This is a genomic window from Mediterraneibacter agrestimuris, from assembly GCF_943193195.1.
GTDB classification, from domain to species: Bacteria; Bacillota; Clostridia; order Lachnospirales; family Lachnospiraceae; genus Schaedlerella; species Schaedlerella agrestimuris.
In genome coordinates this window covers 1-57671 of sequence record NZ_CALPDG010000008.1, presented here as the reverse complement: position 1 = coordinate 57671, position 57671 = coordinate 1, and the positions used below count along the sequence as shown (strand labels likewise).

The 57671-nt window shown below is 42.5% G+C and carries 48 protein-coding genes and 2 pseudogenes (1 of these 50 running past the window's edge); 13 read left to right on the top strand and 37 right to left on the bottom strand.

Going from position 1 to position 57671, the window contains the following annotated elements:
- From NFS18_RS06180 to NFS18_RS06145, 8 genes and pseudogenes are all read right to left on the bottom strand, one after another.
- Nucleotides 1-112: the 5' end (the start) of a hypothetical protein gene (locus tag NFS18_RS06180; RefSeq protein WP_331477550.1), read on the bottom strand. It extends 293 nt beyond the left edge of the window; 112 of the gene's 405 nt are visible here — the first part of the coding sequence; the start codon lies at nucleotides 110-112; its stop codon lies beyond the left edge, outside the window.
- 159 nt (nucleotides 113-271) lie between these two features.
- On the bottom strand, nucleotides 272-1240 hold the full coding sequence (gene xerA / locus NFS18_RS06175) for a site-specific tyrosine recombinase/integron integrase (protein ID WP_251389055.1): 969 nt from the start codon (nucleotides 1238-1240) through the stop codon (nucleotides 272-274).
- A gap of 46 nt (nucleotides 1241-1286) precedes the next feature.
- Nucleotides 1287-1748, bottom strand: coding sequence for a hypothetical protein (locus tag NFS18_RS06170; RefSeq protein ID WP_251389053.1), 462 nt, complete (start codon nucleotides 1746-1748; stop codon nucleotides 1287-1289).
- Entirely contained in the window at nucleotides 1748-2209 is a 462-nt protein-coding gene (locus tag NFS18_RS06165; RefSeq protein ID WP_251389051.1) for a DUF3990 domain-containing protein, read from the bottom strand. Before NFS18_RS06165 ends, NFS18_RS06170 begins: the two co-directional genes overlap by 1 nt.
- A gap of 15 nt (nucleotides 2210-2224) precedes the next feature.
- Complete coding sequence (locus tag NFS18_RS06160) at nucleotides 2225-3370, bottom strand: restriction endonuclease subunit S (RefSeq protein ID WP_251389049.1); 1146 nt, start codon at nucleotides 3368-3370, stop codon at nucleotides 2225-2227.
- A 389-nt stretch (nucleotides 3371-3759) separates the two neighbouring features.
- Nucleotides 3760-3921 (bottom strand): annotated as a pseudogene (locus NFS18_RS06155) (tyrosine-type recombinase/integrase); the annotation flags it as partial.
- A gap of 558 nt (nucleotides 3922-4479) precedes the next feature.
- Nucleotides 4480-6678 carry a PTS transporter subunit EIIC gene (locus NFS18_RS06150; RefSeq protein WP_251389047.1) on the bottom strand — a complete coding sequence of 733 codons (2199 nt, stop codon included), beginning with the start codon at nucleotides 6676-6678 and terminating at the stop codon, nucleotides 4480-4482.
- Nucleotides 6679-7599: 921 nt separating this feature from the next.
- Nucleotides 7600-9113: pseudogene (locus NFS18_RS06145) on the bottom strand (N-6 DNA methylase).
- Between the two features lie 244 nt (nucleotides 9114-9357).
- On the opposite strand from NFS18_RS06145, the gene NFS18_RS06140 reads away from it, so the two are divergent.
- Complete coding sequence (locus NFS18_RS06140) at nucleotides 9358-9975, top strand: VanZ family protein (protein WP_251389045.1); 618 nt, start codon at nucleotides 9358-9360, stop codon at nucleotides 9973-9975.
- 250 nt (nucleotides 9976-10225) lie between these two features.
- A complete protein-coding gene (locus NFS18_RS06135) occupies nucleotides 10226-11434 on the top strand; it encodes a coenzyme F420-0:L-glutamate ligase (protein WP_251389043.1) in 1209 nt (402 codons plus the stop codon).
- An 84-nt stretch (nucleotides 11435-11518) separates the two neighbouring features.
- On the opposite strand, the gene NFS18_RS06130 is transcribed toward NFS18_RS06135, so the two are convergent.
- Both NFS18_RS06130 and NFS18_RS06125 read right to left on the bottom strand, forming a co-directional pair.
- Complete coding sequence (locus NFS18_RS06130) at nucleotides 11519-12382, bottom strand: DMT family transporter (protein WP_251389041.1); 864 nt, start codon at nucleotides 12380-12382, stop codon at nucleotides 11519-11521.
- Between the two features lie 8 nt (nucleotides 12383-12390).
- Entirely contained in the window at nucleotides 12391-13266 is an 876-nt protein-coding gene (locus NFS18_RS06125; protein ID WP_251389039.1) for a LysR family transcriptional regulator, read from the bottom strand.
- Between the two features lie 201 nt (nucleotides 13267-13467).
- Between NFS18_RS06125 and NFS18_RS06120 the strand changes: the two genes are divergently transcribed.
- Nucleotides 13468-14475 carry an SGNH/GDSL hydrolase family protein gene (locus NFS18_RS06120; protein WP_251389037.1) on the top strand — a complete coding sequence of 336 codons (1008 nt, stop codon included), beginning with the start codon at nucleotides 13468-13470 and terminating at the stop codon, nucleotides 14473-14475.
- A gap of 264 nt (nucleotides 14476-14739) precedes the next feature.
- Here the strand turns inward: NFS18_RS06120 and NFS18_RS06115 are convergent, their stop codons facing one another.
- From NFS18_RS06115 to rho, 19 genes are all read right to left on the bottom strand, one after another.
- Nucleotides 14740-15798: a reverse transcriptase family protein gene (locus NFS18_RS06115; RefSeq protein ID WP_251389035.1), complete on the bottom strand. Its 1059-nt coding sequence runs from the start codon at nucleotides 15796-15798 to the stop codon at nucleotides 14740-14742.
- Nucleotides 15799-16192: 394 nt separating this feature from the next.
- Entirely contained in the window at nucleotides 16193-17404 is a 1212-nt protein-coding gene (locus NFS18_RS06110; RefSeq protein ID WP_251389033.1) for an aspartate-alanine antiporter-like transporter, read from the bottom strand.
- Nucleotides 17405-17421: 17 nt separating this feature from the next.
- The gene (locus NFS18_RS06105) at nucleotides 17422-17982 is read right to left on the bottom strand and encodes a Fe-S-containing hydro-lyase (RefSeq protein ID WP_251389031.1); all 561 of its coding nucleotides are present in this window, start codon (nucleotides 17980-17982) and stop codon (nucleotides 17422-17424) included.
- The gene (locus tag NFS18_RS06100) at nucleotides 17983-18825 is read right to left on the bottom strand and encodes a fumarate hydratase (protein ID WP_251389029.1); all 843 of its coding nucleotides are present in this window, start codon (nucleotides 18823-18825) and stop codon (nucleotides 17983-17985) included.
- 18 nt (nucleotides 18826-18843) lie between these two features.
- Entirely contained in the window at nucleotides 18844-20454 is a 1611-nt protein-coding gene (locus NFS18_RS06095; RefSeq protein WP_251389027.1) for an FAD-dependent oxidoreductase, read from the bottom strand.
- Nucleotides 20455-20468: 14 nt separating this feature from the next.
- Nucleotides 20469-21143 (bottom strand): 2Fe-2S iron-sulfur cluster-binding protein, encoded by a 675-nt coding sequence (locus tag NFS18_RS06090; protein WP_251389025.1) that lies wholly within the window; start codon nucleotides 21141-21143, stop codon nucleotides 20469-20471.
- A gap of 213 nt (nucleotides 21144-21356) precedes the next feature.
- Entirely contained in the window at nucleotides 21357-22211 is an 855-nt protein-coding gene (locus tag NFS18_RS06085; RefSeq protein ID WP_251389021.1) for an FAD/NAD(P)-binding protein, read from the bottom strand.
- Nucleotides 22211-23242: a 4Fe-4S dicluster domain-containing protein gene (locus NFS18_RS06080; RefSeq protein ID WP_251389018.1), complete on the bottom strand. Its 1032-nt coding sequence runs from the start codon at nucleotides 23240-23242 to the stop codon at nucleotides 22211-22213. Before NFS18_RS06080 ends, NFS18_RS06085 begins: the two co-directional genes overlap by 1 nt.
- 3 nt (nucleotides 23243-23245) lie before the next feature.
- Complete coding sequence (locus NFS18_RS06075; protein WP_251389015.1) at nucleotides 23246-24220, bottom strand: 4Fe-4S dicluster domain-containing protein; 975 nt, start codon at nucleotides 24218-24220, stop codon at nucleotides 23246-23248.
- A complete protein-coding gene (locus NFS18_RS06070) occupies nucleotides 24208-24648 on the bottom strand; it encodes a hydrogenase iron-sulfur subunit (protein WP_251389013.1) in 441 nt (146 codons plus the stop codon). The genes NFS18_RS06075 and NFS18_RS06070 overlap by 13 nt, the downstream gene beginning before the upstream one ends.
- Nucleotides 24639-26627 (bottom strand): CoB--CoM heterodisulfide reductase iron-sulfur subunit A family protein, encoded by a 1989-nt coding sequence (locus tag NFS18_RS06065; protein ID WP_251389010.1) that lies wholly within the window; start codon nucleotides 26625-26627, stop codon nucleotides 24639-24641. The genes NFS18_RS06070 and NFS18_RS06065 overlap by 10 nt, the downstream gene beginning before the upstream one ends.
- A gap of 5 nt (nucleotides 26628-26632) precedes the next feature.
- Nucleotides 26633-27019 (bottom strand): 4Fe-4S dicluster domain-containing protein, encoded by a 387-nt coding sequence (locus tag NFS18_RS06060; RefSeq protein ID WP_251389007.1) that lies wholly within the window; start codon nucleotides 27017-27019, stop codon nucleotides 26633-26635.
- Nucleotides 27019-27819: a CoB--CoM heterodisulfide reductase iron-sulfur subunit B family protein gene (locus NFS18_RS06055; RefSeq protein WP_251389004.1), complete on the bottom strand. Its 801-nt coding sequence runs from the start codon at nucleotides 27817-27819 to the stop codon at nucleotides 27019-27021. Before NFS18_RS06055 ends, NFS18_RS06060 begins: the two co-directional genes overlap by 1 nt.
- A gap of 47 nt (nucleotides 27820-27866) precedes the next feature.
- Nucleotides 27867-28814, bottom strand: a complete 948-nt coding sequence (locus NFS18_RS06050; protein WP_251389002.1) for an L-lactate dehydrogenase — start codon at nucleotides 28812-28814, stop codon at nucleotides 27867-27869.
- Nucleotides 28815-29034: 220 nt separating this feature from the next.
- Nucleotides 29035-30105, bottom strand: a complete 1071-nt coding sequence (prfA, locus tag NFS18_RS06045) for a peptide chain release factor 1 (protein ID WP_251388998.1) — start codon at nucleotides 30103-30105, stop codon at nucleotides 29035-29037.
- A 168-nt stretch (nucleotides 30106-30273) separates the two neighbouring features.
- On the bottom strand, nucleotides 30274-31200 hold the full coding sequence (prmC, locus tag NFS18_RS06040) for a peptide chain release factor N(5)-glutamine methyltransferase (protein ID WP_251388996.1): 927 nt from the start codon (nucleotides 31198-31200) through the stop codon (nucleotides 30274-30276).
- A complete protein-coding gene (locus NFS18_RS06035; protein ID WP_251388995.1) occupies nucleotides 31197-32201 on the bottom strand; it encodes a DUF1385 domain-containing protein in 1005 nt (334 codons plus the stop codon). Before NFS18_RS06035 ends, prmC begins: the two co-directional genes overlap by 4 nt.
- Nucleotides 32202-32278: 77 nt before the next feature.
- Nucleotides 32279-32479: a 50S ribosomal protein L31 gene (rpmE, locus tag NFS18_RS06030; RefSeq protein ID WP_251388993.1), complete on the bottom strand. Its 201-nt coding sequence runs from the start codon at nucleotides 32477-32479 to the stop codon at nucleotides 32279-32281.
- A 92-nt stretch (nucleotides 32480-32571) separates the two neighbouring features.
- A complete protein-coding gene (gene rho / locus NFS18_RS06025) occupies nucleotides 32572-33921 on the bottom strand; it encodes a transcription termination factor Rho (RefSeq protein WP_251388991.1) in 1350 nt (449 codons plus the stop codon).
- A gap of 324 nt (nucleotides 33922-34245) precedes the next feature.
- Here rho and NFS18_RS06020 point away from each other — a divergent pair, with 324 nt between their 5' ends.
- Nucleotides 34246-35187, top strand: coding sequence for a TIGR01212 family radical SAM protein (locus tag NFS18_RS06020; RefSeq protein WP_251388989.1), 942 nt, complete (start codon nucleotides 34246-34248; stop codon nucleotides 35185-35187).
- Nucleotides 35180-35692: a DUF4364 family protein gene (locus NFS18_RS06015; protein WP_251388987.1), complete on the top strand. Its 513-nt coding sequence runs from the start codon at nucleotides 35180-35182 to the stop codon at nucleotides 35690-35692. Before NFS18_RS06020 ends, NFS18_RS06015 begins: the two co-directional genes overlap by 8 nt.
- Here the strand turns inward: NFS18_RS06015 and NFS18_RS06010 are convergent.
- The 3 genes from NFS18_RS06010 to NFS18_RS06000 form a co-directional block, all read right to left on the bottom strand.
- On the bottom strand, nucleotides 35669-36985 hold the full coding sequence (locus NFS18_RS06010) for a replication-associated recombination protein A (protein ID WP_251388984.1): 1317 nt from the start codon (nucleotides 36983-36985) through the stop codon (nucleotides 35669-35671). The two genes, NFS18_RS06015 and NFS18_RS06010, sit on opposite strands and share 24 nt — an antisense overlap.
- Nucleotides 36986-37097: 112 nt before the next feature.
- Complete coding sequence (locus NFS18_RS06005; protein WP_251388982.1) at nucleotides 37098-37817, bottom strand: tRNA threonylcarbamoyladenosine dehydratase; 720 nt, start codon at nucleotides 37815-37817, stop codon at nucleotides 37098-37100.
- 26 nt (nucleotides 37818-37843) lie between these two features.
- Nucleotides 37844-38596 carry a polysaccharide deacetylase family protein gene (locus tag NFS18_RS06000; protein WP_251388980.1) on the bottom strand — a complete coding sequence of 251 codons (753 nt, stop codon included), beginning with the start codon at nucleotides 38594-38596 and terminating at the stop codon, nucleotides 37844-37846.
- Between the two features lie 255 nt (nucleotides 38597-38851).
- On the opposite strand from NFS18_RS06000, the gene NFS18_RS05995 reads away from it, so the two are divergent.
- Nucleotides 38852-40213: an MATE family efflux transporter gene (locus NFS18_RS05995; RefSeq protein ID WP_251388978.1), complete on the top strand. Its 1362-nt coding sequence runs from the start codon at nucleotides 38852-38854 to the stop codon at nucleotides 40211-40213.
- Here NFS18_RS05995 and NFS18_RS05990 read toward each other — a convergent pair.
- Nucleotides 40194-41174 carry an AraC family transcriptional regulator gene (locus NFS18_RS05990; RefSeq protein ID WP_251388976.1) on the bottom strand — a complete coding sequence of 327 codons (981 nt, stop codon included), beginning with the start codon at nucleotides 41172-41174 and terminating at the stop codon, nucleotides 40194-40196. The two genes, NFS18_RS05995 and NFS18_RS05990, sit on opposite strands and share 20 nt — an antisense overlap.
- Before the next feature lie 270 nt (nucleotides 41175-41444).
- On the opposite strand from NFS18_RS05990, the gene NFS18_RS05985 reads away from it, so the two are divergent.
- Complete coding sequence (locus NFS18_RS05985; RefSeq protein WP_251388974.1) at nucleotides 41445-42614, top strand: galactokinase; 1170 nt, start codon at nucleotides 41445-41447, stop codon at nucleotides 42612-42614.
- Nucleotides 42615-42638: 24 nt separating this feature from the next.
- Nucleotides 42639-44132 carry a UDP-glucose--hexose-1-phosphate uridylyltransferase gene (gene galT, locus NFS18_RS05980; protein ID WP_251388972.1) on the top strand — a complete coding sequence of 498 codons (1494 nt, stop codon included), beginning with the start codon at nucleotides 42639-42641 and terminating at the stop codon, nucleotides 44130-44132.
- 135 nt (nucleotides 44133-44267) lie between these two features.
- Here galT and NFS18_RS05975 read toward each other — a convergent pair whose 3' ends face one another.
- Both NFS18_RS05975 and NFS18_RS05970 read right to left on the bottom strand, forming a co-directional pair.
- Nucleotides 44268-44861, bottom strand: a complete 594-nt coding sequence (locus tag NFS18_RS05975) for a flavin reductase family protein (RefSeq protein ID WP_251388969.1) — start codon at nucleotides 44859-44861, stop codon at nucleotides 44268-44270.
- 47 nt (nucleotides 44862-44908) lie between these two features.
- A complete protein-coding gene (locus NFS18_RS05970; protein WP_251388966.1) occupies nucleotides 44909-46564 on the bottom strand; it encodes a putative manganese-dependent inorganic diphosphatase in 1656 nt (551 codons plus the stop codon).
- A gap of 199 nt (nucleotides 46565-46763) precedes the next feature.
- On the opposite strand from NFS18_RS05970, the gene NFS18_RS05965 reads away from it, so the two are divergent.
- Nucleotides 46764-47486 carry a S1 RNA-binding domain-containing protein gene (locus NFS18_RS05965; RefSeq protein ID WP_251388963.1) on the top strand — a complete coding sequence of 241 codons (723 nt, stop codon included), beginning with the start codon at nucleotides 46764-46766 and terminating at the stop codon, nucleotides 47484-47486.
- 33 nt (nucleotides 47487-47519) lie between these two features.
- Complete coding sequence (locus NFS18_RS05960) at nucleotides 47520-47891, top strand: metal-dependent transcriptional regulator (RefSeq protein WP_251388960.1); 372 nt, start codon at nucleotides 47520-47522, stop codon at nucleotides 47889-47891.
- A 207-nt stretch (nucleotides 47892-48098) separates the two neighbouring features.
- Here NFS18_RS05960 and NFS18_RS05955 read toward each other — a convergent pair whose 3' ends face one another.
- Together NFS18_RS05955 and NFS18_RS05950 are read right to left on the bottom strand one after the other, a co-directional pair.
- Complete coding sequence (locus tag NFS18_RS05955; protein WP_251388957.1) at nucleotides 48099-52067, bottom strand: ATP-binding protein; 3969 nt, start codon at nucleotides 52065-52067, stop codon at nucleotides 48099-48101.
- A gap of 220 nt (nucleotides 52068-52287) precedes the next feature.
- Nucleotides 52288-53766: an extracellular solute-binding protein gene (locus NFS18_RS05950; RefSeq protein ID WP_251388954.1), complete on the bottom strand. Its 1479-nt coding sequence runs from the start codon at nucleotides 53764-53766 to the stop codon at nucleotides 52288-52290.
- Nucleotides 53767-54186: 420 nt separating this feature from the next.
- Between NFS18_RS05950 and NFS18_RS05945 the strand changes: the two genes are divergently transcribed.
- From NFS18_RS05945 to NFS18_RS05935, 3 genes are all read left to right on the top strand, one after another.
- The gene (locus NFS18_RS05945; protein WP_251388952.1) at nucleotides 54187-55683 is read left to right on the top strand and encodes a Mov34/MPN/PAD-1 family protein; all 1497 of its coding nucleotides are present in this window, start codon (nucleotides 54187-54189) and stop codon (nucleotides 55681-55683) included.
- Between the two features lie 4 nt (nucleotides 55684-55687).
- Entirely contained in the window at nucleotides 55688-56383 is a 696-nt protein-coding gene (locus tag NFS18_RS05940; RefSeq protein ID WP_251388950.1) for a ThiF family adenylyltransferase, read from the top strand.
- Between the two features lie 193 nt (nucleotides 56384-56576).
- Nucleotides 56577-57671: transposase (locus NFS18_RS05935; RefSeq protein ID WP_251389133.1), on the top strand; the 1095-nt coding region annotated here is incomplete at its 3' end.

The following is a 57671-nucleotide window of genomic DNA, read 5'->3' as shown; positions in this document are numbered from 1 at the left end:
TTAATGCCTTTCTGCTTTCAGATTCTGTATACTCTTCTGGTAATTCATTTCCTATATACACAATTTCAGCATTTTTTTCAATTTGATAAAAATCACCTACATACCCTTTCAAATATACTTTCACTTCGTCCCAATTAATATTACGCTTTCCTTTAAACACAATATCATTTATCAGAACAAGTTTATCCCCGTCCGCGTCAGTAATAATCTTTATATTCCTTCCGTTAATCAATATTTCATCTTCCTCTCATCCCCACAAACCCGAATTGATTTAAGCAATAAATTTTTGATGAGATGTTTTTACATTTGTCTGGCTTACAATGGCATATTGCATGGTAGTATCTATTTGAGAATGACCTAATATCTTTTGTACTTGTTCGATTGGCATACCTTTATCAATAGCTCTTGTTGCCATTGTTCTACGGAATTTATGTGGATGAATTTTTTCCATATTCAATTTTCTGCCAAGCGTACGAATACGGATCTCTACTCCACTAATCTTCAACCGATCATAAGGTGCATCTAACGATACAAAAAGCGCCGGATTACCGTCATCTCTTTTCTTCAAATAGTCTTGTAAATGAAGCTTTGTCTTGGCATCAAAATATACTTTTCGTTCTTTATCTCCTTTTCCAAAAACAATACATTCCCTAGCTTCAAAATCCACATCTGAAATATTTAAATTCACTAGCTCGCCCACACGTATTCCCGTAGAATACAGCAAATCAATCATAGCCAGATCCCTAATACATTCACAACCATCCCTAAGCAATTCTATTGCTTCATCAGAAATTATTTCTTTCACAGGTTGCTTTGTTTTTATTTTATGAATACGCCTCATCGGACTTTTCAAAATATAATCTTCTTCCTCTAGCCAAGAGAAAAAGCTAGAAATATTTCGCCGAATATTATCAACCGTAACTTTGCTGCAGTTATTGATTTTCTGATAATTAACAAGATATTTTCTGATTTCTTCCGTTGTAATTTTTCTTATCGGCTGTTCTATGTCCTGTAGCATTCGTTCTACTGTAGAACTGTAATATTGAATAGTCCTCTCTGAACATCCTTCAATTTTTTTTGCATCTAAAAACAACTGTAAATAATCATTGTTTGAAGTCTCTTCCTTGGATATTTTATTTTCCGAAAATGTCTGAAGCAGTACTTCCTGCAATTTCTTCATCTGTGAAACATTCAAATAGTCTGCCATTTCGTTAATAATCAATACAATTTTTTCTTCCATGTCGGTACTCCTTTCAATTTGTACCAACATCCTACTCCAAAAACCTTTAAATTAATTTATTTTCCCAATAACATTCCAACAAATATGATGGGTTTTCATAATACATACTGCTGTTATAATCATCAATTTTACTACTTACAAACGAATTATAAACCTTTAATAGCGCATCAATAATTTCTATCTTTTCGCGCTCGGCTACAGCCTTTATCAATCTTTTATATACTTTACCAATATCCCAATACGATGGGATGGCATATTTACATGCTGTTACATTATCATAATTTCCCATTTTAATTCTTGCTTCTCTGATAAAGTCATCACTAACACGCTCTATGTTATCACTATGATAGACATCCGATAAATCATAGATTTTTGCGAGGTTCTTTTTTCCTAATGCGTTTACGACCTCTACCCTTGTATTTTTCGTTTTCCTTGCAATATAATCAATCAAACTGCATGTAAAGAACAGAGCATTATCTTTTGCCGACTCTCTTCCCACACTTTCCATTACAAAACCTCCTCAAATCCTCTATATTCAAGACATTTTAACGCTTCTTTTGTGCAGAAATTAATCTGATGTGTCGGATACTTAAATTTTGCCAATACCCAAAACTGTTCTCTTGTAATAGCCCCATCCATATAATCAGAAACATAATTATAAATTTGATCATCTGCCATTGCTCCAATCACAATATCATATGCATGTTTCTTCCCGCTTCTGCAATCAATAATAAAATCCAGCCATTCATCTGTCATTTCTTTAAATTCTTTTATTTGCAAATCAGATTTCAATCTCACATCATAGATAGACACAATTTGAGTATCATATCGTCTCGCCCATCGTTGCGCCTGCTCTTTGATAATTGTACAATAAAATCCTTTTCCAAAATCCTTTGTATTTTTCCCAACACGAATCTCAGGATTTTCGACTGATGTATAACCACCATGATATACTGTCATTTTCGCCATTTATCATCTACCTTTCTACCCAAAATATTTCTGCATTAAACTGTCAAATAATAACTGCGTCTGTTCCAATGCCTTCTGTACGGCAACTTTTGATTTGTCGACTTGTTGTTTCATTAGAACAAATTGTTTTTGCATTTCCATTGGTGGTAATAAAACTGGCATTGTTTCAATTCTAAAGATTGCCAATTTGGGGACACCAACTGACATTTTTCTTTCATTGATATAATCCTGAATCCCTGGTGAATTAATATAATGAGCCAGAAATACACCGTCAATTACTTTTTCTGTTTTAGGAACTAACTTAACCGCATTTTCTGTTAAATTTGCACCATCATATTTTTCAGGAATAACACCTGCCAGACCAAGATTTACCCCAACATTTGTGAGATAAATATCTCCCCCTTTAACTGTGTACCTCTTGATATGCTCATAAACTTCATCATCAATATAATGAATATTATCATCAAGAATTGTCTCATTCTTCATATCTGTAGCTCTAAGATATGGATGTTTTGTTACTCCTTCAGCATATCCCATTCCCTTTGGAATCCTTTTTCCACCTTTAATCTCATAATAGTCCGAAACTATACCTGATTTCCAACCTTTATCATTAAGTTTAGGATCCCCAAACATCTCGACAAATCGTGCTTTGATGAGGTCATCTAATTTCTGGAGTTCCAACTTTCTTGCTTGAATAATTTCATATATCTTTTCAAGAATATTGGAGTACCCTGATTGTTTTTCCAACGAAATATCCGGAATCAATGTTTCCTCAAGTATTTTGCGCCCAATAGCTTTAAATGTACTGCCTGTTCCTTTACTATTCAATTCTGCATTTTTCCCTTTGAGTAACCAAAAAATAAACTCTGAAGAAACCCTTGCCTTATCAGGTGTTATTGCGGCAAGACCGCGACCTATACAACAATCCTCTTTTGCATAGTTCATTGCGCCAATTGGCGCCCTAACTGAAATAAGTATATCTTCCGGAGAAGCCATCTTTGTCGGAGCTGAACACCATTTTCTTGTAATAGGATACCGTTCCCCGAAGTCTGCATTCCCCTGAAAGAAAGGAACACCTTCTCCATTGTCATTATAACTATTTGAATCGGGTGACTGTCCCATATTGATGGTACAAACGTCCTTTAGCATCACATAATTCATTTTCATCCCCACAAACCCGAATTTGTATTTCCTTTCCTTTTATTCATTTTAACCTAGTACTCTTATAGTAAATCCCCCGAAGTCTTGACATATAATTATGCTATTATTAACAATCGTCAACTTGTGATGAATTAAAGCTGAGGTTCCGAATGGGAGCAGGCACATTAATTGCTTAGAATCCTTTGCTCCTTGGGTTGACTATTTTTTGTCAATTTTTTTCAAAGTGTCAAGTATTGTACTTGGTGCTTTTCTTATTTCCTCATATATAAAATCAATTAATTCTTTCTTATACTGTTCCATATCTCTTAAAACCTTCATATTTATGGGCTTTTTACGCCCTCATTTTCTATTTTTATCCCCTACTACACCATTTTTACACCATTTCATACTCAACTACACCTTTTCTCGAACTTTTCCATTTCCAAGAACAGCGTATCTTCTGTTACGTGGCAATACAAGTCCATTGTCATTTGTAATGTGCCATGTCCCAAAAGTTTCTGCAATGTTTTGGGGTTCATTCCACATTCGATTGCTCTTGTAGCAAAAGTATGCCCTTACGGTATAATAAGGACAAATCGGAAAACCCATTATTACCAAAGTTGCTCAGGTGTTGTAAAGCGCGCATATGGCACTAAATACAGAAACAAAGACACATATAATACTATATATTCTTGTTTTCTGAAAACAAGGAAATCCATGAGCAATTTTAATCAAAGAGGATTTTCGGATTTGCCACCATTCTTTTTCCATTACAATACGCCCTTTGGTGAGGGCAGACTGGGAGGTGATAGGGAACCCTTTCACATAAAGGACAAACGGGCGGCACCCCGGTAATACCGATTTTAATTCCTATCAACCGCACAGTAACTGACGGATGTTCAGCTACTGCGTGACTTTTTTGTTATAGATAACTCTGCCCTGGTGACGTAATGTAGTACCACAAGTTGTACGGACAGCACAAAAAAACCGTGAGTAGGAATATTAATGTATAATTCACATACTCCGGAGCCTCACTGAGTTTGTGCTTGATTTACGCTTCAGATGATTCAAATGTTCCCTCGTGATTGCTCATAATATATTTTCTCACCTTTCTCTATTTCCACAATTACCTAACTTTCAAGGTTCTCAAGCGCATTCTCTGTCATAAGGCTTGTTTCCATATTCAGCTTCCGCAGCTTATGCACCATTTCTTTGGACTCATCCGACCTATTGCGAACCTGTTCAGCCACCTTGGACGTATGAGATGCCGTTTCTGCAAAGAAATGGCTGGTCGTCCGGATTTGTTCATTGATTTGTTGCAATTTGCCGATCACTTCTCCGCTGTGCTTAAGAACCGCATGACACTGTACTTGAATATTGTGAATATTCTGTACAATTTCACCAAACAGCTGGTTGGCGTCAATCACCTTCTGTAGTCCGGTTTCTACCTGCCTCAAACTGACTTCAGATCGCTCAATCATATCAGATGTATCCGCCTTCATCCCCTGTAACAGACCCTCAATATCGGAAACGACCTTCGTTGTTGCTTCCGACAAATCTTTTATATTGGCGGCCACCACGGAAAACTCTTTGCCATGAACACCGGCGTGCGTCACCTCAATGGAAGCATTGTGTGAAAGAGTAGTCGTTTGCAAGGATATATCCTTAATACTTTTTAACATTCCCTCAATCTGCTCACAGTGCAGATTAAGCTGGCTGGCCAGTTCATTATTTTTTTGTGTGGAGAGGAAAGTTTCCTCCATCTTTTGCATCGTTTGATGCATGCTCTGTGCGCCTTCCATGGACAGACCACTTGTTTTTTCCATATTCTGCAAGACAATTTTTATACTGTTATCTGTGTTGCCCACCGAAGTATCAATGATCCGCGTATATTCGTCACAGGTATGCATCAATTGCATCTGTTGTTGCATCTGAGCAGAGAGCACATTCAAATCTCTGATGACGCTTTCCAGGACGATTGAAAAATCCGTAATCTCCCCATTGACCTCACCCGTGGAGTTATTGATTTTCTCAATCACTGTATTCAGTGTATTTTTTAGCAGAGCGGTATTGTCGTCCTTCAGGGCTTCTTTTTGCACCGCCCGCCTGTCCATTAAGCGAATAAACGGCAGATAAATCAGAATGCCTGCAGCAATATTGATGACCTGGAGGACGCTGCCAGACAGGTGTCCGCCGGTTGCCAGATAACCGCTGATCAAGGGCGGCATCGCCCAATGCACTTCGGTTACAACCCGGGCAACCAAACCGAGAGACATCACACTCCATGAAACCAGCGTTATCGTGAGCGGCGTGAGCAAAAAAGGGATCAGCAAAATGGGGTTCAGGATTATAGGAAAGCCGAACAACACAATTTCATTCATGTTGAAGAGTGCGAATACACCGCCCATTTTGGCGATGCTGCGCATATACCGACTCCTGGCAATAATCAACACCGCGATGATGATGCACAGCGATGTGCCCGCTCCCCCCATAAATACAAAAGTATCCAGAAAGCCCTTACTGATAATGTCAAGCTGCTTGTCAAAAGCATCGTGATTCAAGGCATATTGGCTGGTATTATGGATGAGATTCTCGCCGAAGGCACTAACCATGATGCTGTCCATCACATTTCCGCCATGAATACCGAAGAACCAGAAAATATGAATGCCGAATACCAGTAACAAGGTACCGGAAAGTCCTCCTCCATCGGCCGCCGAAAAAAGAAGCGACAGGGCCGTATAAATCCACTCGTCAACCCCTTTGCCGGAGGTCGTCAATATGATGCCGTTTGTGAAGGCAATGCAGAAAACAGACAGCATGACGGGGAAAAGAGCCGCAAACATTTGCCGCACCTCCTCCGCCGTATCCTCCGAAATATTGATTTTAAGATTGGAAAATGCATGGTACAGCTCGGTGGCCATAATCGCGATTAAAATAGCCCCGAAAAGCCCACTGGAACCCAATTGGCTCAGCGAGATGCAGCCATCCGAAGTTCTGACGCAAATGGCCAGATAGGCAGATACGCTTGTGAGGGCCGAGAGCGTACCGTTAAGTTTATAGGTATTACCGAGATAATAGCCCAAAGTCCATGCCATCAAAATCGCCATGATAGCTGTGCTGCCCAGCCAGATTGCGCCATTTACCACTCGGATCACCTGTCCAGCTGGAGTAGACAGACCTGTCTGCACTATGTCAATGGGCATATTATTGATCAGCGATGCTATAGATCCCAGGATGATTATTGGCAACGTGATGATAAACGCTTTTTTTATAGAGATGATATAACGGTTTTGGAATAGCCTGTCGGCTGCCTGCAAGATGCTTTCCATAGTCATTCCTCCTAATAGAATCTCATATATACATTTAATACGAATTGTAACATAAAATGCCTCAAATTACATCAAAAACATTTTCTTTTCTGAATATGCATCTTGAATGTATTACCATGCCGATCATACTGCCTCTTTATTGTAATGCTTGTTATTGGTTTTCCGGGAGTTTACGTTTTCAGGACAGCCCCTCTGGAAGAAAACTTCCGCTTCTTTCTTCCAAATTTATCAAACCGCCTTATCTGCAACGGCGTTGCCGTTGCCCTGCCCTCTACCTGCCGTTTGGTACGTCAGAACGAGGGCAGGAACTTTGACTGCCTACATATTTTTGTTTGCAACAGAAAGGATAGCCCTTCAGCAGAGAGACTGAACCCTCTGATTACATAGAACTCCTGCTTGCAGGAAATCTGGGAAAGGAGGGCTTGACTTATGAGTGATTTTGAAATGCGCTCCATCGTACTAATGATACTTAGTATTGTTGTAACGATTTTGATTGCGTATATAAATCAATCAAAAAAGTAACCGCCCCTCGCCCAAGGAATGCGGTTACTCTTTTGAGTAATTAAATAATTTGGACTAACCAACTATCAGTAGTGCCTTTTTATATTCTTATTCTAACAAATACCTATTCAAATGTCAAATCTGACACTCTTATAATTTTGCTATCAAATTTAATAATTCTTTCCGATTTACTATACCATTTTCATATCAAACTATACCATTTTATGATACAATACACCACTTTACTGTTTTTCAAAATCTTGCAGAACACCAGTAAATACAAGAGTTTGAGAAGTTACATCAATTTATGGAAAAGCATTGTCAGAAAATCAATAATTTGCTATATATTTCAATCGCTAATACAAATGCTTCCTTCGCTTTATCTATTAACTGTTCCTGTACTGTCATTTTATCCTTCCACTATAACTTTAACAGACTTTCCAGCTCATCCATTTCCTTACCAATCTCCATTTCAATCTCACGAATATTAGCCATAATTTCAGATGTTGGCGGATATTCAATAGCTACATACTCAATCTCTTTGTATTTATTAATACTAAGATCATAGCCGTTGTCAACGATATCCTGTTTCGGAACGATAAATGATTTATCTGTACGTTTTCTTTCTGTTTTCTTTCTGTTTCCTTATCTAAATTCTTGAATCTTTCAATAATATCCGGAATATCATTTTCTGCAATTGGAGTTCGTTTATCATCTAAGCTAAAACCATCTGCCGTCATATCATAAAACCATACATGATCCGTTCCGCCATGTTCCGTTTTTGTGAATACAAGAATAGCTGTTGATACTCCTGCATACGGCTTAAACACTCCGGAAGGCATAGAAATAACCGCTTCTAATCTTTGATTCTCAACAAGTTCTCTTCTGATGTCTTTGTGTGCCTTTGATGAACCAAACAGTACACCATCCGGAACGATGCAGGCACATCTCCCCCCTATCTTTAACATACGGAGAAATAGCGCCAGAAATAATAATTCTGTCTTCTTTGTCTTGCAAACTTTAAGCAAATCTCCTGATACCGACTCTGCATCAAGACTTCCCTTAAATGGTGGATTTGCAAGTACTAATGAATACTTATCCTTATCTGGATTCTGATCAGACAAGCTATCTCTATATTCAATAAATGGATTGTCAATTCCATGAGTCATCATGTTCATTGCTCCAATACGAAGCATTGTTCTATCCATATCATATCCATGAAACATGTGATTCATATAATGTTCTTTCTTTTGCTTATCAAAAAAAATTTCTTCTTTCTTTTTTTCTTTCAAGTATTCTCCTGCTGCAACCAAGAATCCCGATGTTCCACAAGCCGGATCACAAATCACCTCATCACTTGAGGGATCCATCATTTCTACCATCATACGAATAATGTGTCTTGGAGTTCTAAACTGTCCATTACGTCCAGACTGTGCAATCTTTGACAAAAGGTACTCATACACATCTCCTCGTACATCCGCAGTCTGAATTTCATTCATCCTCTTGTATATTTCATCTAATGAATCTACTACTTTTGATACAACAAGCGGCGTTGGCAATTTAAAAATTGCATCATCCATATATTTTGAATAAGCACTATTCTTATCACTATGTAATGTTTTTATAAATGGGAATACCCATTCCTGTATTATAGAATACATTCTATCGGCAGGAAAATCATGAAAAACAGACCACTTAAGCTGTGAACCACCTATCGTTCTTTCTCCAATCTTTACTTCATCCGAAAAAATACTCTGATATGGAAGTCCAAGTATTGCACTTTCTTTTGCTCTTGTATTATCCGAATCATCCAAATCATGAATAAACATCAGATAAGTAATCTGCTCAATTACTTCAAGTGGGTTTACCAAGCCTCCAGAAGCGAAAATATCCCATAAACTATCAATTTTATTTTTCAATTCACCTGTAATCATTTAACCCTCCAATTACCTCATTGTTTCTCAATTTAGTCATTAGTGCTTTATATGATGTATATTCATACTTATTCTACTATAATTTAACTTAGCCTTCAATGATTTTAAATTACAAAAGGATCAGTAACGGATTTTCATAAAACCTTAAGATTCTTTCTCCCCAAATCTTCATTTTCATCTGTCAGAATACACATAAACCGTCAGGCTGATATTATCACTGGCATTTACTGAAAGGAGAATTCCCATGTCTAATCTGATCTACACACTTTATCCGCTATCCTGTATTTTTATCCCGTGTATGTTGTATATGTCGATACAACGCTTTGGATTTCACCAAAAAGCATCGGGAATACATATATTATGGGTCTTCATCTTCCTATATTATGTCTATCTTGTTCTGGAAACTACCGGAATCGGAACTATATGGGAAATTGGCATGTATCCGGGCATGACCCTCGAAAAAGAAGTCAATCTGATCCCCTTTGCAGATGGTATTACGATCAGCTTAGTTCTAAATATTATTATGTTTATGCCTCTTGGCTTTTTGCTCCCGCTTCTCTGGGAAGAATATAAAAGCCTTATCAGAACAGCATTTACAGGACTGCTTTTCTCTCTTGGAATTGAATTGTGCCAGTTATGCAACCGGCGTGTCTCTGATGTAGACGACTTGATCATGAATACGCTGGGCGCTGTGATCGGCTGGGGTATCTGGCTGTGTTTCTCACGGCTGTTCAAATTGCGATATGGTAACAGAAACAAAAGCTTCGGCAATCTGGATGCAGCGGCCTATTTGCTTCTCTCTCTTGCCGGACAGTTCTTCCTCTATAACTGGAGATGGATGCTTACGATAACCCAGCCGTAACAATTTCATTACAGTTCAGTTGAAAACTGAACCACCGGTACTAGTTATTGTTCACACCCTACAGGTGCTCCAGTAACAGCATCCAGCACAGTGCAAGGCGCCGTATGAACCAACCACCGTTACGTTACTACACATTTTCTTTTAGAAGTACAATTTCTCCTTGCAACTTTGTACATTTCGCCGTAAAATATAGGAGTGGAATTTTTCCCACATATATACAGTGATGAATCAGTACAGGAGGTACAAACATATGAATCATACAGACCGCATGGTAGGAACTGTTTCCCGCGGCGTACGCGCACCGATCATCCGCGAGGGAGACAACCTTGCCGAAATCGTAGTGGACTGCGTATTAAAGGCTTCTGAAAGTGAGAACTTTGAAATCCGCGACAAAGACGTTATCGCCATTACAGAAGCAGTTGTTGCCAGAGCGCAGGGCAATTACGCGCACATCAATGATATCGCGCAGGACGTTCACGAGAAATTCGGTGACGATACTGTCGGCGTAATGTTCCCGATCACAAGCCGTAACCGCTTCTCCATCTGCCTGAAGGGTATCGCTATGGGATGTAAGAAGATCGTTCTCATGTTAAGTTACCCGTCTGATGAAGTGGGTAATCATCTGATCGACCTTGATTTATTGGATGAAAAGGGTGTAAATCCATGGTCTGACGTACTGACCGAAGAAAAATACAGAGAACTGTTCGGTTATGAGAAGCATGTATTTACAGGCGTAGATTATGTAGAATATTACAAACAGGTAATTCAGGATGCAGGCGCAGAGGTAGAGATTATCTTCGCAAATAATCCGAAAGCCATTCTTTCTTATACAAAGAATGTTCTTACCTGTGATATTCATACGCGAGAAAGATCCAAGAGAATCCTCAAGGCAAATGGTGCAGAAAAGGTATATTCCCTGGATGATATTCTGACAAAGAGTATCAATGGCAGCGGTTACAATGACACATACGGTCTGCTTGGTTCCAACAAAGCAACCGAAGAAACAGTCAAACTCTTCCCGATTAAGTGTGATGAAATTGTAAATGAGATCCATAATGCCATGGTTGAAAAAACAGGCAAAAATGTAGAAGTTATGGTTTATGGAGACGGCGCGTTCAAAGATCCGGTTGGAAAGATCTGGGAACTTGCCGACCCGGTAGTATCTCCCGCTTATACCAAGGGACTGGAAGGAACTCCGAACGAAGTGAAGCTGAAATATCTGGCTGATAATGATTTTGCAGATTTGTCCGGTGACGAATTAAAAGAAGCAATCAAAAATTACATCCATGAGAAAGATGTGAAGGCTGACAGCCTTGTAGGACAGATGGTAACTCAGGGTACAACTCCGAGACGTTTAACCGACTTGCTCGGTTCTCTGGCTGACCTGACATCGGGTTCCGGAGATAAAGGAACACCAATCATCTATATTCAGGGATATTTTGACAACTATACAAAATAGTAACTGCTATTTGTGGCTATGAAACCGAAAGGCTGAATAGTTACAGTTATTTATGTAAGGTACAGTGTAACTCTGTAAAAGGAGTTACGCTGTTTTCTTTTTCTTATAACACTCTGCAAACAATGCTCCGCCTAATATCAGCACTGCTCCAAACACTTGTATCGGCAGCATTTTCTCATGCAGCAGCACCACAGAAAAAATTACCGCCGACAACGGATCTAGATATCCGCAGACTGCCACTGTCTGTACCGGAAGATTTCCAATGGAAGAAAAGTAAAAATAGCATCCGATTCCTGTATTGACAATTCCCAGAATCAATATCCACAGCCAGTCTCCATTTTCTATCCGTACCTCATATCCACTCTGAATCCCCACGATCACTGCCACCGTCAAAAACCCGGATACAAGCTGAATCACCGTATTCCCCATACCTTTGATATACTCCGACTTTTTATTGGTAATTACCATAACAGTATACAATACCGCAGACATTAATCCGCAGAAAATACCAAACAGATTCCCCCTTCCGCCAAATACATTTCCATTGACGCAAACTACACCCGCCAGTACCACAAAAAATCCGGCTACTTTCACTCCTGTCAGCTTTTCACCAAACAACACCGGGGAAAGCGCCATTACCAGTATTGGCGCACAATAATACAGCAAAGATGCAATGCTCACTCCAATCTGGTCATAGGCTTCAAAAAGAAAGATCCAGCTTGCTCCCATAGAAACACCAGATATCACAATATACAGCAAATCTTTTTTATGCTGTATACAATGAAACCCTTGTCTGGACAACAGATAGACGATTATCAGAAAAATGCTTCCGATCAGTGTCCGTAAAAATACAATATAAGAACTGGACAAATGAATTCTGCTTGCTACAATGCCATTTAGTCCAAATAGCAGCAGCGAAACAAAATATTTCAAATAAGATGTCTTCATAATCTCCCTCACTGTCTAATTTGCTTCCTCTTCATAAAGAACTCTGTCAAAAAATCATAAAACCCGATTACATTCCGGTTATCTTTCTTATTCATATTATAACTGATGATAATATCCCGCTGACAGACCGGCTCTTCGATCTCTAACAGTTTGACCCGCTCGTTCTTCACTTCTCCCCAACTGAATTCCGGCCAAAATCCAATGCCCATATTTGCCCCGATCATATTCTTTACCGCAGCCGGATTATCACTTTCAAACACAATATTCGGAGTAAATCCTGCATGCTGGCAAAAGCGGTCACAAATATAACGGAATTCCCGGGATCCCTGCAAACTGATAAATCCCTCCCCGGATACTTCATCCAGACAAACAGAAGTACGATTCCAGTACTTCTCATTATCCGGCACGGCAAGATATATCTTTTCCTCACAAGAAAAGCTGTTCTTCTCATTCACACCCTGATAAAACAGTTTCGTTGTAATTGCCACATCATAAAGCTCATTTTCTGTATTCTGCTGCATCTGAAAATGAATCTCTTCGTGTTCTTTCTGATATTCAATAATCGCTTCCATTACAAGACTTGAGGCTGCCAATACATTCATATGTATTGTTTCACTCTCTAATTTTGCCATCATATTCAACTGCTCCGGTATCTTATCTAACTGTTCAAGAATCGGTTTCAGCTTCTTTTGCAGATATTGTCCGTACTCTGTCAGGACAATATTTCTCCCCTTTGAAGCGAACAATGGTACGCCAAGACCTTCTTCCAGCCGACGAATCGCCTGTGACAATGCCGGCTGACTAATATGCAGATTCTTTGCACTGTTTGTCATATGTTTTGTTTCCGCCACTTCCAAAAAATAACGAATTTGAATTAATTCCACCTTTTTTCTCCCTGTTTTTGTCAAAATACCGATAAAACCGAATTATTTATCGTTTAAAATTTTTATTTTTAGTAATATTCACAATAAATTTTTCTATCTATAACTTCAAAGTTATGGTTTTGATAAATATTATATATTAGACATAATTGAAAGTCAATGATACACTAACTCAGAACTTAAGGAAAGAGAGGAACTTTTAAAATGGCTGAACTACTGGAATCTACAATGTTAATCTGCTTTGGTTTATCCTGGCCGATGAATCTGACCAAAAACATCAAGGCAAAATCCGCAAAAAACATGAGTCTGCAGTTTATTCTGCTGATTATCTTCGGATATGTTGCAGGAATCACTGCAAAAATATACACTCACCGGTTTAACTATGTGCTTGTTGTTTATCTTCTGAATCTGGTTGTCGTATCTGCGAATGTAATTGTATACTTCATCAACCGCCGCTATGACAGACAGACACAAAAAGCAAATACATTACTCTGCAAAGAATTATCCGGAAAGACAGAAAACGAAACACTGTCAGAAACTATTCACACTTCTGCACCGCAGAAACCACACTTAAGTCAGGGGGATGACGAAATGGAAACTTATCGTGAATTAAACAGTATCACAGAAGCAGGCGGCGTTGTACTCTTCGGCTCTAACACATTTGCCAACCTTCCGTTGGGAGAACTGACACAGGCATACCGTATTACAGAACCGATCTACAACCGTAGTATCAAGGACATCCGCATCAATCAGATTGAAAATTATCTGAAAGTATGTCTCTTTGATCTAAACCCAAGAAAAATCTTTGTCAATTTGGGTGATGTAGATATTAAAGACGAGTCACTGGATGTAGAAAATTTCATCAGCAAATATGAATGGCTGCTCTACATGATCCACACAAAAACTCAAGCTGAGATTTATATTGTTTCCATCGTATCTTCCAGTCCTGAGGCAGCTGAAATCAATCAGCGTCTGCAGAAACTGGCAACCCAGACAGGCTGTCATTTTCTAGATGCAACAGGAGCTTTAGAAGCAAAACGACCAACACTTCGTCTGTTTGAACTGATAAAAGTACATATGAGAAATCATCCGATCAACTACGCAGACGCAATGACTGTAGGCCGTCTCAGCAACAGGGAACGCGAACAGGTTCCGAACGACGGACACTCATCACCAGAACCAATGGGAAAACCTGTAAATGTCAGAAACTAATATCCCGTACAGAATACTTTAAATGTTTTACCCACTCCTTTGCCGCGAAATGCAAGGTTGACTGTGAATAAGGTAAAAGCACCGACAATTATACTTTTTCGTAAATCTATGGCAGATTTTGGGCAGTCCGTGATAACCGCTGATGTTATCCTCCCTCTTTCTGTCATAGATTTTCATTTTTACCCTGTGCCATCCTAATAAAAGTGTAAAACAGTTTAAGTACCCACAGCACTTTAGAAATCCAATAAAAATATGCCGTCAAATTCATTTTATGTTTTGCATCAATTCTATTACTTCTCCTCTTGCTTTCTGAAACTCAGCATCCTCTGGGTTCACCAGACATACATAACTGATCTTCCCAAGTAACTTCTGTAAATACTTCTGGCAGAAAATCTCTTGCTCAGAATTTTTCGTTTCATCGAATTCTTTATTTTCATTTCGTTTACCAGTACAATCGACTCTGCCGTCACATTCGGCATATTTTCGTCTCAAGTGGGATTCCACACCAAATTTACGGCAGTAATATAGTTCCTGTCTTAGATTTCTTCGATATTCCCGGCTTACCTGTGGTTTTTCATTGACTACAATTCCAGTTACACTCTGACGCACATTTTGCTTAAGGATTCTGGTCTTTTTGTTGTTTAACTCAAAACCATATGCGTGGAGAAATCCCCGGACTTTTCCAATCAATTCCTTTGCATTCATCTTCTCCCCCGAAAAGGTCAGATCATCGCAATACCTTGAATAACAGACGTCTCTTTCTTTGCACCACTCTCCCATATATTCATCAAAAGGCTTCATTACCAGATTGGAAATCGCCGGAGATGTGGGGGCTCCCTGCGGCAAATAGTCTCTAAAACAGCACAATTCTGTCAGTATTCTACGAATTGGCGGTGGAAAATGCGTTGCAGGAAATGCATGCTGATATGCCAGGGAATAAGAAATGTTTTCAAAAAAGTCTTTGATATCTAGCTTTACGATCTGCTTCGCACCGACATGAGGTCTGGCATTATAAAGTACAGAGGTTTTCTTCTTATATGCTGCCGCATATGCCGAAGGAGAAAATTCACAAAGTACATTACGCAGAATATTCCTCTGAATTGTACATAACAAATCATCTGGCACACAGAGATGGCGCATACCACCTTTTCTTTTCGGTATCTGTACCTGATGATAGTGGTTTTCTGTATGATTGCTCACTGCATACAGATATGCCAGCTCTTTTTCTTTATCCAGAGGGATTCCGGAAAGTAAATCAAAAGAACGCAAAACCGCCTTCACATGCTCTGACGTACAGTATTTCCATAAATCATATTCTGACATGGCTCTCTTCTCTCCTATCACGCTTTCCTTTTCCTTTTTCCTGAAGCAGGGGCAATACAATAAGGAGATTCTGTAAGATGTGAAGATGCACAAGGCTTTGCCGTATGCACACAACGTGTGCTGAAGTGCCTCGAAACATCTGCAAGTTTTATGTCCTCATATACTGTTCCGGACGGCGACTCGCCGCCCGGCCAGTTCTTCATTATATTCATAATAAAATAACCGGATCTGCTATTGCCCCTATTTCACTAGAATAGCATATTTTCTGTTATTTTAAAATATTGATATGAGAACTTTCCTATATCATGAAAAAAACAGTACAGAAATTGCTTTCCATACTGTCTTTTCTTTACAGGAAAATTCCCCCATAATTTTCCGTATTCTTACTTCTAAATCAGCAGAACAATATAATCAACTGTGACGCAAGTACCACCGCAATCAACGCAATTGGATAAGTTGCCGCATATGCAGACGCAATATCCTCTGTTCCAGCCATGTTGATCAATGTTCCAAGCGCCGGCGTACTTGTCATACCTCCGGTAAGAGATCCCAGGTTATTCAAAAGCGGAAGCTTCAGAACATTTCTTGCAATGAAGAATCCAATGATCATCGGAAGAATTGTCATCATTGCTCCATAGAGGAAATATACCGGTTCAAAATATTTGATAAACTGCGCTCCGCCGGAAACTCCCGCTCCGATCAGGAACAGCATCAGTCCCAGCTCTCTTAACATTTTTAAGGTAGAGTTCTTCGGCATAATAGAAATATTTCCAATATGTCCGTAATGACCAAATACAAGCGCTGTCAAAAGGCATCCGCCTGTTGTGGTCAAAGAAAAGTTCTTATAGCTGATGCATCCTACAAGAATACCGATGATCGCTGCCAGAGAGAACGCCGCAAATCCAAATTCATCCAATTCTGTCAGGATACGTGTATTTTTTTTGCGTCCTTCTCCTGCATTTGCAGTGATTTTAGCTACTTCTTCATTCATATTTACTTTCAGTACCTTCGGCATGATCTGCACAAACAAAACGACACCGACAACACCAAATAAATAAGAAATACCGTACCCTACAGATACTAGTGCTTCCAGATCAGCGCCGACTGCTGCTTTTGAAGCGGAAAATGCCGGTGTGCTCGTCAGCGCTCCTGAAAGGATTCCAACCAGAATTGCACGGAATTCTTCATGCGTCAAATCTGTGAAATTAGCGCCAATTAAGATACACGCCACACATGTAACCGCAGCCGCAGCGATGATCACTGCGCCTAACAGCACATAGGATTTGAAATTTCGTTTCAAGTTGCCGAAGAAATTCGGTCCTGCGATAAACCCAACGGAAGTTACAAAGAAAATCAATCCCATATTTTCTACAATTTTTAGTGCCTCTACCGAAAATGATGAGTCTCCCACCGTCAGATGTGCCGCCAGGTTATTATATAAAAAACATCCATACACTAATGCAACAATAAAGACGCCTGCGGTTCCAAGGTTAATTCCCTTCACCGTAATTTTACCTACCGCATATCCGACGGCTGCGATTGCAAAAACCGAGAAAGTAAGAAATACTACAGACTTTACTGCTAATATTCCTCCAAATAACTCCATGATAATAAATCTCCCTTCTACTTGTGCTCTTCCAGATAAGCAGCACGTCCGCTCTCATACAGGTTGTTGCCCTCACTGTCAATGATAACAACCAGCGGCATATCTTCAACGTAAAGTTTTCTCAAAGCCTCTGCACCTAAGTCTTCATAAGCGATCAGCTCTGCTTTTTTGATACATTTCGCAAGAAGGGCGCCTGCTCCTCCGATCGCTCCAAAGTATACGCCTGAATACTTCTTCATCGCATCAATAACTTCCGGGAGACGAGCTCCTTTTCCGATCATTCCACGGGCGCCTACAGACATCATGGTCGGTGCATATGCATCCATACGTCCGCTTGTTGTAGGTCCTGCGGAACCGATTACCTGTCCCGGTTTTGCAGGAGTCGGTCCTACATAGTAAATCGTTGCGTCTGTCGGATCCATCGGAAGCTCTTCGCCTCTCTCCAACGCCTCACACATTCTCTTATGACCTGCGTCACGAGATGTATAGATCGTTCCTGTCACCAGTACACTGTCTCCTGCATGCAGTGTCTTTGCCAGTTCCTCAGTAAGTGGTAATGTAATCTTTCTTGCCGCCATTTAAATCACCTCCGTTTTGTGACGTGTTACATGGCAGTTGATATTGACTGCACATGGCATACCTGCAATATGAGTCGGCAATGTTTCAATATTCAGTCCGATAGCGGTTGTCTTTCCGCCGAATCCCTGTGGTCCGATTCCCAACTCATTGACCTTTTCAAGCATTTCTTTTTCAAGATCTGCGTAGAACGGATCTGCATTCTCGGAATCAACCGGACGCATCAGCGCTTTCTTTGCCAGAAGCGCAGCTTTGTCAAATGTTCCTCCGATTCCAACTCCTACTACCATCGGCGGGCATGGATTCGGCCCCGCTGTCTCTACAACCTCCAGAATGAAATCCTTGATTCCCTGAAGACCATGGGACGGCTTAAACATCCGAATCTGGCTCATGTTCTCACTTCCAAAGCCCTTCGGTCCTACAGTCACTTTGATTTCCTCACCCGGAACGATCTCTGTATAAAGCATTGCCGGTGTATTGTCGCCTGTGTTTCCACGGCGAACCGGATCTTTTACTACAGATTTTCTCAAATATCCCTTGTCATATCCACGGCGCACACCTTCATTGACAGCCTCAGACAGATCTCCGCCTGTCAGATGTACGTCCTGACCGATTTCAAGAAATACACAAGCCATACCTGTATCCTGGCAGATCGGTACACACTCGTTATCTGCAATTTCAAAGTTCTCAATAATGTTGTCAAGCACGCCTTTTGCAATTTTTCCATCTTCACATGCACGGCAATTCTTGATCGCACACTTTACATCCTCCGGAAGATGATTGTTTGCTTCGATACAAAGCTTCTCGACTACATCAATAATCTGCTGAACATCAATCTCACGCATCTTTATCGCTCTCCTTTCCTATCTCTCATGACGTGCATATCTCGGAAGCAGAAGCGGTGATACGTCTCCTGTGTCAACACTTGCTGCATTCAATTCATCTGCATAGGCTTTCAAATGATCCAGGTTCGGTGTGCCAAGCTCTACTTCTTTTGCTTTTGCAGCTGCTTTCTTACCAGCGTTACGTCCAAATACGATAACATCAAGAAGAGAATTGCCCATCAGTCTGTTTCTTCCGTGGATTCCGCCCGCAGCCTCTCCTGCCACAAGCAGGTTCGGGATCGCATTGGTAAATCCGTCTCCGTTGATCTCAAGACCACCATTCTGATAATGCAGTGTCGGGTAAATCAGAATCGGAACTTTTCTCATATCGATTCCATAGTTCATGTACATACGGAACATCGCCGGAATTCTCTTTTCGATGGTACCCTCTCCACCGAGAAGCTCAATCATCGGTGTGTCAAGCCATACGCCCTTCTGTCCGCTCGGCGCCTCTACGCCGCGTCCTTCACTGCACTCACGGATAACACCGGAAGCATTGACGTCACGAGTCTCCAGCGGATGGATGTAAGCTTCTCCTTCCGCATTGACAAGCTGTGCTCCAACAGAACGAACCTTCTCTGTAACAAGCGCTCCCTGAATCTGTACCGGATGAGCAACACCTGTCGGATGATACTGGATAGAATCCTGATACAAAAGCGGCGCTCCTGCTCTGTAACCAAGGATCAGTCCGTCTGCAGTTGCCCCATAGTGGTTAGATGTCGGGAATCCCTGGTAATGCATACGTCCTGCACCGCCCGTTGCAATAACAACTGTCTTTGCTCTTGCAACTGAGTAATCTCCTGTTTCCATATTCACAAGAACCGCTCCTGCTGCCTGTCCTTTTTCATCTTTCAAAAGCTCTACAGCGGAAGTAAATTCGATAACCGGAATTCCAAGGTTTAATACCTCGTCTCTTACTGTACGCATGATTTCAGAACCAGAATAGTCCTTTGCTGCATGCATTCTCTTTCTGGACGTTCCGCCTCCATGTGTGGTGATCATTCTTCCGTCTTCTTCTTTGTCAAACTCAACGCCCAGTTCGTTCAGCCATTTGATCGCATCCGGAGCTTCCATAACAAGACGTTTTACCAGTTCCGGCCTTGCTGCAAAATGTCCGCCTCCGAAGCAGTCTAAGTAGTGCTGTACCGGAGAGTCATTTTCCTTATCAGCTGCCTGAATACCCCCTTCAGCCATCATGGTATTGGCATCACCGATACGAAGCTTTGTAACGATCATAACATTTGCGCCTGCATTATGTGCTTCGATGGCACAGGAAGAACCTGCTCCGCCGCCGCCGATAACAAGTACGTCTACGTCATAATCTACTTTTGTAATGTCGATATCCTCATTTAGGATACGGCTTGTGGAGTGAAGGATGTTTGCCAGCTCAAGCGGCGCCTTCTCTCCTTTGTTCGGACCTACTTTGATCTCTGCAAATGCGTCCGGGTTATAATCCGGGTGGAATTCTTTCAGGAGAGCATCTTTTTCATCAGCAGTCAGACGTCTCGGTTCTGTAGACATACGCTCTGCTCTTGTAGCCTCTACCTTTTTGATGGATTCCATCATATTTTCTGGATATGGTGCATACATGTTTTAAGCCCTCCTTATTTCTCAATCTCTCTTGTATTGTACAGTTCTTTCATCTCTGTGATCGGTTTCTGCATGATCTGCTCGATCAACTCGTCATACTCTCCATGATTCACTTCTTCCACACGTTTCTCAAGATGCTCTGCCTTCGGTGCAATATACTTTCCATTCAGACGTCTTGCAAGAAGACCAACGTGCGGATGAGAAATACCTGCCGGACATCTTACGGAACAGCATCCGCAGCTTACACAGTCAAAGGATTCCTCTGCACACTTTTCAAACTCACCTCTCTGTGCATATGCAATATACTGCATAACATTCAGATCCTGTGTACATGCCTTTGTACAAGCATTACATCCGATACAGCTATAAATCTCCGGATAAAGTTCCATCATAATCTGCTGGTTCGGACGAATGTCATCAATTGTATATGTTCTCTTGTCTGTCGGGAAGAACGGAATACTTGCTACATACATACCTTCTTCTACCTGTGTCTGGCATGCAAGACATGTCTTCAGTTCATTTTTGCCTTTGATCCTGTAAATGGTCGCGCAGGCTCCGCAGAAACCGTGACGGCAGCCGCAGCCGCGTTTCCATGTATAACCGGCATATTCCATAGCCGTCATAATGGTAAGTTCGGCCGGAACACTGTATCTCTTACCGCTAAAATATACATTTACCATATTTTCCATATTGGTATACCAATCCTTTCTCTGACTTTTGCTAAGTTTACCAAGCTTTTAACTAAGTTTTCCTCAGCTTTTGCCAAGCTCGATTCCGCTTTGCTTCATCTCGCTTGAGTTTCATATGCCTATAAAAACGATATCTGTTTCCGCAGTGTGAAATACAATTTGCTTCTCAAATTGTATTTCAGGGCTTCACCTCTGTTCAGCACTGCTTATCCTTTAATATTCGTTTGGCAGTTCTTCGATTTCATCGTAACGGAAGACGGGACCGTCTTTGCACACATATTTTGATCCAATGTTACATCTTCCGCATTTACCGACTCCGCATTTCATACGGAGCTCTAATGTGGTATATACCTGTTCAGAAGTGAATCCGAGTTCGTTCAATCCTGCAAGTACGAATTTGATCATAATCGGAGGTCCGCAGACAAGCGCTGTCTTGTCTGTATCGAATCCCAGTTCTTTTACATAGTTTGGAACAAATCCTACATGTCCGTCCCAGCCTTCCTGCTCTCTGTCAATCGTCAGATAAACATTCACACCCTCTGTCTTCATCCAGACTTCCTGAATCTCCTTTAACTGTACAAGATCATCCATGGAGCGTGACCCGTAAACGATGTCTACTGTTCCATAGTTCTCGCGATTGTCCAGTACATAGTTGATAACAGAACGAAGAGGTGCAAGACCGATACCTCCGGCGATAAACAGAAGATTTTTGCCCTTTAATTCTGTCTCCACCGGGAAATAATTGCCATATGGTCCGCGGACGGTAATCTCATCGCCTACCTCCAGACTGTGAAGATAATCGGTCAGCATACCGCATTTTTTAATACTAAATTCCTGATATTCCTTATTTGTCGGTGAAGAAGTAATGGAAAACATACCTTCACTGACACCCGGCGCACATACCATGGCACACTGTCCCGGCATATGTTCAAAGAGTTTGCCTCCCTCCGGTGCATTGACACGGAATGTCTTTACATCCGGTGTCTCCTGACGGATATCTGTAATAATGCCGACCTGCGGAATCAGAGTATCCAAAGTATAATTCTTATGACAAGTACATTCACTCATTATTTTTCACCTCCCTGATCCTGAAATGCCTTCACAACCTTAACAATATTCAAAGCTGACGGACATTTTTCTACGCAACGGCCGCATCCTACGCAGGAATACATTCCATCGTTGTTTGCAGGATAATATACCAGCTTATGCATGAATCTCTGACGGAATCTCTGCATCTGGCTGTTGCGGTTGTTGCCGTGTGCCATCATGGTAAAGTCAGAGTACATACAGGAATCCCAGCATCTGTAACGGAATACACTCTCTCCTGCTGTGTAATCCTTAATATCATAGCACTGACAAGTCGGACATACAAAAGTACAAGTTCCGCAAGCCAGACATGGTTTGTATAATTCTTCCCAAACCGGAGAATCGAACTTCTCTTTTAAAGCGTCTCCGTTCCATCCCTCCAGAGAAAGATTCATATATGGAAGTTTTTCCACGATTGCATGAACGGCTTCTTTTTCTTCCTCTACCGGCGCCTCGTCAGCGTCAGTCAGCAGCTCTTTGACAGCCTCTGTCAATGCCTCGCCTTTTTCTGTCAGAGCTTTCCAGTATAAATCTTCCCCGATCATCCATGCAGCAACGTCTGATGCCGGCTGTGCCGCATCTATTCCGAATACCTTACAGAAACAGGTTTCCTCCGGCTCATGACAAGCCATTGCCACAATCGTTCCATGCTCTCTTCTTGCTGCATAAAAAGAATCGATAGGATCAGCTAAGAAGACTCTGTCCAGAACTTCCACACCCTTTACATCACAGGCTCTCATACCAAACACAACAAAATCCTGTTCTTTTAAAGCGCCCGGTTCGATATGCATTTTCTTTTCTTTTTTTGTTACATTATAAAGATTTTCACTCTGTGGAAAGAATGCGTCCTTTGCAGATTTTACGGTTTTCAGTGTATCCAGATCCACTTGTGCATCTTTATCCCATGCTGCAAAATTGGTCTGCCCTGCTGCTTTTACCGGCAGATATAACTCCTGTTTCTCCGCGATTAACTGGAATAATGCGGAAAGATTTTCTTTTGCGATCTTAAACATACATTATCCCCTCTTTCCTACAATACTTGGTTCCGCATCGTCAAATGTAAAGTTGGTCAGCGGTGCTTTTGATTCAGTATCTTCTCCTGCCTGATACTCTCCGTACAGCTCGTCAATATCTTTGATGAACTTGCGGTTGAACAGGTGGAGCGGAATGCCCTGCGGGCATACACGGCTGCACTCGCCGCAGTCTGTACATCTTCCTGCCACATGAAATGCACGGATAATGTGGAACATCTTCTCTTCAAATGTATCTACATTTGCCTTCTGTGCACTGTCGAACTTAGTGCTGTCGAATACACATTTGCGGCAGTTGCATGCCGGACATGCATTGCGGCAGGCATTACAGCGGATACATTTGCTCAATTCATTCTGGAAAAATGCAAACTTCTCTTCCGGACTCATTGCTTCAATACGCTCTACCTCTGCGAAAAGCTCTGCATCCTTTGTTTCCTTAGACTCGCCTATCAGCTCGTCATACACCTGATGTTCTTTGCCCTTGCAGACATGACATCTCTCCAGCATTGCGTCTGCGTAAGCCATCTCTTTTTCACCGTAAATGGTCTGGATTTTCAAAGTTTCTGCTGCATCAGAAATCTCTGCGCCTTCGATGCTCTCGATTCCTTTGATGCCTGCTTTTTTGATTTTTTCAATATCCAGCTTTCCTTTACATCCCACACCGATGATGTACGCTTTTTCTCTGTCCACACGGTGCTCTTTGATCAACTGATTGAAACTATATGTATCACATGGTTTTAAGAAAACCAATGTTTTTCCTTCCAGCTTGGAAGCCTCGATCATATATTTACTTAAGTTGGCTCCGCAGAAACCGTTGTATACGAAATCTGACAGTGCCTCAGCATTTTCAAAATAAGCCGGTTCCGGATTATAAGGCAAGTCGCCGGCTTTCCAGCCGAGAACCCGTGCCACTGTTCCGTCAGCCAGCAGTTCTTTTGCACGGTTAATTATCTCTTGCATCTCAAATCCCCCAATCTTACATTTTCACCGAGAGAATAAATCTTCTCTACAAAGCTGTTCATTGTATCTGAGAACTTCACACCCTCTGCTGCGGAAACCCACTCTACACGGGTACGTCCGTTTTCCACACCGATATAATCCAGCATGGAGAACAGCAGTGTCATACGGCGTCTTGCATAATAATTTCCTGTGCTGTAGTGACAGTCTCCCGGATGGCATCCACACATGATAACGCCGTCCGCGCCCTTTTCAAATGCACGGAGAATGAACATCGGATTGACACGGCATGAACATGGCACGCGGATGATCTTAACGTCTGCCGGATAGGTCAGACGGCTGCTTCCTGCTAAGTCCGCTCCTGCATAGCTGCACCAGTTACAGCAGAATGCTACAATTTTCGGTTTAAATTCTTTGTTTTCTATCGACATATTGCATCCACCTCCGCTATAATCTGTCTATTTGAAAATCCCTGCAGATCCATCGCCCCTGACGGACATGCAACGGTACATGCTCCACAACCCTGACACAGTGCATTGTTGACAACTGCAAGACGGCGGACCTCACGTATTCCGTGATCATTTACTTCTTTGTCCTCATATGTAATCGCGCCGTACGGACATACATTTGCACAAGTAGAACATCCGTTACACAGCAGCTCGTCGGATTTAGCCGTACATGGATTGGTCAGAAGTTTATCCTTTGCAAGCAATCCGATCGCCTTCACTGCGGCAGCTCCTGCCTGTGCAACTGTCTCTGGAATATCCTTCGGCCCCTGACATACGCCTGACAGGAAAATTCCCGCAGTCGGTGACTCTACCGGACGCAGTTTCGCATGCGCCTCTGTCAGGAAGTTATTGGTATCGATACTTGCAGTCAGCATTGTTGCGATCTTACGCACATCTGGATTTGGCTCGATAGCAGTTGCAAGCACAACCATATCTGCTTCTTTGAGGATCTGTCTGTTATCCAACAGATCGGCGCCCTGTACAAGCAGCTTGCCATTTGGCTGCAAAATAACCTTGCCTACCTGCCCTTTGATATAATTCACCCCATACTGCTCTACCGCTCTTCTGTAGAACTCGTCAAAGTTCTTACCCGGTGTACGGACATCAATATAGAATACAGTTACGTTCACATCCGGATATTTATCACGGATCAGCATTGCATGTTTTGCTGTGTACATACAGCATATCTTAGAACAATACGGTTTACCTCTGTCATCTGAACAACGGCTTCCTACACACTGGATAAATACGATTTCCTTTGGCGCTTTTCCATCGGAAAGTCTTTCCAGATGTCCGTGTGTCGGTCCCGCTGCGTTCATGACACGCTCTAATTCAAGAGACGTAATTACGTCCGGACTCTGGCTGTATGCATATTCATCGTATTTCTCCAGATTAATTGTATCAAATCCGGTCGCAACAACGATCGCTCCGTATTTCTGTGTTACGATCTCGTCCTGCTGCTCATAATCAATTGCGCCCGCCTGACATACTTTCGCACAGATTCCGCATTTTCCGGTTTTGAACTTAATACAATTGTCACAGTCGATCACCGGTACATTCGGGATTGCCTGTGCAAATGGTGTATAGATCGCACTTCTTTTATTCAGTCCGCGGTTAAACTCGCTGGGAGCTTTTTTAGACGGACATTTTTCCTGACAGACACCGCAGCCCGTACATTTGTCCATATCTACATGTCTTGCTTTCTTGCGGATATCTACAGTAAAGTCGCCTACGAATCCACTGACTTTTTCCACTTCACTATATGTATAAATGTTGATCTTTTCATGAGCGGACGCTTCTACCATCTTCGGCGTCAGAATACATGCAGAACAGTCCAGTGTCGGGAATGTCTTATCAAGCTGAGACATTCTTCCGCCGATACTCGGCGTCTTCTCTACAATGTCTACTTCATATCCTGCATCTGCAATATCCAGGGCTGTCTGAATACCTGCGATACCGCCGCCGATCACCAGCGCTCTCTTTGTAACACGGCTTTCACCCGGCTGCAGCGGTGTATTTAAGTTTACTTTTGCAACAGCAGCTCTCATCAAAATGACAGCCTTCTTTGTTGCTTCTTCCATATCCTTATGAATCCATGAACAGTGCTCGCGGATATTTGCGATTTCTACCATGTATGGGTTCAGTCCCGCACGTTCTGCCGCTTTTCTGAATGTTGCCTCGTGCATACGCGGGGAACAGGAACATACAACGATTCCTGTCAGATTCTTTTCCTTGATCGCCTCTGCGATCTTTGCCTGCCCTGCCTCAGAACACATATACTGATAGTCTTCGGCATGGACAACGCCCGGCTCCATAAGAGCCATTTCTGCTACTTTTGCTACGTCAACTGTGGCGGCGATATTACTTCCGCAATGACATACAAATACTCCAAGTCTCTGCACCCGACTCACCTCCTATATCTTCTGAATGCGCTGACTAATAACTGCTGCGGCAGATCCGGATCCAGAAGCTCCGGAATCTCATTCGGCGACAGATAATCCTGTTCTCTCTGCCGGACAACCATCTGTCTGGCAGCATCGATCAATTTACCCGGTTTTACATCACGGGGACATCTCTCCACACATGCAAAACAGGAAAGACATTTCCACAATGATTTGGAATTGACCAGACTTTCAATATCTTCATTTACTACATAAGATACAAACTGGTGCGGTTTAATATCCATTTCATTGTAAGACGGACAAGATGCAGAACATTTTCCGCATTTCATACATTTGAGCGGGTTCACACCACTGATCTCTTTGATCTGTTCAGCCTGTTTATTTGAACTCATTATGCCTGCACCTCCTCTTTGCATTCCCCGCGTACTCCAAGAGCCTCTGCAAGCAGCTCAGTAAAATAGTATACAGGGAGCTTACCGCTCTTGTTCAGGTTATACATACACAGCGGACATGCTGTGATCAACATTTCTGCTCCAAAACCTTCTGCGCTGTCCATAATTTTATCACACATGGACTCTGCCATTTCTTTCTCTTTCAAAGATATGTAACCTCCGCAGCATTCATTGCGGTATGGGTATATAACCGGTTCCGCTCCAATTGCACGGATAAAGTCCTCAATGATGGTCGGATTCTCTGGATCATCAAACGAAAGCAGCTTGCTCGGACGAAGCAAAAGACAGCCGTAATATGCGCCGATCTTCTTTCCTGTCAGCGGGTTTGTGACTTTCTCTTTCAGTGTATCAAATCCTACCTTGTCACGGAGTACCTCCAGAAAATGAAGAACTTCCGTTTCGCCTGTATATGGTTCATCCAGTTCCATATAGTTGTTCGCTCTGGTGCGGATATCATCCACATTTTTCATATCATCGTTGACCCGTTTGATGACATGATGACATGCAGAACACATCGTTACAAGCGCCTGCCCTTTTTCCTTTGCCGCATTGAGCGCACGGACAGAAGAAAGCTTGCTGCCGATTTCATCGGTTCCCAGCGGATATACCCCGCCGCAGCACTGCCACTCTTCAATTTCTTCCAGTTCAATACCAAGCGCTTTTGCAGAAGCTCTTGCATAAAGATCCAGATCGACTGCCTTTGTTCTCAAAGTGCATCCCGGATAATAACTGTACTTCATAGTCTCGTAGTCCTTTCTTAGTTGTATTTTCAGATAATATAAGCATATTATAATTCAATCTGTGCGATAACGTCTTTCAGTGCGTTTGCACTCTTATGAAGCAGTGCAACCTCTTCATCAGTCAGCTCCATTGGAATCTTACCGTGAACACCGTTCGGTCCTACCAGTGTCAATGTACTAAGACATACATCATCCACTCCATATTCGCCGTGCATCATAGAAGATACCGTTGTAACAGACTCAGATGCTGACAATAGCAGACCGCAGAGCTTGCAGACACCTCTGGAAACCGCATAGAACGTAGCTCCCTTGTTTGCAATGATCTGTCCGCCGGATTTCTGAACATAAGTCAGCATAGCCTCTTTATCGAGTTCTTCAAACTTTTTGCCAAATCCTTCTGCCATCTCAAGATAGTCGTCTACATTCACACCTGAAATACGTGCTGCAGACCATGGAATAAATGATGTGTCGCCGTGCTCACCGAATACATAGGCATGGATATTTCTCTGTGCCACTTCAAAATGATCGGACAGACCACAACGCAAACGTGCGGAATCCAAAATTGTACCAGAGCCAATTACCTGACTCTCCGGCAGTCCGGAAATCTTCGTAAATACATAAGTCATAATGTCAACCGGATTACTCACAATAATATAAAGTGCATTCGGCGCTGCTTTTGTAATCAGTGGTGTGATTTCTTTTAAGATATTTACATTTGTCTGTGTCAGCTCAATTCTTGTCTGTCCCGGCTTACGTGCAATTCCAGATGTAATGATTACAATATCAGAATCCTTAGCGTCCTCATAGTCTCCTGCCTCAACAGAAACCGGATCTCTAAAGCAGGTACCCTGCTCGATATCCATGACTTCTCCTTCCACTTTCTGCTTGTTAATATCGATCAGAACTAATTCAGATGCGATGTCCATTCCTGAAAGTGTGTACGCAATTGTTGATCCTACGCTTCCTGCTCCAATAATTGTGATTTTGCTGCTCATGTTTTCTCTCCTTTTCATTGTTATTTATTTAACAACCCGTTCTGTAAAAAATGGAATCTAATAATAATTTTGTTATTATGATTCAGATTCCACTTAGTATTTAGAATATCACATTATCGATTACATTGTCAACAAATTAACAAGACATTTTTGATAAATATAAAAATAGAATCCGCCCTTTCACCAAAGGTGAACTTAAAATAGGGCGGCTTCATAGTTACTATTCATTCATCTTCGCCAGCTTTGCAGTCTGATCTGCTGCAATCAGGCTGTCAATGACTTCATCCAAATCTCCATTCAGGATGGTATCCAGCTTATGAAGGGTGAGCTTGATCCTGTGATCTGTTACACGGCCCTGCGGGAAATTGTAAGTACGGATCTTTTCGGAACGGTCGCCGGTTCCTACCTGACTCTTTCTTGCCTCTGCCTCTGCATCATGCTGTTTTGCCAGCTCCAGTTCATATAATCTCGCACGCAGTACCTTCAATGCCTTATCCTTATTCTTAAGCTGTGACTTCTCGTCTTGACAGGAAATCACGATTCCTGTCGGAATATGTGTCAGACGGACAGCAGAGTCTGTTGTATTAACACACTGTCCCCCATTACCGGACGCACGGAATACGTCAAACTTACAATCGTTCATATCCAGCTCCACATCCACTTCTTCTGCTTCCGGCATAATTGCAACCGTAATCGTGGACGTATGAATTCTTCCGCCGCTCTCTGTTTCAGGAACCCGCTGCACACGGTGAACACCGCTTTCGTATTTCAGTCTGGAAAATGCTCCCTGTCCTGTGATCATAAATACACATTCCTTGAAACCGCCGATTCCATTCTCATTCAGTGAGATCATCTCTGTTTTCCAACGACGGCTCTCTGCATAATGCTGATACATACGATAAATCTCTGCCGCAAACAACGCCGCTTCGTCTCCGCCTGCACCCGCACGGATTTCCACGATAACGTTCTTCTCATCATTCGGATCCTTCGGCAGAAGCAGAATCTTCAGCTCGTGTTCCAATTCCTCAATACGGGCTTTGGATTCATTCAATTCTTCCTTTGCCATCTCACGCATTTCTTCATCAGACTCTTCTTCCAGCATCAGCAGACTGTCCTCCACATTCTGCTTACACTGCTTATATTCTTTAAATGCCTCGACAAGCGGAGCCAGATCGCTCTGTTCCTTCATAAGCTGCCGGAACCGCGCCGCATCGTTTGCCACATCCGGCTCCTGAAGCTCACCCATAACTTCTTCATATCGAATGACCAAATCTTCTAATCTGTCAAACATTTTCCTATTTCCTTTCTCTTACTGTCTAACAGTTCAGCCTTACGGCTACACTGTTACAGAATCCGCCCCAGCTTAAGTTCACTTGCAGCGAAAGGGCGGATTCTATTTCTCCATCATACGTTCTTACGGACTTCGCAGTAAATGCAAAGTCCTGACTGAACTGTTACCTTACTGTCTAATATCATACACACCGGACACCACCCGGTCAAGTCCCGCCAAATCTTTTTTTATGGTAACTTGTGTATAACCGCACTCTCTCATATAGGCAGAAACTATTTTTCCCTGGTCAGACCCGATTTCAAATATCAAATATCCCCCGGGGTTCAAATATTGTCTTCCCTCTTCCGTGATTCTTCTATAAAAATACAGTCCGTCTTCCTTCCCATCCAATGCCAGTTTAGGGTCATGTTCTCTCACTTCCGGCTGCAATGTCTCGATCACGTCAGACGGAATATACGGAGGATTAGACAATATCATATCATAGTTCCCTTCCACTCTGGTAAACAGATCACTTTCCTGCCATTCTGTTTCGATTCCAAGATTCTCACCATTTTGTCTCGCTACACACAATGCGTCCTCTGAGACATCAACTCCCAGCCCCGTGATCACCGCTTCGCTCTTCTGACCGGCAGACAAACCATATCTGCCTGCTTCCTCTCTTGCGTAAAAAAGTGTACTCAACAAAATACAGCCTGAACCAGTGCACATATCCAATATCCGTACCCGTTCCTCCAGCACTTTTTTATTACGAAACTCTTGAAACTGCCGACTTAATTCCTCCAGCGCCGTTTCCACAAGGATTTCCGTATCCTGCCGAGGAATCAAAACATGCCTGTTTACTTGAAACTCCAGTCCCATAAACTCCTGTACTCCAGTAATATGCTGCAAAGGAATCCTCTCCGCACGGTGCCTGACCACTTCCAGATACATTCCTTTTGCAGTATCCTCCATCTGTTTGCCAGAATCCGCAAGGAAGACTGCCCGGCTGATCCCCGTCACATATTCCAGTAAATACCACGCATCCAATGAAGCTTCCTCAATTCCGGCAGCCGCCAGCTCTTCTGTCCCTATCTTATATGCTTCTCGAAATGTCATAACGCAATTCCTTCTCCCGAGAGCTCTTCTGCAAGAACAGTTTCTGCCTGGCCTCCCTTTGTACGATCACATGAAAAATGAGTTCCAAAATTTTCATTCTCATATGCTCTCCAGTCAAAAACAGCCTCTACCGCTCGAATCGCCACTTCTATCATACTGTCGTCAGGTTCTTTTGTCGTTATATTCTGAATGAAAAGTCCCGGCTTACTGAGCAGATTAATGATCAGATTATCGCTGTTTCCCGCCAGCCGGATAATCTCATAAGAAACTCCAGCGATCAATGGAAGTAGTGCAATTCTCAGTACAACACGCATAACCTGTGATTCCGTGGTAATAAAAAAGCAGAAAATGATACTGACGACCATTACAAAGAACAAGAAACTGGTTCCGCAGCGCTTATGCTGGCGAGAACTTTTTCGTACATTTTCCACATTCAGCTCCAGCCCATGTTCAATACAATTAATACACTTATGCTCTGCGCCGTGATACATAAAGGTCCGCTGAATATCCTCCATTTTCGAAACAAGCGCAATATATCCAAGAAAAATCAGCACACGGATGATCCCTTCGATAACCGTAACTACCCATCTGGACGTAATAAAGTTCTTCACAATATTACTCAGGAAATACGGCAATACCATAAAGATTCCTATGGCGATCACAAACGAGACTACCATGGTCAGATTCATCAACACTTTCTCTTTCTTCTCCTGACGCGCTATTTCCTGCGCTGTCATCTCCACTGCTTCTTCCTCCTCTTCAAAGAAAGCTGCCGAAAACATCAGTGTTTTGATTCCCAGCACAAGGGAATCCACAAACCCAAAAATTCCACGGATAAACGGAAGCTTCGTGACTGCCTTCCAAGGACAAACGCTGTGATATTCCTGCACATCCACTAAGATCTCTTGATCCGGTTTTCTCACTGCAACCGCGTACCTGTCGCCATTCTTCATCATGATTCCTTCCAGAACGGCCTGTCCGCCTATATTTGATGACTTCATATATTTCTCCCTTGTAATATCCTGTGAATTAAGAACAGGCTGAGATTTTCGTCTCAGCCTGCAACGTTTACTTTTTACTATTTCATACCATACTTCTTATTGAACTTATCAACACGTCCACGAGCCTGTGCAGCTTTCTGCTGACCCGTATAGAACGGGTGGCACTTGGAGCAGATTTCTACGTGAATGTTCTCGTTTGTAGAACCTGTTACGAATGTATTGCCGCAGTTGCAAGTTACAGTTGCCTGATGGTACTCTGGATGGATACCTTCTCTCATGATTTTCACCTCTCTATTTTAAAATATAGTTATTCTAATCTCTAAACAGCTTTGTTATTGTATCATATCTATTGTTGATTTGCAAGTTTTTTTTAGATAAACTTTTGTCTGATTACCATTTTGACAAGTTCAGAATTATCCTTCGTTTTGGAAAACATATTCAACAGATTGTCGACTGCTTCATCTGCTTTCAGACCGTTCATTGCACGGCGGATAATATAAACCGCATCCTGCTCTTCCTTGCTTAACAGCAAATCTTCTCTTCTTGTACCAGATTTCGGAATATCAATTGCCGGGAACACTCTCTTTTCCTGTAATTTTCTATCTAATACAAGCTCCATGTTACCGGTTCCCTTGAACTCCTCATAGATAACATCGTCCATCTTACTTCCCGTTTCTACCAGAGCTGTTGCGAGAATCGTAAGACTTCCGCCCTCACGCATATTTCTCGCCGCTCCAAAGAACCGCTTCGGCATATGCAGCGCCGCCGGGTCAAGACCACCGGAAAGAGTTCTTCCTGAAGGTGGCACAACCAAGTTGTAGGCACGTGCCAGTCTTGTAATGCTGTCCAGAAGGATCATAACATCCTTGCCATGCTCTACAAGACGTTTCGCACGCTCGATCACCATTTCCGCAACCCGTCTATGGTGCTCCGGGAGTTCATCGAATGTAGAATGAATCACCTCAACATTAGGTCCCTCGATTGCTTCTTTAATATCTGTTACTTCCTCGGGGCGCTCATCGATCAAAAGAATCAGAAGATGCATATTCGGCTCCGTACGCTGTACAGATAGAGCTACTTCCTTTAGCAAGGTTGTCTTACCTGCTTTCGGCGGAGATACGATCATACCGCGCTGTCCTTTTCCAATCGGGGAGAGAAGATCCATGATCCGCATTGCCGTGGAACTCTTTTCATTCTCTAATCGAAGTCTCTGATCCGGAAAAATCGGTGTCAGATTCTCAAAATTCTGACGCTTCGCCGCCTCTGCCGGGCGCATTCCGTTAATCGTTGTTACATATAATAATGCACTGAACTTCTCAGACTGTGTTTTAATTCTGATATTTCCTGTCAGGATGTCACCTGTCTTTAAGTTAAACCGGCGGATCTGAGACGGAGATACATATATATCATTTTCTCCCGGAAGATAATTCGCACACCGGATAAACCCAAATCCATCTGGAAGCACTTCCAGAATACCATTTGCCACCTTGCCGCTGTCAAGCTGTTCAAGATCCGTTTCCTCTCTTTTTTCCTTCATCACTTCTTTTACTTCTTCTTTCGCTTCTGTCCGGGCTTCTTCCTGTTCTTCCTGTTCATCAAGTACAAGCATTGCGTCAATCAGGTCACTTTTTTTCATCGTTGAAATCCCTTTCATCCTTCTTGCTTTTGCAAGTTCCTTCAACGTAGTCAAAGGTAATGATTCATACTTTTCTCTTGTCATAGAACCTGTCCTTTCTTTTCCTGTAAACTGCTGTCAGTTACTTTTCTATATCAAATATTATTTCTTTCTATATTCTGTTCTAGCTCTTACATCTATTTTATCATAAATTCGGGAACTTTGGTCTGAAACGACATAAACGAACTAAATATCTCGAAATCCTATACGTATAAAATCTTTTTTCAGTATACACTATCTTTTTCAAAAAAGAAAGTCTTTTTTCTGCGAATTCTTGCGTTGCTCCTGCAACAGTGTTATTATGTAACTGAATAGTTACGTTATGATATTGCAATAATCAAAATATATTTACAGAGGAATTTTACTGATATGCATGACTGTTCCAACCGCCGCTGGGGCGAAAAGCGTTATCATTCCATGGATTATGATTTAAAACAGATATATGGAGAAAAAGTTTACAAAATCACATTGAACGGCGGTATGAGCTGCCCCAACCGGGACGGCACGCTAGGGACCGGAGGCTGTATCTTCTGCAGCGCACAAGGCTCCGGCGACTTTGCCGGCTGCGCTCATTTTTCAATCACAGAACAGCTTCAGGCAGGGAAAGCCAGCTTGGCAGGTAAGCGTCCTATCCATTCTTACATTGCCTATTTTCAGGCATTTACCAATACATACGCACCTGTAGGTTATCTGGAGCGTATTTATATGGAAGCGGTTCAGGATCCTGATGTAAAGATTCTTTCCATCGCCACCCGCCCGGATTGTCTGGGGAAAGATGTACTGAATCTTCTTGATAAAATCAACCAGATCAAGCCCGTCTGGATAGAGCTTGGTTTACAGACTATCCACCCTTCAACCGCCGCTTATATCCGAAGAGGCTATGAACTTCCTGTATTTGAACGGGCGGTAAACGAACTTCGCAGACGCGGGATTGAAGTAATTGTCCACACGATCCTATGTCTTCCCGGCGAAACCATGGATATGATTCTGGACACACTGAACTATCTGAACAGGCAGGATATTCAGGGCATAAAGCTGCAGCTGCTTCATGTATTAAAAGGGACAGACCTTGCAGCCGACTACAAAGCCAGCCCGTTTTACATCCCATCCATGGAAGAATATATTGAACTTCTGGCTCGCTGCATTGCAAGGATCCGGCCCGATATAACAATTCACAGACTGACCGGAGACGGACCAAAAGAACTTCTGGTCATGCCTCTGTGGACCAGTAACAAACGAACCGTATTAAACGCACTGCACAGTTACCTGAAAAGGATGGATATCTGGCAGGGAAAGGACTATTATGACTGAATCATTTACCTTATACAAACTGATCATCTTATACATGCTGAATAAAGTGGACTTTCCGCTGACAACATCCCAAATTTCCGAATTTATTCTTGATCAGGGATATACCAACTATTTCAAATTACAGGAAGCTCTCTCCAATATGGTAGACTCTGATCTGATCCGTTCAGAGAACACCCACAACCGTACCCTCTATCACCTGACTGAAAATGGAAAAGAGACCATTCATTATTTCCGAAATAAAATTTCTGCTGAAATTCAAAACGATATTGATTCTTTTCTGAAAGCAAAACAGTTTGATCTGAAAGAAGAAGTATCTGTTAAAACCGACTACTACCTGACCACCGCCCACGAATACGAAGTACGGTGTCAGATTGTAGAAGACAGTTCAAATCTTATCGATTTAAAGCTGACTGTTCCAACCGAAACGGAGGCTGAAACCATCGTCAACAACTGGATGAAACAGAATCAGGAATTATATGCCTTACTCCTGTCGAAGCTTCTGTAACCATTCTTTGATTTCTTTTTCTTTGCCAAGACCGCCGGGTTCATAGAACCTGGCGTCTTTGATTTCATCCGGCAGATACTGCTGGTGCGCATAATGATTCGGATAATCATGGGCATACTGATATCCGATGCCATGCCCCAGCTTTGCCGAGCCTTTGTAATGTGCATCTTGTAAATGTGACGGCACTGTTGTCTTCGTCCGGCGCACGCTTTCATTTGCCGCAGAAATCGCCTTGACCGCCGAATTGCTCTTCGGTGCGCTGGCCACATAAAGAACCGCCTGAGACAAAATGATCTGCGATTCCGGCATACCGATCCGCTCCACTGCCTGCGCTGCTGATACCGCTACTGTAAGCGCCATCGGATCCGCATTTCCCACATCCTCTGATGCACAGATCATGATCCGTCTTGCAATAAACTTCACATCTTCACCTGCGTATAACATTTTCGCCAGATAATACACCGCCGCATCCGGATCAGACCCACGCATACTCTTAATAAATGCCGAGATTGTATCATAGTGATTATCTCCGCCCTTATCATAGCGCACCACCCGCTTCTGGATACACTCAGATGCCACATCAAGGGTAATGTGGATCAGTCCATCTTCACTCCGCTCTGTAGTCAGGATTCCAAGTTCAATCGCATTCAGTGCATTTCTCGCATCTCCACCTGCAATGTCCGCCAAAAAATCTAATGCCTCTTCATCAATCTCTGCCTTGAAAGAACCCATTCCCTTCTCTTTATCATAAACGGCACGTTTCAGAAGGATTTTGATATCGTCCTTTTCCAATGCCTTTAATTCAAATACACTGGAACGTGACAAAAGCGCTCCGTTTACCTCAAAATAAGGATTCTCAGTAGTTGCTCCGATCAATGTGATCGTACCATCCTCTACAAAAGGCAGAAGATAGTCCTGCTGCCCCTTATTAAAACGATGAATCTCATCGATAAACAATATCGTCTTCTTCTGGTACATTCCCAGCCGGTCCTTCGCCTCCTTGACCACAGCCTCCATATCCTTCTTCCCGGCAATCGTCGCATTGATCTGCTCGAACTCTGAACTGGTCGTATTGGCGATCACCTTGGCAAGGGTTGTCTTGCCTGTCCCCGGTGGTCCATAAAAAATAATAGATCCCAGCTTGTCTGCTTTAATGGCGCGATGCAACAGCTTATCCCGTCCGATAATGTGCTGCTGCCCCACTACTTCCTCCAGTGTGGTGGGACGCATCCGGGATGCCAGCGGTGATTCCTTCTCTGATTGTGTCTCTCTCATATAATCAAATAAATCCATAATTAAAATCTTCTTTCTCTGCTTACTGAATTTTCCTTCACTGCAATACCAATTTCCTGCTTTTCCTATCACATCATATCCGCTAAGTTTGCAAAAATACCCCGCCTGATATTCATCTGATACCGCTGATATCCCGAATCACTTCCCCAGCGATCAGAAGCCCCGCCACCGGCGGCACAAAAGAAATACTTCCCGGAATCGTCCGGCGTCTTCCCTTCTCTTCTTCTGTCTTCCGTTCCGAAATGTCCACCGGCTTTTCCTTTGAATACAGCACCTTCAAATGTGTAATTCCCCGCGCTTTCAATTCCTTTCGCATCACTTTACAAAGTGGGCATACACTTGTCTTCGGCAAATCTGTAATCTCAAATAGCTCTCCATGCAGCTTATTCCCGGTCCCCATGCTGCTGATGATGGGAATCTCCAGCTTCTGTGCCAGTTCCACAAGCGCTATCTTTGCCGTCACGGTATCAATGGCATCAATAATATAATCCGGTTTTTCTGCAAATAACGATTCTATATTATCCGGCAGCACAAACATTTCATGGGTTTCTACCATCGTTTCCGGGCAGATATCCGCAATCCGCTCCTTCATTACCTTTGTCTTATACCGCCCCTTTGTACTGTGATACGCAATCGACTGTCTGTTAATATTTGTAAGCGACACTGTATCATTGTCGATCAGTATCAGCTTACCTACACCGCATCTGGCAAGCGCCTCGATACAATGAGAGCCCACACCGCCGACTCCAAACACCATTACCGCAGCATGTCTGATCCGATCCAGAGCCTCTGCTCCAAGCAGAAGTTCCGTCCTTGAAAATTCATTTACCATATCCTGTCCCTCTCCTAACCGCTGTCTCAATTCACAAGCAGTTCATCTACCGTTACAAACTCATATCCTTCCGCCTGCAGCAGATCTACGATCCGAAGCGCTGCTTTCACAGAACTGTCATAACAGTCATGTAACAAGATAATATCATTTTCTTCCACTTCCGTCACTACCTTATTGACAATTTCATCTGGATTTTCTGTTGCCCAGTCCAAAGGGTCCACAGTCCACATAACTGGAAGCACATGAATCTTTTTTTCCAGGGCTTTCTGCCACGCGCCAAAAGGCGGTCGCATAAATTCCACGGTTTCTCCTGTAATCCCCTCTATGACTTCATTCGTCCTTTTTAGTTCCTGATAAGCGCTTTCATCATCTAGTTTCGTAATCTCCACATGATTGTATGTATGATTCCCGATCAGATGTCCCTCATCCTGTTCCCGTTTGACAATTTCCGCATTTCCACCTGTTTCAATATTCTTTCCAATCAGAAAAAAGGTCGCCTTTACCCCTCGCTTCTCCAGTCCGTCCAACAACACCGGTGTATAAACCGCACTCGGTCCGTCATCAAAGGTCAGGGCAATTTTCGGTTTTTCCTTTCCCCTTGTTTCTGTCTCCTGTTCCTCTTTCTCTCTTTGCCCCACTGTTTGTTTCCCATCAATTCGTTTTATTGTGCTTTGAACCTCATCTCCATTTCGTATCATTCTCCACCCCGGAACACAGATTGTAAGCAATAATAAAGTATATACGACTCCAAGACCCTGCATCCATCTCTTTATTTGCATCGCCTTTCGCCCTTTTCCACAATTCTTCCATTCAGTATATGCAAAAACAGGGATGTATTAGTATATTAAAAACTTATCCATTGTACATATAAATTTATTTGTGCTATAATATGCGCGGACACAAAGAATCAAGCGGCACGAAGTGACATTTGAGTTACAGTTCACACGGCACCTTGCACTACGCTGCTGATTCTTGGGCGCGAACCATGATGCAGATATAACTCGCGCGGACATAAAAGGAGGATTATTATTTATATGGAAAAAGTAACAAAAGAAAATAAAATGGGTGTAATGCCTATTCCGAAACTTATAGTCACAATGTCTCTGCCAATAGTAATTTCTATGCTGGTACAGGCGCTTTACAACATCATAGACAGTATTTTTGTCGCTCAGATCAATGAGAATGCTTTGACTGCGGTTTCTCTTGTCTTTCCGGTTCAGAATCTGATGATCGCCATTGCCGTAGGAACCGGAGTCGGTATTAACGCACTTCTCTCCCGCAACTTAGGTGAGAAGAATTTTGAAGATGCTAATCTGGCAGCAAGAAACGGACTCTTCCTTGCACTGATCAACAGTGTGTTTATGGCATTGATCGGCATCCTTGCTTCTAAGACATTCTTTACCATGCAGACACAGGAACAGCAGATTATACAATACGGAACACAATACATGACTATCATTACGGTACTGTCTATTGGTATTTTCATGGGAATCACACTGGAACGGCTCTTGCAGGCAACAGGTAGGACCTTTTATACCATGCTTACCCAGGGACTGGGCGCGATCATCAATATCATTCTGGACCCGATCATGATCTTTGGGCTGCTCGGCTTCCCGCGGATGGGAGTTGCCGGAGCTGCCTTAGCAACAGTAACAGGCCAGTTTATCGCCTTGTTTTTGTCTCTGTACTTTAATATAAGGAAAAACCCTGACATCAATATCAATATGAAAGGTTTCCGCCCGAGCAAGAGGGTCATCGGCTCCATTTATCAAGTTGGTGTTCCTGCCATTATCATGCAGGCTATCGGCTCTGTCATGGTATTTGGCATGAACAAGATCCTCCTGATGTTCTCTTCGACAGCAACGGCTGTCTTTGGAGTTTATTTCAAACTGCAGAGTTTTATCTTCATGCCTATATTCGGACTGAACAACGGAATCATTCCCATTATCGCTTACAACTACGGAGCACGTAATAAAAAACGCATTCTGTCCTCTGTAAACCTTGGTATCACCATTTCCGTATCGATTATGTTTCTCGGCGTTTTGTTGTTCCAACTGTTTCCGGCTCAGCTTCTGGGCTTTTTCGATGCCTCAGAGCATATGCTGGAAATCGGTGTTCCGGCGCTGCGTATCATCAGTCTGTGTTTTATACCTGCCGGCTACAGCATCCTCGTCGGTTCTGTTTTCCAATCGCTTGGAAACGGCACATACAGCCTGTTTATCTCAGTAGCTCGTCAGCTTCTGGTCATTCTTCCGGTTGCCTTTTTCCTTGCAAAGGTATTCGGACTGCATATGGTATGGTGGGCTATTCCAAGTGCTGAAATTGTCTCCTTTACCATGTCAGTTCTATTGTACAGACGTATCAGACGGTTAAAAATCAATCCTTTACAGGATTAGCATCTGCTTGTAACAGCTCAGCATAAGACTTTGCATTTACTGCAAAGTCTGTAAGAACGTGTGATGGTTCCCTCTTCTGAGTTGTGACAGAACTGACATTTTGTATATCCATTTGTTTTTTTCTGTACTCAGAGGGACTCATATTCATACGGCTTTTAAACGCCTTTGAAAAATAAAGATTATTTTCAAATCCAACTGAATATGCAATTGCAGCGACTGACAGACCCGTCTCCCGTAATAGGTGACGGGCCTTTTTTATGCGGAAATCCGTCAGATACTCTTTGGGAGACTGCTGCTGATACATTTGAAACGAGCGGAACAAATGGCTGCGGCTGATACCCACATAAGATGCCACATCTTCAATTGTAATCGGATACGAATAATTTGTATTGATATAGGCGCATGCTTTCTCCACATACACCATATGACTGTCTTTCACAGTTTCTTTCTGCACCGCATAGTGCATAAATACGGACATCAGTGTATATAAAGCGCCTGTCATCGCAACCGCCGACTCATAGTCATTTCCTTTCAGATCATAAATCGTTTCCAGCTGCTTTTGTATCATCCTCTTGGGCAGAATCCCCTTGAGGATCAAAGGATACTTTTTAGAAAAATCAGTTGCACGAATCAGCGAATCTGCATCTGTACCAAAAAAACCAACCCACGCATATTCCCATGGATTTTCCATATCTGCATAATATTTTACCTCTGTATCAGGATAAAGAATAAAGGTATCCCCTGCCGTCAGATGATATATCTCTTCATTTACCTCATAATATCCACTCCCAGAAATAATATGATGTATACAATAATGGTTTCTGACACCTGGTCCCCACTGATATCCGGCTTCACACTTCTGATGCCCTACATTATATACAGACAGGGCATTTGGTAAATTTTCTCCCGCCTTATAGGAATGCTTATAAGTTCCTTCCATGTGCTTTTGTCCTTTCTCCATCACATTTTCTTAAAAACTTTGCAGCAAATGCAAACTCTTATGCTGCACTGTCACATCAATATATTTCTTATAAGTATAAATCCTCTTGCTCATTCATGCAACATAATTACATATCTTTGCACGGATTTTGTATAGACTTTCCTTTTATAGCATTCTATAATAAAGGTAAATGTTATGTCCATTTCATTAAAGTGTTTAGAGCACTAACTAACAGAATGCATTGTTACAATTTAAAACAAAATATCTGGGAAAGTGAGGTTTCATCACATTATGAAGGAAAAATTATTTACAAAATTCGCAGATCTTTTCGGTGATTCCGAAGGTGCGGGATTTTACTTTTCTCCGGGACGTGTCAATCTGATCGGAGAACATACGGATTATAACGGAGGACATGTATTTCCATGCGCACTGACCATTGGTACATATGGTGCAGCTCGTAAGCGTGACGACAGGAAAATTCATTTCTATTCCATGAATCTGGACAGCTGCGGAGTTGTGGAAGCCTCTCTTGATGAGTTGGTCAATAAAAAAGAATACAACTGGGCGAACTATCCGCTCGGTGTAGTATGGGCATTCACAGAAAAAGGACATTCCCTCGACTCTGGTTTTGACATGGTGATCTGGGGCAATATCCCGAATGGTTCCGGTCTCTCCTCTTCTGCTTCTTTGGAGGTTCTGACGGGAGTGATCTTAAAGGATCTGTTCCATATCGATCATATCACCATGGTGGATATCGCCTTGTACGGACAGTATTCTGAAAATAATTTCAACGGCTGCAACTGCGGTATCATGGATCAGTTTGCCGTTGCCATGGGCAAGAAAGACAATGCCATCTTCCTTGATACCGCTACACTGAACTATGAGTATGCTCCGGTTGTCCTTGAGGATGCCAAAATTGTCATCACCAACAGCAAAGTAAAGCACAGCCTTGTAGATTCTGCTTACAACCAGCGTCGTCAGGAATGTACAGATGCCCTTGCAGAATTACAGACTGTTGTAGATATCAAAACGCTGGGCGATTTGGATGAAGAGACTTTCAACAAATATAAAGAAGCAATCCAAGATCCAATCCGTCTGAAACGTGCAAAACACGCAGTTCTGGAAAATCAGCGTACCATCCGTGCCGTAGCTGCTCTTCGCGCAGGCGATACCGCACTCTTCGGTGAGTTGATGAATCAGTCTCATATTTCTCTGCGGGATGATTATGAAGTATCCTGTGAAGAAGTGGACATTTTAGTTGACCTTGCCTGGCAGATTCCCGGAGTGATCGGCTCCCGCATTACCGGCGGCGGATTCGGCGGCTGTACTGTAAGCATTGTTAAAAATGATGCTGTCGATACATTTACCTCAACAATCGGCAAGGCTTATCTTGAAAAGGTCGGACATGAAGCAGAATTCTACATTGTAGATATCGGAGAAGGCGCAGGAAGAGTATCATAAGAAATGTAGCGGAGGAATACATATATGAAATTATATGAAAATATTAAAAAGCTTGTAGAATACGGTATTCAGTCAGGTCTTACACCAGAATGTGAACGCACCTACACCACCAATCTTTTGCTGGACTTATTACACGAAGATTCCTATGAAGATGTGGAAATTGACACATCCGATATTACTCTGGAAACTGTTTTAAACGAACTGCTTGACGAGGCATGCAGCCGGGGCATTATCGAAGACAGTATTACATACCGAGATTTATTTGATACCAGGCTCATGAACTGTCTGCTGCCCCGTCCGGCACAGGTTCAGAAAGCATTCTGGGACCACTATGCTGCTTCTCCCGAGAAAGCAACTGCATATTACTACAAACTCAGTCAAGACAGCGACTATATCCGCCGCTACCGTATTAAAAAAGATATGAAGTGGACAGTCGATACTGATTACGGTACACTGGATATAACCATTAATCTGTCTAAACCAGAAAAAGACCCGAAAGCAATTGCCGCTGCAAGAAATGCCGCTGCTGCCAGCTACCCCAAGTGTCTGCTTTGCGTAGAAAATGAAGGATATGCAGGCCGCGCCAATCATCCGGCACGTGAAAACCACCGTATTATCCCGATTACAATCAACGACAGTGCATGGGGCTTCCAGTATTCCCCATATGTATATTATAACGAGCACTGTATCGTATTTAACGGCGAGCATACCCCAATGAAAATTGAACGCAATGCATTCATCAAGCTATTTGATTTTGTAAAACAATTTCCGCACTATTTCCTCGGCTCCAATGCAGACCTTCCGATCGTGGGCGGCTCTATCTTAAGCCATGACCATTTCCAGGGCGGACATTATACTTTTGCTATGGCAAAAGCCCCGTTTATTGAAAACTTTACCGTAGCAGGCTACGAAGACGTCACTGCCGGAATCGTCAAATGGCCGCTGTCCGTTATCCGTTTACAATGCAAGGACGAAAAACGTATCATCGAGCTGGCTGATCATATTTTAAAGGCATGGAGAGGCTATACAGATAAAGATGCCTTTATCTTTGCTGAGACAGACGGCGTACCGCACAATACCATCACTCCGATTGCCCGTAAGCGCGGAGAATTATTTGAAATGGATCTGACACTGCGCAATAACATTGCAACCGACGAACACCCCCTTGGTGTTTATCACCCGCACGCACACCTTCATCACATTAAAAAAGAGAACATCGGTCTGATCGAGGTTATGGGTCTTGCCGTACTTCCTGCTCGTTTGAAGAACGAACTGGAACTACTGGAAGAATATATTCTGGAAGGCAAGGATATCCGCTCCAATGAAACGATTGAAAAGCATGCAGACTGGGTAGATGAATTCTTACCGAAGTATGAAAATGTCAATGCTGATAATGTGAAGGAAATTCTTCAGAAGGAAGTCGGGAAGGTATTCTGCGAGGTTCTGGAAGACGCAGGTGTATACAAGTGTACAGAGGAAGGTCTGAAAGCGTTCCGCAGATTTATTGAAATATTATAAAACAAGAAGTTTACCTTGTAAAAAAGACCTGTCAGTGCGGTAGGTCTTTTTTAAGTCTATCTATATGGGAATTTTATAAAAATTCTTTACATAGCTGCTTCTGAGTATGTGCAGGAAATTGAAGTTGGTTTCATTCTACCTTTTTCTGCGTTTTGTCTTACCTGTTTCTTTCTTCACACTGTATCCAAAAGTACCTAATTTCTTACCCAATCCCAGATATTCTCCATGGGAATATGCCAGCAGTCCCGTTTTGTTCAATTCAAACTTACTCTTCTCATTCATATATGCTTCATCTGCATGAACTGCTGTCACTTCTGCAAGGAACATATGATGGCTTCCCAATTCTTTTACTTCACTCACTTTACACTCGATATTAACCGGAGATTCGGCTATCAGCGGTGCATACTGTAGTGTAGAAGCCTGCTCCTGATGCAGATTCATTTCTTTCCACTTGTCTACATCCCGTCCGGATCTGACGCCGCAGTAATCCGTTGCATACGCCAGCTTTTCTGTTGTCAGATTAAGAACAAATTCCTCCGTGTCCCGTATCATGCGGTAGGAATACCGTTCTGGTCTGACAGATATGTATACCATTGCCGGGTTTGTACAAATAGTTCCCGTCCATGCAACCGTTATGATATTGGTATTGCCCTCTTTATCCCCGGCACTCACCATCACTGCAGGAAGCGGATAAAGCATATTTCCCGGTTTCCAGATTTGTTTACTCATAAATTTCTCTACCTCATATTTTACATTTATAGATTTAACCATTACACTTACTGCTGCAGCGCTTCTACCAAAGCCGGTACAAGCTGTTTCTTTCTGGAGACAACTCCCTTCAGATGCAAGTCTTCCATCTCCATACGCAGGTCAAATGCACTGATGACTTTCTCCCTTGACTCTGGTCCAGCGCAGATTAATTCGGAAGATTCTGTGAGAATATTGGTCAGCATAAAGAAAATCATATTCAAGCCATGGCTCTTCCGTGCTTTTTCTAAATGAGGAAGCAACTTCTTCTTAATCTCTTTTAGCTCATCCCCACTCATAGAATTCACCTGACCCACCCCAAACACGGTATCATTCACTGTAAACTGTTTGAAGTCAAGGAAACAGATCTCTTCTGCTGACTTGCCCTTTAAATTACTTCCCGCACGAAACATTGCCTGCGCCAGCATTTCGATATCCACCTCCGCGATTTCCGCAAGCTGCCTTGCAGACGCTTCATCTAATGGTGTACATGTCGGTGAACGGAACATCAGTGTGTCGGAAATAATAGCGGAACACAGAAGTCCTGCTATTGTTTTCGGTACCTTCACCTGATTCTCCTGATACATCTGATAGACGATCGTGGCTGTACACCCCACCGGCTGGTTTCGGAAATACACCGGTCCCATCGTCTCAATACTACTCAGTCGATGATGGTCGATAATTTCCAACACATCTGCCTGCTCAATACCGTCTACTGCCTGGTTCTTCTCGTTATGATCCACCAGAATCACCTGTTTCTTCCGGCAGTTCAAAAGGCGTCTTCTGGAAATGAAGCCGAGGAAATTCCCCTTATTGTCTACCACCGGGAAATCACGGTAACGTACCCTCTGCATCACCTCTTTGACATCATCCACATAATCACGCATCCTAAATACAATCAGCTTCTCACGTTTGGTCATAAAATGCCTTACCGGAATACTCTGGTTGATCAGCCTTGCCACTGTAAATGAATCATGCGGGCTCTTGATAATTACAATCTCTTTTTCCCTCGCCTGCTCCAGAATTACCTCTGAAACTTCTGTATCGTTCCCCAGCACCATACAGCCCACATTCAAATCTATGGCAAGCTGCTGTGCCTCAGTCCGGTTACTGAGAATTACAAGATCATTTTCCTCTATAAATTCTGCCACTTGTTTGCGGCTGGAAGACATGATTCCAACCTTTCCTTTTAACAGATAACTATGTTCATTTCCATTTATTATTTCTCCGTCAATCGTACTTGCAATATTACGATACTGAGTTCTCGCTACGGAAAGGATACTGCTGTCATACACATCCATATAAGAAGTCGCAATATCTCCAATGGTAATTAAACCTTCCAGTTTGTCATTCCTTGTAATCGGAAGTGTCTTGATACTCTCTTCCTTCATTTTCGCCCATGCCGTCTTAATGGATACTGACCCTTTCACCCCTTCCAGTTCACGGAGCGCTACATCTTTCACCTGCACTCGTAAATCTGTCAGAAGAGCCGGGGCCTTCACATCAAAATAATCTAGAACATACTGTGTTTCCTCATTTAAATGTCCCGCACGCCTGGCATTATGCGCCTTTCCCGTAACCTTTGTCCGCAGATCTGCATATGCAATTGCAGAACAGATAGAATCTGTGTCTGGATTTTTATGCCCCACCACATATATTTTATTATTGATCACACCTTTTTCCATTGCCGCTAATCTCTCCTTTAAAGTAGAGCAGTTTTCATATATTTTCCTACCTATTTAGATTGCCATTTTTTTGTATATTCGTCAACCCCACAGTTGTATTTTTCTTGCCATGTATGGTATAATGTACACGGTTACTAAGAATTAAGTAACACTAATACGTACACAATTAATAAAATAAGAATAAATGTGAGGTACGAACATGAGCGAAGATTTAAGAACTGAAGAAATGACAACAGAAACAACTGCAGAAATGACTGCCGCAGAACAGCCTGCTGAGACAATGGCTGACTATGAGGAGCACTTTGACGACGCTAATCCATGGAACCGTGTTATTGACTACATGGAAAAAAAGACTATTCTTCCGGTCAAGGTAGAAGGTGTTGTAAATGGCGGTGTGATCGCTATGGTAGAGGGACTGCGCGGATTTATTCCGGCTTCCAAACTGTCTCTTTCCTATATTGAAGATTTGGAGACCTATTTGTTGAAAGATATCGAGGTCAGGGTTGTTGACGTAGATCAGGCAAATAACCGTCTCGTCCTTTCTGCACGTGAGATTCTCAAAGAGCAGGAGAAAAAGGCTCTTGAAGAGAAGATTGCCAATGTTAAAATTGGATCTGTTATGAACGGAACTGTAGAGACATTGCAGAACTACGGCGCATTTGTAAAGCTGGAAAATGGACTTTCCGGACTGGTTCATGTTTCCCAGATTTCCAACAAGCGCGTTAAGATGCCGTCTGATGTATTGAATACAGGCGACACTGTTCAGGTTAAAATTATTGGACTAAAAGATGGTAAGATCAGCCTGAGTATGAAGGCTCTTGAGAAAGTGGAAGAAGAAGTTGTTGAGAAAGTAGAGATTCCGAAGTCTGAGAATATTGGAACCAGCCTTGGAGATTTATTCAAAAATATCAAATTAGATTAAATACAACGCATTATAAGAAATGAGGTAACATCTATGCATACAAACGAATCGGCGGAAAATTACCTGGAGACTATTTTAATCTTAAGCAAGTGCCGCCCGGTCGTCCGTTCCGTGGATATTGCAAATGAACTGAATTTTAAAAAGTCAAGCGTCAGTGTTGCAATGAAAAAGCTCCGTGAGGGCGGATACATTACCGTCACCCCCGAAGGATTTATCTATCTGACCGAGATGGGCAATGCTCTGGCGGAAAAGATTTATGAAAGACATCTTATGCTCTCTTCCTGGTTAGAACAACTTGGTGTCACACCAGAAATTGCTTCTGCAGACGCATGCCGGATTGAACATATCATCAGCTCCGAGAGTTTTGAGGCGATTAAGAAATATCTGGAATCAAACTCAAAATAGACCGCTGATTTGCTTTCTCCCATGCATGGTAACTAACTAAAAAACGTCCACTGGACGTTTTTGTCGTATGCTTGGCAACAACAAAGAGAGAAGAAATCTCCATATCAGAGTTCCTCTCTCTTTTTCTTTATAGGAGTCATCTATATACTGATATACTACACGTTTCTCCTATTACTTTTTTCTGTATCCTTTATTTTATTTCCAAAACTATTTCTCATCCGCTTTCCGCTTTTGGATCACCCGATCCAGCATCTGATAGAACTTATCCACTTCTACAGGTTTGGACAGATGCCCGTTCATACCGCACTCCACAGACTTTTTCAGATCATCATCGAAAGCGTTAGCTGACATGGCTACGATAGGTATGGTGCGGCAATCCTCCCGTTCCATTGCACGGATTGCACGAGTTGCATCCAGACCATCCATTACCGGCATCATAATATCCATCAAAATCACATCATAGGTTGCCGGTTCTGTGCTCTTGATGCGCTCTACAGCCTGCGCACCGTCATATACGCAGTCCACAAGAAATCCCCGTTCCTCCAAAAAGCACTGGGCAATCTCGGAATTGAGCTCATTATCCTCTACCACCAGCACACGGCAGCCTTCAAAAGAAACCTCATCCTGCTGATCTGTACATTCTGTATTTTCCCCCAGTCTGAACGGAATACAAAAACTAAAGGTACTGCCCTTTCCTGGCTCACTCTCGAGTTGGATGCGGTTTCCCATCATCTGGATTAAGCGGCTGCTAATGGAAAGCCCCAGTCCGGTTCCCTGCTGCTTGGACGGATCCCTACCTGACGCCTGTTCAAAGGAATAGAATACTTTTTCCTGATCCTCCTTCGCAATTCCTATGCCCGTATCTTTCACCGCAAAATAGATGTAGATATTTTCTCCCACAGTCTTTTCTTCCTGCACTATCAGAGTAATCCTTCCCTTTGCAGGAGTAAACTTTACTGCGTTGCCCAGCAAGTTGATGAGAACCTGACTGATCCGCATACGGTCCGCCAGAAACCAATCATGATTGAGACTGACCTTCTGTATAAAATCAATCTCCTTGGCTGTCACCTGAGGAGCCACCAGCTCTCTGATCGTATCCAGCATATCCTGCATATTGAAATTACAGGGTTCCAGTTTCATCTTGCCACTCTCGATCTTTGACATATCCAGAATATCATTGATCAGTCCGAGAAGATAATTGGATGAGGACTGAATCTTCTGCAGACAATCCGTAACACTTTCCTTTCTCTCGTTCTGCTGCAGGGCAATGGCTGTCATTCCGATAATTCCATTCATAGGCGTACGAATCTCATGGCTCATGCGAGAAAGGAATTCCGACTTAGCCTTGCTTGCTATGTCATGCTGCCGCTGATTTAACTTGCCCTGAATCACCTGTCCCAGCTCAGACAGTTCCTGAATGGCATCCGGCTCTTCCAAAAGCGGGGACGGTATACCGCAGATACAGATATTTCCCATATAGTTTCCGTTGTCATACATAGGGAGGACTACCCCCTGCTTTCCCTGTATAATCCCAAGAAAGCACCGGATCACCTTTTGCCTGCTGTCCTTTTCCGAAAACTTGCGGACATCATCTTGTCCCATCCATTCAAAGAAAGTTTCCTTTTCTTCCTCACTATATCTTCTCACACTTTCTTCTACATTTCTGCCATTTCTGTGCCACTGGTATTCCAAATAGTTTGTGTTAAAATCCGCCCGCAACATAGATACCAGCACATCATCTGCCTGATAAAACCTGCCAATTTTTCGGATTATCAGCATCATCTGTGCCGCAAAATCAGCTCCCCGGTCAAACAGATTAAGGGCAAGAGATGATAGACTCACATCTTCCCCATACCCCGGCGAGACAATATCATTCCCTTGCAGCGCAGGCAAAACCTTTCGCTTACTTTCGAGAATATCTTCATAAAAAGTGCACTGCTTTCCATTGTTGGCATCCACCATGCTGCCTGCCAGTTTCGCCATACGGATAAGCTGTACCGAAGGTACTTTCTTTCCCCCCAGCGCCAGACCAGCATGTATATGAACATTAAAGGACTCCTCGTCAAAAGCCTGCCCAATTTTTTCAAGCAGATCTTCCACAAACGCTGCCGCCTGCTCCTGAAAGCTCCCCTCCAGCCACAGCACAATTTCATCCCTGTTAAGCCGCATGGCTGTCACATGCCTGCCGGTAGTCTGAACAAACTCCTTGCAACAGTTGCCCGTCAGCATTCCAAGTTCCTCAAGAATCATATCCCCAAACATGATGCCGTTCTTCTCATTACTCTCCTTGAGTTTATCCAAAAACAGGCTGACCATCACGCCTTCCGGCTGGCTGTCCCGCAATTTTCCGATCTGCTCCATTCCTGCGCTGAAAACAGCAAGTCCGGTCACACTATCGGTGGAATTCTTCCTGAGCTGCTCTTCTTCACGCCGCTTCTGCTCCTCAATATCTCGGATACTTCCCACCATCTTCCATCGCACGCCATCCGTATCATAGACTGCTTTCCCTGAAAGCGCCTTCCAAAGATACTCCCCTTCCATGGGCCACTTTATCCTGAATTCTGCATAAAGGGTATCTTTTCTGCTCTGTAGTTCACGAATGGCTTCCTCTCGATCAGGTTCATAAATACATTCCGGATCAATAAAACCGCTGGCAAATTCTTCACACTGCCACTGTCCGCTCATGGTCTCATGATTGACTATATCCAGTATATGCTTTCTGATATCATAGGAAAAAAAGATATCTCTGGAGGATTCCAGCGCTACCCGGTATCGTTCCTTTTCCTCCAGCAAGATGTTCTCTGCTTCTTTCTGCTGGTCTGTCAGCTCCTTCACCACCTCAAAGAGAGAATCCACCTCCAGAATATTGGATGATTCAAATTCCTTAAGCCCCGTGTTTCCTTTGCTGATGCAGTTCATAAGACGCTGTACCGGTCTGGTCAGATGCTTTACCAGAATATAAAGACCCGCCACACCAAACATCAGACCTGCCAGAACAGCAAGCAGCATCCAGAAATAGAGCTGACGGCTCATACCAAAAAGCTCCTCCTCCGTGTTCAGACCCAGAAGAAGCCACCTTGTGTCTTCATAAGGCACATTGTTGCTATAAAGCTTCAAAGGACAAGCTACCGCAAATAGCTTTTGTCCCTCCATTCGGATGTCCTGAACTTGCAGAAGAACATCATAATCCGTCTGCTTAAGCGAAAAACTGTCGCCCGTGGAACAAACCATATTATAGAGAAGTCCCCGTCCTGTCAACGGAATATAATTGCTATCACTTTTCGCAAGAGCAAGCATATATCCCGACTGGCTTAATGCATTTAGTTCTTCCACAGGAAAATAATCATGCAGATTACTTTCGGAAATCTCTACTCCCAGCACTCCGTATACCTCCCCATCATACCGCAGAGGCAAGGAATAGGTAATCATCCGGTGCGAATCTTCTCCACTCTTATCTGAAGAATCCTTTCCCAGTGAAAAAGGCGGAGACCAGTAGCCCAGATCCTTGATATCCGCATCCATATATACTTCCCCCGCCCGCCAAGGTTCATAGAAAAAGTTCTCAGAAGTGTTCTTTCCTTGTCCTTCCATATGAAAATGAGTAGTCCAGCTGGTATCCAGAGGGATATTCCACTCTCTGGAAAGATTCTTACTCCCCCTCTCCAGAAGAAGATCCGTACGGTTGGCAGGATTGGTCATAGGATCGGAATCTCTTAAGAAAAATCCGTCATAATCTCCTGATGACTTTCCCTCATCCCCGGTCAGGATCATAAATATCCCTGTAGTAGAGTTATTCTGCAACAGATTCAGGCATTGTGGAAAGAATAGCTCTAACAATTCATCCTTCTTCTCATCTGACGCAAGTACCTCCAAAATACCCGCATCCTCGGCATCCAAAAACCCTCTTAATGTTTCATTCATCAGTGTTTCCTGCTCATGAATGGATGCCCAGCGCTGATTCATATCATTTTGCAGGATCACTTTTCTGTTTTCTACCAACCGTCCCATCATGTTTGCGGAATACTCTTCCAACATCCCGCCCGCCTTTCTGATGACCAGCGTGCCGACGGTAATGATACTCTGCACTAACATGATCAGGATCAGAGGAACCAGAAAAATCTTAAATATAGTCGGTTTTTTTCTTTTCCTGCGCTTTCCTTCCATTGTAATACACATGCCCCTTCCATACCATCGTCTTAGAAACTATTCAGCCTTCCGGCTTCATAGTCACTCAAAACAGTCCACCGGACTGTTTTATCACATGCTTGGCAACTGAATCCGCCCTATTTTAAATTCACCTGCGGTGAGAGGGCGGATTCTTTTCTTCCTTCACGCATTTTTATGGAGTTTGCAGCATGTGCAAACTCCTATGCTGAACTGTTACTCGTCCTACTCTTTACTCATTAACTGCCTTGTCCAATGCATCGCAAAAAGATTGATACCATCCTTCAAAAGCTTCCTCTGTCACAAAATTGTCCACTGCCTCTTCAAGGCTCTTTCCCTGCGCCAGCAGTACCTCCACTTCCTTACGGTCTGCCGCCGCCTGATCCGCCAGATGATATTCCAGCACCTTTCTGGCCGCAGAGCCGTTTTTGAAGCTCTTATTCGTATACAGATTCATACTTTCCATTTCTTTAAAAATAGTTGTCAGACAATCATAGGTCTTAGGCGCCACTGACAATTCCTTCTGCTCAATCACTTGGTCCAGCTTTTCTTCACTGTTGGCCTCCTTAAGCACCGGCAGATAACCGGACACACTTCCAAACTGCAGATTATTTTCCGTCTCGGTAAACCACTTTAAAAACTCCACAGAGGCATACTCATGCTTTATATCAGACTTGCTGACTACCATGCCGGCGCCCTGCTGTACTGCCACATGCTCCCCTCCTTCAAATACTGGGGCTTCCATCACGATATACTCGATAGCGTAGTTGTCATCGGAAAGTTCCACCTGATCAGGAAAATACATAGCGGAAGTAGTAGAGCCAGTATAAGCCAAAAGATCTCCCGTTTTCACATCATCGGAACGGAAGGAACCATATGCGCCAAAATACCCATTTACCATTGGAACATAATAATTTTCCCACAAACGGTGCAATTCCTCCTTCGGTGTATTTAAAGTGAGCTGACCGTTCTCCACTTGAAAAATCTCCGTGCCAAGCTGCTGCATCCCGATGATAAAATAGTTTGCCAGAGCATCCCTCCCATAAAAGGCCCGGCCGTCATATGCCACATCGGGTGTCTGTGAATCTGTCCACTCATAATATGCCTTAGCCGTAGCCGCCACTCCTTCCAGAGTCTTCAGATCCTCTAAAGAAGCTCCTGTGGCCTTTGCAAAGTTGTCCCAATCCGTCTTATTAATCATCATAATCTCCGTGGATTTGGCTGTGGGGAAAATTCGCAGAGTTCCGTCCGATGCAATACGGCCTTCTTCTATATAAGAGTCTACATATTTTTTTAAATCCTCCGCATCCAGATAATCCGACAAATTAGCAAGCGCCCCCGACTGTTCCACCTCATAGGCAGTATCCGCATAGGAAGAAAAGATATCCGGCATCTCATCCGCCCCTACCTTTCCATTGATGGAATCCCGTACCGCCGTCTCCAGATCTGCAACAGATCCCTGGCTGTAACCCTGCACAAAGATTCCCTTTTCCCTTCCTATACTTCCATTAAACTCCTCCACCAAGGCATCAAAGGCTGCCTGTTGGGAGCCGTTATAGTAGTGCCACACTGTCAGCGAAACCGGATCCTTAGGATCCAGGGGACTTTTATTCCCACAGCCTGACAGGCTGCCAGCCAGCGCCGTCATCAGAAGCGCTGCTGTAAACCACCTGCCTATACTTATCTTGTTTTTTCTATGTACTCTTTTCATATCCTATTTTCTCCCGTCTTTGTTTTTGATATTGTGGTTATTCTAGCATATATTTCTTCCCTTTTCAATATCCCGAAGGCAAGGGGCTGGATATATCGCTGTCATCTCTTCATTGATCGGACACCTTGCAGCGTGGTGCAATGTGCCGTGTGAACAGTAACAACAGTTCAGCCTTTCTGCTGCACTGTTACTGAATCCGCCCTATTTTAAATTCACCTGCGGTGAAAGTGCGGATTTTTTTCCCATCACGCATTTTTACCAGGGTGTTTCAACAAAATGGAAATATAATAATCTTCGTGGTGTTTTGGAACGCTTACAGAAAAAGGAAAGTTTTCCAGAGCGTATTTTGGTTCCAAGCCAGTTTCATGATATAGGGGAGTACCTAGATTCAATTTTTAAACAAAATGGAGGAATAGTTTAATGAATGATTTATTAGATTTATTTGAACTTCTTGAGGATGATAAAGAGGTAAGAGGTGAGAAGAAAGATACAACTAAGAAGAAAGGGAAAAACTCTAAGAAAACAAAAAAGTATTTGCTGCCTATTTACTTGGGGGCGGGGCATCTTCGATATCTTTTTTCAGATGAAGGGGAAGAAGAGTGGTCCGAAGATATGTTAAGAATAAAGCTCGGTAAGGTTTTTGATGAATTGAATAATCTGTCTTATGAGATAGGTATAGTAGAAGGAGAACTGAACCAGGAGCTTTTTAGTGAAAATGTCAACACTTTTATTACCATATATGCGAATTATACTGAGCTGTTGAATGTAGATGAAGTACAGTTTCCAGCAGAAATACGACTTGGTGAAATTGACATTTCTGTGAATAGTGCAGAGAGTATAGAGGATATTCGTGAAGTTCTCATATCAGAGTATCCAGAATACAATGACTGTAAGTTTCATTATCTCAAAGAAGAGAGATATCTATTACCTTTTATGAAGGCAAATGCTCCGCAAGGAAAGGTGTATCCATTACCTGTGACAGTTGGATATATGGATTTACAAGAAACATATACGGAAGACACATTTGAGGCAGAGGATATTACGGTTACTGAGGATGTGCTTAGAAAATTGTTCATCAAGTCCTATCCGGAATATAAAGATTGTGCATTTGCCTATCAGGAAGAAAGTAATCTTCTTTTCCCAATTTTATCAAAAAAGAGCAGTGAAAAAACAAATCAGATATCACTTCCAGTTCTTGTGCGTGCCGGAGGATTTCAGTTAAGCATTGAGCCGAGTGATATAAAAGGACGTTCATCTGCTACCTTAGACGAAATACGGAAGGTTCTAGAAAGAATTTATCCAGAATATTCCAAAGAACGTACAGAAATGATATATGATGAGCAGCATTTTATTATACCTGTTCTTAAAAGTTCTAGGAAAGGAGTGAAGCTCCAGTCTATAAAACCTGGTTGGGAACATGATATCTATACCGATAAATATGGAGAACAGTGGCGAAAAGAGACTACGCCATTTGGTGTTTTTTCAGCAAATCTATCCCAAAAAGGAGATACTCAATTCGAGTTTCGGATTTCCAAGATACCATATCATTTTTTGAAACAAATAGTAGAAATTTTTGAGGCTGAACCGTATAAGGAATGTGCGGTTCAGATTTTTTATAATCTGAAAGATCTAGAATACGAATTACACATTCCAGAACAGCACTGTACTGCTTCGTCAGTCATATTTTATCGAAACGCAGAGCAGGAATTGGAGAAAATCTTAATCATGGATGTTCATAGCCATGGACGATATCCAGCATTCTTTTCGCGGATAGATGATGATGATGAAAAAGGGATTCGTTTGTATATGGTTATAGGAAATATGGACAAAAAGGAACACACATATAAAATAAGAGCCGGAATGGCTGGAATATTCGGTATATTGGAATTGGACGAAATATTTGAGAAAGAAGGGTAAATATATGTATCAAATTATTGTAGTTGGCTGTGGAGGAATAGGCGGAAACTATGTGAAAGAATTAGGGAGGTTTCTATATCAAAACAGTTTAGCGTGTAGATGCAAGATTGTTATTGCAGATGGTGATTTGGTTGAAAAAAGTAATATTTCAAGGCAGCCATTTCTTCAAGAAGATATTGGTCGCAATAAAGCGGAAGTCATGGCAGAAATCTTAACTAATACATTTTGTATAGACTGTGGATTTTTTCCTGATTTTATTAATAACCACTGCCAGTTAATGCAGATGGAACAGAAAAACATGTGTACGGTATTAGTTGGAGCGGTTGATAATCATGCTTGTCGTAAAGTAATGCATAAATATTTTAGAGAAACAGATACAATATATTACTTTGATGCGGCAAATGAATATTCTGCAGGCGAGGTTGTTGTTGGAGCTAGGATATCTGGGAATGAATTTTATCCCGACCGGGCACAGTATTTTCCTGAAATATTAGAGGATACTTCTGTACCCAAAAGTGAGGAGAACTGTGAAGCAGTTAATATATCACAACCTCAGCACATACTTACAAATCTTGTTACAGCAAATCTTCTGCTAAAGTGCACAATAGACATTTTAAAAGATGATTTTTGTGAAGGAGGTATCTATTATTTTGATGCGTTTAAAGGTTATTCTCAATTTAGGGAGAAGAATATATGGTAAATTATAAGAATATGCGTATACTATTTATACCACAAAAAATTTTTAATCAAGTAACATTTAATGTGAAGAAAAATTATATTTATATTCAAATGATGGGGCTGTCGCACTAAATAATTAGTGCGTAGCCTCTTTTCTTTGCAAAAAAATTACAGCCAGACTTCGAAAAGTCTGGCTGTTAGTGTAAAATATAAGTATACGAAAACCTATATATTTACATCAAGATTATACTTTGAATGGGGAAGGATATCAACTAAAACTTCCTTTAAATTTAGAAACGATTATTCCGGTAGATGATTCTGTGCGATTGCTCAGTCAGTTCGTGGAGGCTATGGATATAACTGACTTATATTCTACTTATGAAAGAATAAATACAGTTTCGCCGAGAACTCTCTTGAAGATTGTTTTATACTCTTACATGAATGGTGACTATTCCTCTCGTTCTATGGAACTGAACTGTAAACGGGATATTAACTTCATGTATCTTCTAGAAGGGAAACCTGTTCCTGACCATGCCACTTTTGCACGTTTCCGCAGTATTCATTTTGCTCCATGTGCGAAACGGATTCTCGCTGAAATGTCTGCTCTCCTTTATGAGCTTGGAGAAGTTTCAGGAGAAACGATTTTTATAGACGGCACAAAAATTGAGGCCTGCGCCAATAAATATACCTTTGTATGGAAAAAAGCAGTCACAAAAAACCATGAAAAGTTACTAATAAAAATCGCCGCCCTCATTGCAGAATGCGAGCAGCTTTACGGCATTCGGATCGTCCATGGTGATACAGTAAAAATGAAACATGTAAAACGGTTACGCAAAAAACTGTATGCTTTGAAACAGGAAGAAAACATTGAATTTGTGCACGGAATTGGGAAGAGGAAATCTCCCTTACAAAAGAGTATCGAAACATTAGAAGGGTATCTGGAACGTCTGAAAGGATACACAAAGAAACTGCACATCTGTGGGAAAAGAAACAGTTATTCCAAAACAGATCCAGATGCAACTTTCATGCGGATGAAAGAAGATGCAATGGGAAATGGGCAGTTAAAGCCAGCATTTAATTTACAGCATGGAGTTGATTCCGAATACATTGTATGGCTGACGACCGGACCTCAGCCTGCAGATGCCACCACCCTGATTCCATTCTTAAAGGAAACAGAAGAATATCTGGCGTTCAAGTATCAAAAAATCATTGCAGATGCCGGATATGAAAGCGAAGAGAATTATGTATTTCTGGATCAAAATCAGCAGCTGGCATTCATCAAACCATCGAATTATGAAATATCAAAAAAG

Excerpts from the sequence above, each read along its gene's own strand:
- xerA (WP_251389055.1), bottom strand. The coding sequence starts at position 1,240 with ATGGAAGAAAAAATTGTATTGATTATTAACGAAATGGCAGACTATTTG.
- NFS18_RS06170 (WP_251389053.1), bottom strand. The coding sequence starts at position 1,748 with ATGGAAAGTGTGGGAAGAGAGTCGGCAAAAGATAATGCTCTGTTCTTT.
- NFS18_RS06165 (WP_251389051.1), bottom strand. The coding sequence starts at position 2,209 with ATGGCGAAAATGACAGTATATCATGGTGGTTATACATCAGTCGAAAAT.
- NFS18_RS06160 (WP_251389049.1), bottom strand. The coding sequence starts at position 3,370 with ATGAATTATGTGATGCTAAAGGACGTTTGTACCATCAATATGGGACAG.
- NFS18_RS06150 (WP_251389047.1), bottom strand. The coding sequence starts at position 6,678 with ATGGAAAGCATCTTGCAGGCAGCCGACAGGCTATTCCAAAACCGTTAT.
- NFS18_RS06140 (WP_251389045.1), top strand. The coding sequence starts at position 9,358 with ATGTCTAATCTGATCTACACACTTTATCCGCTATCCTGTATTTTTATC.
- NFS18_RS06135 (WP_251389043.1), top strand. The coding sequence starts at position 10,226 with ATGAATCATACAGACCGCATGGTAGGAACTGTTTCCCGCGGCGTACGC.
- NFS18_RS06130 (WP_251389041.1), bottom strand. The coding sequence starts at position 12,382 with ATGAAGACATCTTATTTGAAATATTTTGTTTCGCTGCTGCTATTTGGA.
- NFS18_RS06120 (WP_251389037.1), top strand. The coding sequence starts at position 13,468 with ATGGCTGAACTACTGGAATCTACAATGTTAATCTGCTTTGGTTTATCC.
- NFS18_RS06115 (WP_251389035.1), bottom strand. The coding sequence starts at position 15,798 with ATGTCAGAATATGATTTATGGAAATACTGTACGTCAGAGCATGTGAAG.
- NFS18_RS06110 (WP_251389033.1), bottom strand. The coding sequence starts at position 17,404 with ATGGAGTTATTTGGAGGAATATTAGCAGTAAAGTCTGTAGTATTTCTT.
- NFS18_RS06105 (WP_251389031.1), bottom strand. The coding sequence starts at position 17,982 with ATGGCGGCAAGAAAGATTACATTACCACTTACTGAGGAACTGGCAAAG.
- NFS18_RS06100 (WP_251389029.1), bottom strand. The coding sequence starts at position 18,825 with ATGCGTGAGATTGATGTTCAGCAGATTATTGATGTAGTCGAGAAGCTT.
- NFS18_RS06095 (WP_251389027.1), bottom strand. The coding sequence starts at position 20,454 with ATGTATGCACCATATCCAGAAAATATGATGGAATCCATCAAAAAGGTA.
- NFS18_RS06090 (WP_251389025.1), bottom strand. The coding sequence starts at position 21,143 with ATGGAAAATATGGTAAATGTATATTTTAGCGGTAAGAGATACAGTGTT.
- NFS18_RS06085 (WP_251389021.1), bottom strand. The coding sequence starts at position 22,211 with ATGAGTGAATGTACTTGTCATAAGAATTATACTTTGGATACTCTGATT.
- NFS18_RS06080 (WP_251389018.1), bottom strand. The coding sequence starts at position 23,242 with ATGTTTAAGATCGCAAAAGAAAATCTTTCCGCATTATTCCAGTTAATC.
- NFS18_RS06075 (WP_251389015.1), bottom strand. The coding sequence starts at position 24,220 with ATGCAAGAGATAATTAACCGTGCAAAAGAACTGCTGGCTGACGGAACA.
- NFS18_RS06070 (WP_251389013.1), bottom strand. The coding sequence starts at position 24,648 with ATGTCGATAGAAAACAAAGAATTTAAACCGAAAATTGTAGCATTCTGC.
- NFS18_RS06060 (WP_251389007.1), bottom strand. The coding sequence starts at position 27,019 with ATGAGTTCAAATAAACAGGCTGAACAGATCAAAGAGATCAGTGGTGTG.
- NFS18_RS06055 (WP_251389004.1), bottom strand. The coding sequence starts at position 27,819 with ATGAAGTACAGTTATTATCCGGGATGCACTTTGAGAACAAAGGCAGTC.
- NFS18_RS06050 (WP_251389002.1), bottom strand. The coding sequence starts at position 28,814 with ATGAGCAGCAAAATCACAATTATTGGAGCAGGAAGCGTAGGATCAACA.
- prfA (WP_251388998.1), bottom strand. The coding sequence starts at position 30,105 with ATGTTTGACAGATTAGAAGATTTGGTCATTCGATATGAAGAAGTTATG.
- prmC (WP_251388996.1), bottom strand. The coding sequence starts at position 31,200 with ATGACATTTCGAGAAGCATATAAGATAGGGACAGAAGAGCTGGCGGCT.
- NFS18_RS06035 (WP_251388995.1), bottom strand. The coding sequence starts at position 32,201 with ATGAAGTCATCAAATATAGGCGGACAGGCCGTTCTGGAAGGAATCATG.
- rpmE (WP_251388993.1), bottom strand. The coding sequence starts at position 32,479 with ATGAGAGAAGGTATCCATCCAGAGTACCATCAGGCAACTGTAACTTGC.
- rho (WP_251388991.1), bottom strand. The coding sequence starts at position 33,921 with ATGACAAGAGAAAAGTATGAATCATTACCTTTGACTACGTTGAAGGAA.
- NFS18_RS06020 (WP_251388989.1), top strand. The coding sequence starts at position 34,246 with ATGCATGACTGTTCCAACCGCCGCTGGGGCGAAAAGCGTTATCATTCC.
- NFS18_RS06015 (WP_251388987.1), top strand. The coding sequence starts at position 35,180 with ATGACTGAATCATTTACCTTATACAAACTGATCATCTTATACATGCTG.
- NFS18_RS06010 (WP_251388984.1), bottom strand. The coding sequence starts at position 36,985 with ATGGATTTATTTGATTATATGAGAGAGACACAATCAGAGAAGGAATCA.
- NFS18_RS06005 (WP_251388982.1), bottom strand. The coding sequence starts at position 37,817 with ATGGTAAATGAATTTTCAAGGACGGAACTTCTGCTTGGAGCAGAGGCT.
- NFS18_RS06000 (WP_251388980.1), bottom strand. The coding sequence starts at position 38,596 with ATGCAAATAAAGAGATGGATGCAGGGTCTTGGAGTCGTATATACTTTA.
- NFS18_RS05995 (WP_251388978.1), top strand. The coding sequence starts at position 38,852 with ATGGAAAAAGTAACAAAAGAAAATAAAATGGGTGTAATGCCTATTCCG.
- NFS18_RS05990 (WP_251388976.1), bottom strand. The coding sequence starts at position 41,174 with ATGGAGAAAGGACAAAAGCACATGGAAGGAACTTATAAGCATTCCTAT.
- NFS18_RS05985 (WP_251388974.1), top strand. The coding sequence starts at position 41,445 with ATGAAGGAAAAATTATTTACAAAATTCGCAGATCTTTTCGGTGATTCC.
- galT (WP_251388972.1), top strand. The coding sequence starts at position 42,639 with ATGAAATTATATGAAAATATTAAAAAGCTTGTAGAATACGGTATTCAG.
- NFS18_RS05975 (WP_251388969.1), bottom strand. The coding sequence starts at position 44,861 with ATGAGTAAACAAATCTGGAAACCGGGAAATATGCTTTATCCGCTTCCT.
- NFS18_RS05970 (WP_251388966.1), bottom strand. The coding sequence starts at position 46,564 with ATGGAAAAAGGTGTGATCAATAATAAAATATATGTGGTGGGGCATAAA.
- NFS18_RS05965 (WP_251388963.1), top strand. The coding sequence starts at position 46,764 with ATGAGCGAAGATTTAAGAACTGAAGAAATGACAACAGAAACAACTGCA.
- NFS18_RS05960 (WP_251388960.1), top strand. The coding sequence starts at position 47,520 with ATGCATACAAACGAATCGGCGGAAAATTACCTGGAGACTATTTTAATC.
- NFS18_RS05955 (WP_251388957.1), bottom strand. The coding sequence starts at position 52,067 with ATGTGTATTACAATGGAAGGAAAGCGCAGGAAAAGAAAAAAACCGACT.
- NFS18_RS05950 (WP_251388954.1), bottom strand. The coding sequence starts at position 53,766 with ATGAAAAGAGTACATAGAAAAAACAAGATAAGTATAGGCAGGTGGTTT.
- NFS18_RS05945 (WP_251388952.1), top strand. The coding sequence starts at position 54,187 with ATGAATGATTTATTAGATTTATTTGAACTTCTTGAGGATGATAAAGAG.
- NFS18_RS05940 (WP_251388950.1), top strand. The coding sequence starts at position 55,688 with ATGTATCAAATTATTGTAGTTGGCTGTGGAGGAATAGGCGGAAACTAT.